This is a genomic window from Sphingopyxis sp. OAS728 (genome assembly GCF_014873485.1).
GTDB lineage: Bacteria > Pseudomonadota > Alphaproteobacteria > Sphingomonadales > Sphingomonadaceae > Sphingopyxis.
In genome coordinates, this window is sequence record NZ_JADBDT010000001.1 from 4,869,864 (window position 1) to 4,919,217 (window position 49,354).

The window sequence follows — 49,354 nt, forward strand, 5'->3', positions numbered from 1 at the left end:
GGTCGGTAACCGATCAGGCGCTGAAGGGCATCTTTCACTATATGGCGGGCGAGGAGGCGGCACTGCGGCGGAACCCAGCGGCGTTGTTGAAGGGCGTGTTTTAGGGATGCGCCGCTAACGACCGGTTGCGGCCGATCCACTACCTAACCCGTTCGCATCGAGCGAAGTCGAGATGCCCCTCGGGCTAGGCGTTGCGTCGATGGGTGTCTCGACTTCGCTCGACACGAACGGGAAGAGGGCGTGGCTGCTTTCGACCGATTGCTGCCGATAGGGATGTGAACCCCGGCGAAAGCCGGGGCCCAGAATTCCAACACTAACCTTGCGCTTTTCCGCACTGGGCCCCGGCTTTCGCCGGGGTGCACGGGAGGCAGCTTCCCACCCCAAAGCCGACATTCGCACCACCACTCCGTCCCGGCGCCGTTGACACTCCGTACCCGCAATCCTATATGGCCGTCATACCCGATCGTCCGAGATAGAGCCTGACTTTGCGCAACGGGCTGTACGGATAGGGCGTTCGGGATTTCGAGATGCGTTGGAAAGCTGCGGTAAACCGGCAACGGTTGGTCGCGGCCTTTTTGCGTCTCTCCTGCGCTCGCGAGCTATTTTATCAAGGCGAGACAATCACTTATGGCGACCAAGGCGAAGTCGGTGGGCAAGGCCCTCGAAGCAACCGCAAGCAAGCGAATCCGTAAGCTGTTCGGCAACATCCACGAAGCGGTGGACATGCCCAACCTCATCGAGGTGCAGCGCGAATCCTATGAACAATTCCTGCGGTCCGATCCGTCGATCGGTTATGTTTCGGGTCTCGAAAAGACGCTGCGCAGCGTTTTCCCGATCCGCGATTTCGCCGGTACCGCCGAGCTCGACTTCGTCCACTACGAACTCGAAGCGCCGAAGTATGACGTCGAGGAATGCCGTCAGCGCGGCATCACCTATGCGGCGCCGATGAAGGTCACGCTGCGCCTGATCGTCTTTGAAGTCGACAGCGAAACCGACACCCGTTCGGTCCTCGATATCAAGGAGCAGGACGTTTACATGGGCGACATGCCGCTCATGACCGAGAACGGCACCTTCTTCGTCAATGGTACCGAGCGCGTTATCGTGTCGCAGATGCACCGTTCGCCGGGTGTGCTCTTCGACCATGACCGCGGCAAGACCCACTCGTCGGGCAAGTTCCTGTTCGCCGCGCGCGTGATCCCGTATCGCGGTTCGTGGCTCGACTTCGAATTCGACGCCAAGGACATCGTCAACGTCCGTATCGACCGCAAGCGCAAGCTGCCGGTCACCAGCCTGCTGTACGCGCTGGGCATGTCGGGCGAGGAAATCCTCAACCATTTCTATGACCGCCTCGTCTTCGAGCGTGCGGCGAACGGCTGGAAAGTCCCGTTCGTCGTCGAAAACTGGCGCGGTGCGAAGCCGGCGTTCGACGTCGTCGACGCGAAGACCGGCGAAGTCGTCTTCGCTGCCGGCCACAAGATCAGCCCGCGCCTTGCCAACAAGGCCGCGAAGGACGGTCTCGACACGCTGCTGATCCCGACCGAGGAAATCTTCGGCCGTTACAGCGCCTATGACCTGATCAACGAGTCGACCGGCGAAATCTACATCGAAGCCGGCGACGAAGTGAGCGCCGACAATCTCGAGAAGCTCGACGCCGCAGGCATCGACCAGCTCGTGCTGCTCGACATCGACCACAACAACACCGGTCCCTGGATCCGCAACACGCTGAAGGCCGACAAGGCCGAGGACCGCGACCAGGCGCTTTCGGACATCTACCGCGTCATGCGCCCCGGCGAACCGCCGACGCGCGAAACCGCGGAGGCCTTGTTCGGCGGCCTGTTCTTCGACGCCGAGCGTTACGACCTGTCGGCCGTCGGCCGCGTCAAGCTCAACATGCGCCTCGGCCTCGATGCCGAGGACACGGTCACCACGCTGCGCAGCGAGGACATCCTCGCCGTCGTCAAGGAGCTGGTGAACCTGAAGGACGGCAAGGGCGAAATCGACGATATCGACAACCTCGGTAACCGTCGTGTCCGCTCGGTCGGCGAGCTGCTGGAAAACCAGTATCGCGTCGGCCTGCTCCGCATGGAGCGCGCGGTGAAGGAGCGCATGAGTTCGGTCGACGTGTCGACGGTGATGCCGAACGACCTGATCAACGCGAAGCCCGCGGTCGCCGCGGTTCGCGAATTCTTCGGCTCGTCGCAGCTCTCGCAGTTCATGGACCAGACCAACCCGCTGTCGGAAGTCACGCACAAGCGCCGCGTGTCGGCGCTCGGGCCGGGCGGTCTGACCCGCGAACGCGCGGGCTTCGAAGTCCGCGACGTTCATCCGACGCACTATGGCCGCATCTGCCCGATCGAAACGCCGGAAGGCCCGAACATCGGTCTGATCAACTCGCTCGCAACCTTTGCGCGCGTGAACAAATACGGCTTCATCGAAACCCCGTATCGCAAGATCGTCGACGGCAAGGTCACGACCGACGTCGTCTATCTGTCGGCGATGGAAGAGCAGAAGCACACGGTTGCGCAGGCGAACGCCGACCTCAACCCCGACGGTAGCTTCATCGACGAGCTGATCTCGGCGCGCGAAGCGGGCGAATTCCTGATGGCCCCGCGCGATCAGATCACGCTGATGGACGTGTCGCCGAAGCAGCTCGTTTCGGTTGCGGCATCGCTGATCCCGTTCCTCGAAAACGATGACGCCAACCGCGCGCTCATGGGCTCGAACATGCAGCGTCAGGCTGTGCCGCTGATCCGCGCCGAGGCGCCGGTCGTCGGTACCGGCATGGAAGAAACCGTTGCGCGTGACTCCGGCGCGGCCATCGCGGCGCGCCGCGGCGGCGTGATCGACCAGGTCGATGCGACGCGTATCGTTATCCGTGCGACCGATATGGTCGAACCCGGCAAGTCGGGCGTCGACATCTATCGTCTCCAGAAGTTCCAGCGTTCGAACCAGAACACCTGCATCAACCAGCGTCCGCTGGTGAAGGTGGGCGAGATCGTCCGCGCGGGCGACATCATCGCCGACGGTCCGTCGACCGAGCTTGGCGAACTGGCGCTCGGCAAGAATGTGCTCGTCGCGTTCATGCCGTGGAACGGCTACAATTATGAGGACTCGATCCTCATCAGCGAACGCATCGTGAAGGACGACGTCTTCACCTCGATCCACATCGAGGAATTCGAAGTCACCGCACGCGACACGCGCCTTGGGCCGGAAGACATCACGCGCGACATCCCGAACGTCGGCGAGGAAGCGCTCCGCAACCTCGACGAAGCCGGCATCGTCTACATCGGTGCCGAAGTCGGCCCGGGCGACATTCTGGCCGGCAAGATCACCCCCAAGGGTGAATCGCCGATGACGCCGGAAGAAAAGCTGCTGCGCGCGATCTTCGGTGAAAAGGCCAGCGACGTGCGCGACACCTCGCTTCGCCTGCCGCCGGGCGTGTCGGGCACGGTCGTCGAAGTCCGCGTCTTCAACCGTCACGGTATCGACAAGGACGAACGTGCGATCGCGATCGAACGCGAAGAGATCGAACGTCTGAAGCAGGACGCCGACGACGAACGCGCGATCCTCAACCGTGCGACCTTCTCGAGCCTCAAGGAACTGCTCATCGGTCAGGCGACCAGCGCAGTGCCGAAGGGCCTGAAGAAGGGCGATGTCGTCACCGAAGAGATGCTGGTCGACCTCGACCGCGCCGACTGGTGGAAGCTGGCCGTTGTCGAAGACAATGCCCAGGCCGCCCTCGAAGCGATCAAGGCGCAGTATGACGAAGCGATCAAGCGGATCAGCGCGAAATATGAAGATCGCGTCGAGAAGCTGCAGCGCGGCGACGAACTCGCCCCGGGCGTGCTCAAGATGGTCAAGGTCTTCGTTGCCGTGAAGCGCAAGCTTCAGTCGGGCGACAAGATGGCCGGCCGTCACGGCAACAAGGGCATCATCAGCCGCATCCTGCCGATCGAGGACATGCCGTTCCTCGAAGACGGGACGCACGTCGACTTCGTTCTGAACCCGCTGGGCGTGCCGTCGCGCATGAACGTCGGGCAGATCCTCGAAACGCACCTCGGTTGGGCATCGCGCGGTTTCGGCCGCCAGATCACCGCGGCGCTCGAGGATTGGCGCATGGCGAACCCGGACCCCGAAGCGGGCGCTCCGCCCGAGGCGGTTCGCGAAGCGCTGCTGCAGGCCTATGGCGATGAATATGCCGACGAAATCAAGGCGCGCAGCGTCGATGAAGTCGTCGAACTCGCCGGAAACCTGTCGGTCGGCGTGCCCTTCGCAACCCCGGTGTTCGACGGCGCGCGCGAAGGCGATGTGTCGGCGATGCTGGAACGCGCCGGTCTCGACCGGTCGGGTCAGGTCGATCTGTACGACGGCCGCACCGGCGACCGTTTCGACCGCAAGGTGACGGTGGGATATATGTATATCCTGAAGCTGCATCACTTGGTCGACGACAAGATCCACGCGCGTTCGATCGGGCCGTACTCGCTTGTCACCCAGCAGCCGCTGGGCGGTAAGGCGCAGTTCGGTGGCCAGCGCTTCGGTGAAATGGAGGTCTGGGCACTCCAGGCCTATGGCGCCGCGTACACGCTGCAGGAAATGCTGACGGTGAAGTCCGATGACGTGATCGGCCGCACGAAGGTTTACGAAGCGATCGTCAAGGGCGACGATACCTTCGAGGCCGGCATTCCCGAAAGCTTCAACGTGCTCGTCAAGGAAATGCGCTCGCTGGGCCTCAACGTCGAGCTTTCTTCCTATTCGGAAGAAGACCCCGACGAAGGTCCGGAAGCCCTTCCCGAAGCCGCCGAATAAGATTTTTCCTCACCCCTCTCGCGCCGCGCGAGAGGGGAAGATGGAGCTAGAATATGAACCAGCTTACCAACTTCATGAATCCGGTCGCGAAGCCCGAAACCTTCGACATGATCAAGATCGGCATTGCGAGCCCCGAGCGTATCCGCTCGTGGTCGTTCGGCGAGATCAAGAAGCCCGAAACGATCAACTACCGCACGTTCAAGCCCGAGCGTGACGGCCTGTTCTGCGCGCGCATTTTCGGTCCGATCAAGGATTATGAATGCCTGTGCGGCAAGTATAAGCGTATGAAATACAAGGGCATCGTCTGCGAAAAATGCGGTGTCGAAGTCACGGTGACCAAGGTCCGCCGCGAGCGCATGGGCCATATCGAGCTCGCCGCGCCCGTCGCGCACATCTGGTTCCTGAAGTCGCTGCCGTCGCGCATCGGCCTGCTGCTCGACATGCAGCTGAAGCAGCTCGAACGCGTCCTCTATTTCGAAGCCTATATCGTTCTTGAGCCGGGCCTGACCCCGCTCGAGAAGTTCCAGCTTCTGACCGAAGACGAACTGCTCGACGCGCAGGACGAATATGGCGAAGACGCTTTCTCGGCCGGCATCGGCGCCGAGGCGATCCGCGTGCTCCTCGAAAATCTCGATCTGGAGCAGGAACGCATCGATCTGATGGAGGACCTCGCGACGACCAAGTCGGAGCTGAAGCCCAAGAAGATCATCAAGCGCCTCAAGGTCGTGGAATCGTTCATCGAATCGGGCAACCGTCCCGAGTGGATGATCCTCGAAGTCGTGCCGGTCATCCCGCCCGAACTGCGCCCGCTGGTGCCGCTCGATGGCGGCCGCTTCGCGACGTCGGACTTGAACGACCTCTATCGCCGTGTGATCAACCGTAACAACCGTTTGAAGCGCCTGATGGAACTGCGTGCGCCGGACATCATCGTCCGCAACGAAAAGCGCATGTTGCAGGAAGCTGTCGACGCGCTGTTCGATAACGGCCGCCGCGGTCGCACGATCACGGGTGCCAACAAGCGTCCGCTGAAATCGCTGTCCGACATGCTCAAGGGCAAGCAGGGCCGCTTCCGTCAGAACCTGCTCGGCAAGCGCGTCGACTATTCGGGCCGTTCGGTCATCGTGACCGGTCCCGAACTCAAGCTGCACCAGTGCGGCCTGCCGAAGAAGATGGCGCTCGAGCTGTTCAAGCCGTTCATCTACGCGCGTCTCGACGCCAAGGGTCTGTCGATGACCCTGAAGCAGGCGAAGAAGTGGGTCGAAAAGGAACGCAAGGAAGTCTGGGACATCCTCGACGAAGTCATTCGCGAGCATCCGGTCCTGCTGAACCGCGCCCCGACGCTTCACCGCCTTGGCATCCAGGCGTTCGAGCCCGTGCTGATCGAAGGCAAGGCGATCCAGCTTCACCCGCTGGTCTGCGCCGCGTTCAACGCCGACTTCGACGGTGACCAGATGGCCGTTCACGTCCCGCTGAGCCTCGAGGCGCAGCTGGAAGCGCGCGTGCTGATGATGTCGACGAACAACATCCTCAGCCCCGCGAACGGCAAGCCGATCATCGTTCCGTCGCAGGACATGGTGCTGGGTCTCTATTATCTCTCGATGGAGCGCGAAGGCGAGCCGGGCGAGGGGATGCTCCTGGCCGATATGGCCGAGGTGCATCAGGCGCTGTTCACCGGCGCGGTCACGCTGCACACCAAGGTGGTGAGCCGCGTCCCGCAGACCGACGAGCAGGGCAATGAGTATCTCAAGCGCTTTGAGACCACGCCGGGCCGCATGCTCATCGGCGAATGCCTGCCGAAGTCGCACACCGTGCCCTTCGACGTCGTCAACCGCCTTCTGACCAAGAAGGAAATCGGCGACGTGATCGACCAAGTCTATCGTCACACCGGCCAGAAAGAGACCGTGCTGTTCGCCGACGCCATCATGGCGCTGGGCTTCCGCAACGCGTTCAAGGCCGGTATTTCCTTCGGCAAGGATGACATGATCATCCCCGAGTCCAAGGAAGGCATGGTCAACGAAACCCGCGCCTTGGTGAAGGATTTCGAGCAGCAGTATCAGGACGGCCTGATCACGCAGCAGGAAAAGTACAACAAGGCGATCGACGCCTGGTCGCAGTGCGGCGACAAGGTCGCGAACGCGATGATGGACGAAATCCGCGCCGAGCCGAAGGACCCGAAGACGGGCCGCCTGGCCCCGATCAACTCCATCTACATGATGGCGCACTCGGGTGCTCGTGGTTCGCAGGCCCAGATGAAGCAGCTCGCCGGTATGCGCGGCCTGATGGCCAAGCCGTCGGGCGAGATCATCGAAACGCCGATCATCTCGAACTTCAAGGAAGGCCTCACCGTTCTTGAGTATTTCAACTCGACCCACGGTGCGCGTAAGGGTCTGGCCGATACGGCGCTCAAGACGGCGAACTCGGGTTACCTGACCCGCCGTCTGGTCGACGTGTCGCAGGACTGCGTCGTGATCGAGGAAGATTGCGGCACCGAACGCGGCATGGAAATGCGCGCCATCATTCAGGGCGGTTCGACGATCGCCTCGCTGGGTGAGCGCATCCTCGGCCGTACGACGCTCGAAGATGTTACCGACAAGGACGGCAATGTCATCGCTCCGGTGGGCACGCTGCTCGACGAAGCGACGACGCAGCGGATCGAAGATGCCGAGGTCCAGTCGGTGAAGATCCGTTCGCCGCTGGTCTGCGAAGCGACGCTGGGTGTTTGCGGCAAATGCTATGGCCGTGACCTTGCCCGCGGTACGCCGGTCAACATCGGTGAAGCTGTCGGCGTTATCGCCGCGCAGTCGATCGGTGAGCCCGGCACGCAGCTGACGATGCGTACGTTCCACATCGGTGGTGCGGCGCAGGTCAACGAACAGTCGAACGCCGAAGCGATTTCGGACGGTACGATCGAATATCGCGACATGGCGACGATCGTCGACCAGCGTGGCCGCCGTCTGGCGCTGTCGCGTTCGGGCGAAATCGCGATCATCGACGCCGAAGGCCGCGAACGCGCGACGCACAAGCTGCCCTATGGTGCGCAGATCATGCACAAGGACGGCGAGAAGGTGAAGAAGGGCGACCGGATTGCCGAATGGGATCCGTTCACCATGCCGCTCATCACCGAAAAGCAGGGCGTCGTGAAGTATCAGGATCTGGAAGACACCAAGACCCTGATCGAACAGGTCGACGAAGCGACGGGCATCGCCCAGCGCGTCGTGATCGAATATCGCTCGGCGGGCCGTTCCAAGAAGGAAGACCTGCAGCCGCGCCTGACCTTGCTCGACGATCAGTCGGGTGAAGCGGCACGCTACCTGCTCGCGGTCGGCACGATGCTGTCGGTCGAGGACGGACAGGAAGTGCAGGCGGGCGACGTTCTGGCGCGTGTCAGCCGCGAAGCGTCGAAGACGCGCGACATCACCGGCGGTCTGCCGCGTGTTGCCGAGCTGTTCGAGGCCCGCATTCCGAAGGACAACAGCGTTATCGCGAAGATCAGCGGCCGCATTGAATTCGTCAAGGATTACAAGGCGAAGCGCAAGATCGCGATCGTTCCGGAAGAAGGCGATTCGATCGAGTATCTCATTCCCAAGTCGAAGGTCCTGGAAGTGCAGGAAGGCGACCAGGTCAAGCGCGGCGATGCGCTGATCAGCGGTTCGCCGAACCCGCACGACATCCTCGACGTCATGGGTGTGGAGGCCCTCGCCGAATATCTCGTCGCGGAAATCCAGGAAGTCTATCGACTGCAGGGTGTGAAGATCAACGACAAGCACATCGAGGTGATCGTTCGCCAGATGCTGCAGAAGGTCGAGATCACGACCGGCGGCGACACCACGCTGCTGCCGGGCGAACAGCTCGATTATCTGGAGATGATGGAATATAACGCCAAGCTGCCGAAGAACGGCGTGCCGGCAGAGGGCCGTCCGGTCCTGCTCGGCATCACCAAGGCGTCGCTGCAGACCCGCAGCTTCGTTTCGGCGGCGTCCTTCCAGGAGACGACCCGCGTTCTCACCGAGGCTTCGGTGCAGGGCAAGATCGACTCGCTGCAGGGCCTCAAGGAGAATGTCATCGTCGGCCGCCTCATCCCGGCGGGTACCGGCGCTGCCATGAACCGCGTTCGCGTCACCGCGTCGAGCAAGGATGCCGCCCTGCGCGCATCGATGCGCGCCGCGAACCAGGCGCATCTGATCGCGCCGCAGACCGCAGCCGAAGAGCATGCCGCCGAACTGGCGCAGGGCCCTGAAGCTGCGATCGGCAACGATCCGCTGGGCACTGTCGAAGGTGAAACCCACGGCAGCGATGCCGATGCCGGCGATTACCTGATCAAGGGCGACGAGGCGTAAGCCTGACCTTCGCTCTCGGGTGAAAGCCTGAAAAGATTGGCCCCGCCGGAGCGATCCGGCGGGGCTTTTTCTTTGTCGCCGAGCTGATAGCCTGTTCGCCTCAACGGGAGGGAGAGGGCGATGCGAGTCTATCTATTCGGCGCGGCGCTGCTGGCCGGCGTGCTGCCGGCACAGGCGCAGGACAACAGCAATATCCAGGGCGAGGTGGTGGTGACAGCACAGCGTGCGTCGGCCGATTATCTTTCGGACGAACAGACGGTCGTCGGGTTGCGCCGCGCCGCGGACAGCGCGATCCAGCCGGTGCAATTCACTTCCGATTCGCGCGACGAGGATATGCGCAAGCGCGAGATCCATGCGATGCTCGAGGCCGCGATCCGGCGAGCTGACGGCGCCGGCATCGAGCTCGTCACCGGCGAATTCGAACTCACCAAGCTGACTCTCGCCAATTTCAAGGATCTGGTCTTTGGGCGCGGCCAGCGGCCGGACACGAGCGAGATCGAACTCTATGTAAAGGCAAGCCTCGCGGGGTCGGTCGGCAGCGCGCAGGGACGGATCGACAATTTCATCAAGGCGGTGCCGCCGAATGGCCGCGCGCTGCTGGAAAAGAATGGCGCGATCACGCTGACGATCATCAATCCCGACCAATATCGCCCGGAGATCGTCAAGCTCGTCGCGGCAGAGGCGCTCAAGACGGCGGGTGCCTTTGGACCCGATTATGGGGTCGAGGTCGCGGGGCTCAACGAGCAACTCATCTGGGCCCAGGCTAGCGCGACGGAAGTGTTTCTCTATATCCCCTATCGCTTCACTGTCCGGCCAAAAGGGTAAGCGACCCGCGCCGGAAGGGCCCGTTTTACCGGATGCTAACCATGTATCGTTAGGCTTGGCCGCCGATGCATGCCAGCCATGGGCATGCAAATTTGGGGGCAAGTCTGGCAAATGCAGATCGCGCGCGGTTTCCCTTGGCGCTGGGCCTTATGGTGGCTCGTGTTGCCGAACCTGGCGTTCATCGCCATGTGGCCGATCGGCGGGCCAAGGATGGCGGTGCCGATGACGATATGCGGCGTGATCACCCTGCTGGCGTCGGGCTGGAGCCATCATCCCGCGCGGACAATGCTCGCCATCGCCATGTTTGCCTTCAGCCTGATGCTCTACACGACGATGTCGTTCAATCTCGAACCGACAGAGATGCTGAATTCGATCGAATTTGCGGGTGAGCTCGATCCTATCCAGTCGCCCGAATATCTGCTTGGCGGCCTGTTGCTGGTGGCATCGCTTGTTGCGCTCGTCGTGCTCGGACCGAGGATTCCGCCGCTCAGGACGCGCGACCATAGGATTCTGGCCGTTGCTCTGATTCTGTTGCTGATCAACGCCGATGTGTTTGCAACCGCCGCGACGCGCGGTTCCTATAAGATGCGTGCACCCGAAGGCGCACCGGTCGATTCCGCTGTGATTCAGAACGATATCGGGCCTGCGACGGTCAAAGCCCGGAACCTGCTGGTGATTGTGGTCGAATCCTGGGGCGTCTCGTCCGATCCCTACGACCGCGCGCTGCAGGATCGGCTCTGGAACCCGGGGCGATGGAGCGCGCGTTACGAGGTGACGCGCGGCAAGAGCCGTTATTACGGGTCGACAACGAGCGCCGAACTGCGCGAGCTTTGCGGCGTCTGGTCGGCAGGTTTCAAATCCTATGATTTCGACCACGCCGATTGCCTGCCGGAAAAATTTCGCGCCGCGGGTTTTCGGGTCGAGGCGCTGCACAGCTTCAACGGCATCTTCTTCGATCGCGCCATCTGGTATCCGAAGATCGGTTTCGAGCGCGCATTGTTCGCGAAAGAACTGATCGCGATGGGGGCCGATCGGTGCAGCGGCAGCGTGTTTCCGGGCGCGTGCGATAATGACATCCCGCGCCTGATCGGCCAGCGGCTGCGCGAAGCTCCGGGCCAGCGCAAATTTCTCTATTGGCTCACTCTCAACGGTCATATTCCGGTGCCGGCCAATCCGGAGTTGGGCACCGATAATTGCCGGATTGGCGATGCGGCGTGGCGCGACCAATATCCGATGTTGTGTCGCGGCTTCGAATTGCAGCGCCAACTTGCCGACGGCATCACGACCGAAATCATGAAGCCCGATTTCCCGGATACCGACATTTTAATCGTCGGCGACCATATGCCGCCCTATTTCAACCGCGATATGCGCGTGCGGTTCGACGCTGCACATGTCCCCTGGATCATGCTGCGCAGTCGGCAAGGTGGCAAACCGCTCGCGCCAGCCCGCGCCGCGTCATAATGAAAAGGGCTCACCGGGGTGGCCGGTGAGCCCTTGGTCCTGGGAATGTGCGGGCCGGTGCGACTGCGCCTGTAAGGCGTCCGGCCCTTGGCTGTCCTAGGGCGCGAGGATCGCGACGGCGAGGTACAGCAGCAGAGGCAGGCCGAAGCCCAAAAGCGTCAGGGCAACAAAGCCGACGCGCGTCCACAAGACGTCGATGCCGAACTGGTCTGACATCCCGGCGCATACGCCGAAGATCATCCCGTCGCGACGATTCTTGCGAAAACCCTGTTTCATTTCTTTCCTTTCCATCCCGGCCAGATGGCCGGCGTTTACTGGCTGCTAGCGGGGGCTGGTCAGGCGACCAGCCCACCGAAATGTGCAGCGTTCGGGCCGACAGCGGCGAGGAACATCATCGAGCAGTAAAGCGAGGCAACGGCGGCGATCGCGTAGCTCTTGAACGAGTCGACATTGAAATTGGCCATGATATTTTTCCTTCCATGAACCTTCCATCCGGCCATCCGGTGGATGCCAACAGTATTGCAGGGACCGTGCCAATTTCATTCATCGGCGGTTAACTGCGGTTTTTCGGTTTGCGAAAGATTATTTCAGCGCGAAAAATACGCTAAGATGGTGAAAATTCCCGCTAGTCGGAAAATATTTGGCGGAACCGGGCGCGGCGCCGGGCTGGTATCGCGCAAGGGGCTGGGGTAGGCGAAAAACAGATGACGCTGACCCGCCTTTCGCTGACCGATTTTCGCAATCATGCCGGCGCGGACATGGCGGCCGCCCCCGGGCTTGTCGCGCTGTATGGCGACAATGGCGCGGGCAAGACCAATATATTGGAAGCGATCTCGCTGCTCGCGCCGGGCCGCGGGCTGCGCCGCGCGGCGCTGTCCGACATGGTGCGCGACGGGGCGAGCGGCGGCTTCGCGGTCTTCGCCGAGGTTCAGGCGGGCGCCGACCTTGCGCCGGTGGCGCTGGGGACCGGGATCGAGGCCGCACAGCCCGGGCGGCGGATCGTCCGCATCAATGGCGCGACCGCTGCGGCGACGGCGCTGGGTGACTGGCTGGCGGTGCTGTGGCTCACCCCCGCGATGGATCGGCTGTTCGTCGAGACGGCGGGCAACCGGCGGCGCTTCCTCGACCGGCTTGTGCTCGCGCTAGACCCACGGCACGCGCAGCACAGCAATCGGTACGAGGCGGCGCTCCGCGCACGGGGCAAGCTGCTCGCCGATCCCGCGCAAGCCGACAAGCAATGGCTCACAATCCTCGAGGCGCAGCTCGCCGAGCATGGCGCGGCGATGGACGCGGCGCGGCAGCATATGCTCGCCGGCTTGTCCGCCGAGCTTGCGGGGCAGCCCGACGCGCCCTTCGCGCGGCCGTTATTGACGCTGGTCGACAGCGATGGGGTGGCGCGTGAGGGGGCGCACGATGTCGAGGCGCTGAAAATGCTCTTCGCATCGCGCCGGCGCATCGACGCGGCGGCGGGCCGGGCGACCGCCGGGCCGCACCGCGACGATCTGTCCGCCGTCCACGCCGCGACCGGTCGCGCGGCGGCGCGTTGCTCGACGGGCGAGCAAAAGGCGATGCTGCTATCGCTTGTCCTTGCGCACAGCGACAGTGTTGCGCGCGCGCGTGGGCAGCGGCCGGTGCTGCTCCTCGACGAGGTTGCGGCGCATCTCGACCCGCTGCGGCGCGGCGCGCTTTACGAGCGGCTGGCGGGGCAGGGCGGGCAGGCGTGGCTGACGGGGACCGAGGCGGCGCTGTTCGACGACATGCCGGGGCCGGTCACGCGCTTTCGCATCAGCGGTGGGCGGATCGCCGCAGGTTAGGCGCTCCGATCAGGTCGTAGCGGCGCCTGCAATCGATTTCAGCAGGCCGAAGAACTGCCCGAGCTTCGCCGTCAATTCCGTCCATGCGGGATCGTCGCTGGCCCAAGCGACCGACAGCAAGATGGCAAAAAACGCAATGCCCAAACCGAGGGGGATGCGGCCGACCATGACCTGTTGGTCATAGCTGCATCCATCTTCATCGGTCAGCGGCATCCGATCGGCAATTTCCCGGTTCTTCGGCGGCTTGCCGGCTACTTCCCGTGCGAAATCCTCGAGGCTCATAACGCTGCTCCGCTGATCTCGATCAGCATATCGCGCCAGCGTAAATGATCTGTTGCCGCCGGATTTGGCAACCTGTCGTCGCCTTAGAGGATCTCGTGCACCCGGTCCTGCGGGCGGCACAGTCTTACGCCCTTGTCGGTTTCGACGAAGGGGCGTTCAACATAGGCAGGATTGGCGGCCATCGCGGCGACGATTTCATCTTCGCTCGCGTCCTTCAGGCCGCGTTCCTCGGCATCGGTCCCGCGCAGGCGCAGCGCGTCGCGGGCGGTGAGGCCGGCGTCCTTGAACAGCTGGCGGAGCTTGTCCTCGCTGTACGGATTTTTGAGATATTCGACGACGGTCAGCGCGACGCCGGGCGTTTCCTGGAGGATCGCCAGCGTCTTGCGCGAGGTGCCGCAAGCGGGGTTGTGCCAGATGGTCGCGTTCATGTGTCGGCGTCCTAACGAGAGCTTACAGCAGCGTAAACCCGCTATTCATGGCAGATATGGCACAACTTCCCGCATGAAGGGGAACCACCAGCTTGCCTTTCCCGGTCCGAATGCGACATGCAAAGTCGTGGGGACCGTCAATGGGCGGCCGATGCGGGGTTGTTGCTCAAAGTGAATGAATTGATTGATCGCAGGGCGTTGTTGGCCGGGATCGCAGGTGTGGGGGCACTGGCCGCCACGTCGGCGCGCGCGCAACTGCCCAACTGGATTCAGCAGCCGGTTGCGCCCTTGCCGCCGCCGGTCGACTATATTGCCGTAGCGAAGAAGCAGCTCGCGATGCAGGGACGCAATATCCCGCAGAGCGACCGCGTCGGCGTGGTCGATTTCGGCCTGCCGTCGTCGCGTCCGCGCTTTGCGCTCGTCGACATGGTCGCGGGCAAGGTCGAGATGTTCCCGGTGACGCACGGGCGCGGGTCGGACCCGCAGCACGACGGCTGGCTCAAGAGCTTTTCGAACCGCATGGGGTCGCTCGCGACCTCGCGCGGTGCGTATCGCACGAGCGATTATTATTGGGGCTCGAACGGATCGTCGATGCGCCTCGCGGGACTGGAGCCCGACAATTACTCGGCCGACCAGCGTGCGATCGTCGTGCATGGCGCATGGTACGCCGACCCGGCGCTAATCGCGACGCAGGGGAAGCTGGGGCGCAGCGAGGGCTGTTTCGTCTTTGGCGAAGAGCTGCTCCCGATGATCCTATACAAGCTCGGGCCGGGGCGCCTGCTGTTCGCCGACCGGCTGAGCGAACCGCCACCGATGCCGAAGCTGTTCGAGCTGCCGCCAGCCGATCCGCTGCCGGGGATGGAGAATATGCGGCGCGCGAGCTCGGTCAGCGGGCCGCTGCCGAAGACGGCGGATTGATAATCAGCGTCGTGTGGCGGATGGGGAGCGGACGCCGTTTCCCTTTCCTTCGTCATCCCGGACTTGATCCGGGATCCCGCTTTTTTGACGCGCAGATTGCCTTTGATCTCAAGCGGGACCCCGGATCAAGTCCGGGGTGACGACAAAAGCTACGGAAGCTTCCGGTCGCAAAGCGGCCGTTCAATAAATCCCTGAAGTCCCTGGCGTCGTCGCGCGCGCGGTCGTGACCGTCGGCACGACCGCAGGCGGCGTTGGCGCGATGATCGTTGCGGTCGGGCGGCCGGGCTGCGAGAAGCTCGCCACCACGGGCGCATCGCGGCCATAGATGTCGGCGAGCTTTTTCACGCCGCCCTTGCCGTCGGGAATGACGGTCCAATAGGCGACATAGACGGGGAAGGGGCTGTCGAAGCCGAAGCGCGTTGTCTCGCCACTGGCGATCGCCTCACCAAACTCTTCGGGGCTCTTGCCCGCGAACATCACCGCCATCAGGCCCGAGAAATGGAGCGCGCGCTCGGTGCGGATGCAGCCATGGCTGAACGCGCGTGCGGCGGCGGCGAAGGCGCCCTTCGACGGGGTGTCGTGCAGATAGATGGCATGCGGGTTGAGCATCTCCATCTTCATCACGCCGAGCGCGTTGTTCGCACCGGCCTTTTGCACGACCGACAGGGTCTTTCCGCTGCCGGTCCAGGTATAACCCTGCGCGCGCGCAGCGGCGGGGTTGCGCGCGATCGTAGCGCCGATGCCTTCGTTGATGATGCTGCGCGGCAGCGTCCAGGTCGGGTTGACGATGATGCCCGTCGCCATCGGGTTGAGCTGCGGCGTCGGGGTCGAATTCTTGCCGACGACGGCCTTGTGCGTCGCGATGATCGTGCCGCCGTGGACGACGCGGGTCAGATATTCGGGAACGTTGCTGACGACGTAGCGTTCGCCGAGCGCGCGCGGCATCCAGCGCCAGCGTTCCATGTTGACGCGGATCGCATTGGCATCGGCGGGGGTTTTCGCTTTCTTGAGCGAGGCCTTGAGCGCCGCGAAGTCGGGATGCACGGGGTCGAGCGTTGCGAGCGTTTCGCTCACCGTGCCCGCGCCGAGCGCGGCGGCGAGCAGCGAGAGCAGGGGCTCGTTATCGCCATCGCTGTCGACCATGAACCATTGTTTGCGCGCGGCATTCGGCGTGCGCCCGTCGCGCAGGTGCGTCGCGAGCAGCAGGAAGGTGTCGGTCGCGGTCTTGTCGAGCCGCGCCTGGTCGCCGCCCATGATCGCCGCGGCGAGCGCGTCGGGGCTATAATCCTTGGGAAACAGGCCCTCGGCGCCGACGCCTTCGATCGAGACGAGCAACGCTTCGGCATTCTGCTTCGTCCAGCTCGGCAAATTCGCCTCGGCCGCGGTTTCGACTACGGGCGCGTCGTCCTTCACCTTGTCGGGCTGAAGGATCACCGAATCCTCCTTGACCCCCGGCTGCGCCAAAGCGGGCGCCGCGAGCAGGCTGAGAGGAAGGAGTAGCGCCGCAGTGTGACGCGCGGAAAAGGGAGCGTTTTTGGCCATGGTTAAAGGCCATAGCCAAAAAGCATCCACAGTTAAAGTGAGCTGCCGCACAGTTCGGCGCAACCGCACTTTCGTCACCCCGGACTTGATCCGGGGTCCATGACGACGGTGTGGAGATGGACCCCGGATCAAGTCCGGGGTGACGAATGGGGTTTAGCCCTTCGCCGCTTCATCCTGCTTGGCCAGCCATTCCTCGAGCCACTTGATCGTATAGTCGCCGTGGATGACGTCAGGATCGGCGAGCAGCGCCTGATGCAGCGGGATGTTCGTCTTGACCCCCGCGATCACCATTTCCTCGAGCGCGCGGCGCATCCGCATCATGCAGCTTTCACGCGTGCGGCCATAAACGATCAGCTTGCCGATCATGCTGTCGTAATAGGGCGGGATCGAATAGCCGGCGTAGAGCCCGCTATCGACGCGGACATGCATGCCGCCGGCGGCGTGATAGTTGGTGACCTTTCCGGGCGATGGCAGGAAGGTGCGCGGATCTTCGGCATTGATGCGGCATTCCATCGCATGGCCGCGGAATTCCAAGTCTTCCTGCTTGACCGACAGGCCCGCGCCGCCCGCGATACGGATCTGTTCGCGGACGAGGTCGAAGCCGGTGATCATCTCGGTCACCGGATGCTCGACCTGGATGCGCGTGTTCATCTCGATGAAGAAGAATTCGCCATTTTCCCACAGGAACTCGATCGTGCCGGCGCCGCGATAACCCATTTTCGCCATCGCATCGGCGCAGATGCCGCCCATGCGCGCGCGTTCCTCGGCCGAAATGATCGGCGAGGGGGCTTCTTCGAGCACCTTCTGGTGGCGGCGCTGCAGCGAGCAGTCGCGTTCGCCGAGGTGGATGGCGTTGCCCTTGCCGTCGCCGAACACCTGGAATTCGATGTGGCGCGGGTTGCCGAGATATTTTTCCATGTAAACGGTCGGGTCGCCAAAGGCGGCCGCCGCTTCGGACGAGGCCTGACCCATCAGGCTTTCGAGGCTGTCCTCGTCGGGGACGACCTTCATGCCGCGCCCGCCGCCGCCCGAGGCGGCCTTGATCAGCACCGGATAGCCGATTTCCTTCGCGAGCGTCTTCGTCTCTTCGCTGAAGGTCACGGCGCCGGGCGAGCCCGGAACGACGGGGAGGCCGAGCGCGACCGCAGTGCGCTTTGCTTCGACCTTGTCGCCCATCGTGCGGATATGCTCGGGCTTCGGCCCGACGAAGACCATGTCGTGCGCCTCGATGATCTCGGCGAAGCGCTCGTTTTCGGACAGGAAGCCATAGCCGGGGTGGATCGCGTCGGCGCCGGTGATTTCGGCGGCCGAGATGATCGCGGGGATGTTGAGATAGCTGTCCTTCGCCGCCGGCGGGCCGATGCACACCGCCTCGTCGGCGAGGCGGACGTGCATCGCGTCGGCGTCGGCGGTCGAGTGGACCGCGACGGTCTTGATGCCCATTTCGTGGCACGCGCGATGGATGCGCAGCGCGATCTCGCCGCGGTTGGCGATCAGGAGTTTTTCAATGCCCATGGGTGGGGCCTCAGCCGATGGTGAACAGCGGCTGGTCGAATTCGACCGGCTGGCTGTTCTCGACATGCACGGCCTTGAGCGTGCCCGATGCCGGCGCGACGATCGGGTTCATCACCTTCATCGCCTCGATGATCAGGATCGTGTCGCCAGCCTTCACTGCCGAGCCGACGGCGGCGAAATTGGGCGCGCTCGGTTCGGGGGCGAGATAGACGGTGCCGACCATCGGCGACTTCACGGCGTCGACGAAGCTGTCGGCTGCGGGCGCGGCGGCAGCGGGTGCAGCAGCCGGAGCGGCTGGCGCCGCGGCAGGGGCCGCGACGGGCGCGGGCGCGTATGCAACCGGCGCCGCGGCGGCGTTCAGTTGGCGCGCAACGCGAATCTTGCGCTCGCCATCCTCGACTTCGATTTCGGACAATCCGGTATCGTCGAGCAGCTCGGCGAGCGCGCGGACATAGGCCGGATCGATGTTGATGCCATTGTCTTTATGGTCACCCATGAGAATTTTTCCTGTTGTTGCGGCGTTGTCGGTGCAACGCCCTGACCCCGTTTTTTGATGCGCCCTATTGTCAGAGACGGGCGGCGGCGTCCAGCGCCAGCGTGTAGCTTTCCGCGCCGTGACCGGCATAATGGTCGACCGCCGCCATGCCTACATAGCTGATATGACGGAACTCTTCGCGCTTCATCGGGTCCGAAAGATGGACCTCGATCACCGGCACCTTGATCGACTTGATCGCGTCGTGAATCGCGATCGAAGTGTGCGTATAGCCGCCGGCGTTGAGCAACACGGCCTTGGCGCCCGCGACATAGGCCTCGTGCAGCCAGTCGATCAGCACGCCTTCGTGGTTCGTCTGGCGGCACTCGACGCGGAGGCCGAGGTCGGCCGCTTGCGCTTCGAGCCGCGCGTGGATGTCGTTCAGCGTGTCGTGGCCGTAAATCTCGGGCTCGCGCGTGCCGAGCAGGTTGAGATTGGGGCCGGAGAAGACAAAGACGGTCGGCTTGTCGGTCAAAGCATGGTCTTTCGGTTGCTACGCAATGCGCTCCCCCTATATGGGCTGCTCGGCAAAGGCAAAGCAAGGCGGCTACGCGGTGATTTCTGTGATCCTCAATGGCGAAACACGGCAGGTGCGCGAGGGCAGCGTAGCCGATCTCGTTGCTTCGCTCGGCCTCGATGTGAAAAAGGTCGCCGTCGAGCGCAATCGCGCGATCGTCCCGCGCTCGACGCTCGCCGATGTTGCGCTCGCCGAGGGCGATGCGCTGGAAATCGTTCATTTCGTAGGAGGCGGGTGTTGACCGACACTTGGAGTGTTGCCGGACGGACGTTCACGTCGCGGCTGATTGTCGGGACCGGCAAATATAAGGATTTCGAGCAGAATGCCGCTGCGGTCGAAGCGTCGGGCGCCGAGATCGTCACCGTAGCGGTGCGCCGCGTCAATGTGTCGGACCCGAATGCGCCGATGCTGACCGATTATATCGATCCCAAGAAGATCACCTATTTGCCCAACACAGCGGGCTGCTTCAACGCCGATGACGCGATCCGTACGCTGCGGCTGGCGCGCGAGGCGGGGGGCTGGGATCTGGTGAAGCTCGAGGTGCTCGGCGAGGCGAAGACGCTTTATCCGAACATGCGCGAGACGCTGGAGGCGACCGAAGTGCTCGCGAAAGAGGGCTTCCTGCCGATGGTCTATTGCGTCGACGACCCGATCGCCGCGAAGCAGCTTGAGGACGCGGGCGCGGTCGCGGTGATGCCGCTCGGCGCGCCGATCGGGTCGGGGCTGGGCATCCAGAACCGCGTCACGATCCGCCTGATCGTCGAGGGCGCGTCGGTGCCGGTGCTCGTCGATGCCGGCGTCGGTACCGCGAGCGACGCAGCGGTGGCGATGGAACTCGGTTGCGACGGTGTGCTGATGAACACCGCGATCGCCGAGGCCAAGGACCCGATCCGCATGGCGCGCGCGATGAAGTTGGCGGTCGAGGCGGGGCGCGATGCCTATCTGTCGGGACGCATGGGGCTTCGCAAATATGCCGATCCGTCGAGCCCGCTGGCAGGGTTGATTTGAGCGGCGGCTAGCGACCGGGAGCTGCCGATAGAGATGTGAACCCCGGCGAAAGCCGGGGCACAGAATTTCAACGCCGACCTTGCGCTTTTCCGCACTGGGCCCCGGCTTTCGCCGGGGTGCACAAAGGGCAACTCACCACCCCCGAGCGGACGCGCATTAGTCTTTCCTTTGCAACGCCTTGTCCCGCGCGGCGCAACGCGGGGCGTTCCCACCCGTTCTTCCTGCACGAGGCGAGCCCCTCCCGCCTCTGAAAAGCCAAGGAGATTCCCCATGGGTGAACTGACCGAAAAGGCAAAAGGCATCGCCAATGAAGCTGCCGGCAATGTGAAGCAGGCGGCCGGCAAGGCAACCGACAACGAGCGCCTTCGTGCCGAAGGCGAGGCGCAGGAGCGCAAGGGCGAAGCCCAGAATCTGAAGGGCAAGGTCCAAGGCGCGCTCGGCGACAAGATCTGACCGCTTGCTCGTCACGCAAGCAAAGAAAAAGGCCCCGGGATCCCTCTCCCCGGGGCCTTTTTCTGTAATGCTATGACTGGCTTATTTGCCGCCGGACGCCACCAGGTCGACATCGGTCATGCCGCCGTCGCGGCGCGCCATGACGACATAGGCGAGATCGCCCTTCGTCCCGCCGAGCATATGTTCGTTTCCGTTGACGCGGTGGTCGCTGGTGTAGCCGGCGCGGATTGCCATTGTGTGATAATAGTCGAGCACGCCCTGTATCGAGGCCGCGGTCTGGAAATTGACGACGCGGATGTTGCACTTGCCGCCGGCGATGCCCGCAGCTTCGCGGAGCGTCGCGCGCGGATAGACTTTGAATGCGGCGGGCAGGCGGTCGGCCCATGCGTTGCTGTAGGTCAGCTTCGCGTCGCAGCTGCCCTTTTGCTGGTCGCGCGCGAGCGCGCCGATCGTGACGGGGCGCTTTTGCGTTTCGCAGCCGTCGCAGCCAGCCTCGAAGGGCAGGGCCTTTGGCGCGGTGAGCAATTTCCCCGCAGCCTGCGCCGCCGCAGCTTCGGCCGCGGTCGCGGCCTTGCCGCCCGCGATGCCGGGAACGCCGCCGTCGACGGGCTTGTTGCCCGGACCCACGGCATTCCTGTTCGACTGCCCGGCAAGCTTGGGATCGACCATGATCTTGTCTTCGAGCGAGCCCTTGATCGCGGGATCGTCGCTCGTCAGCCCGTCGTCGAGCGGCGCGAGATCGGCTTTGGCCGTGGGATTGTCCCGGCACCCGGCGAGCGGTGCCGCCGCCATCAGCATGCCGATGACCAGCCATTTTCCGCGCAATATCATCGCTAACACTCCCTTATCCTTTACAGGGAATGCCCGATTTCGCTCAAAAAGGCCCAAATAAAATGCGTTAACGGCCGGGGCTTTCTCAGCCGAAAACTGTCTCGGAGCGAGACGCTTTTGGCGCGCAGCGGATCAGCCGCGACGTTTCGACCGCGGCCTGCCGGTGGATCACCGCCTGCCGGTAGACCGGATCGGTGACCATTTCCATGAAGGCGCCGCTGTTCGGATACTCGGCGATGAACACCGCATCCCAATGTTCGCCCGCGGGGCCGATCACCATGGCTTCCATCGTTCCGGTCCAGACAACGCGGCCGCCGACGCGCTGGAATATGGGGCCGCTATCGGCGCCGTAATGACGATAGGCTTCGGCGCCTGTCAGGCCTTGTTCCGCCAGCGGGTGACCGGCGGGGTAGGCGGCCTTGTCCTTGAATCGGACGAGGTTGAGCATGTGGATGACGGTGTCGCGCGGCAGCGCCTTGAACGCGTCGAACTGTTCGCGTTCGGGGTCGATGTGGCTCTCGCTCACGGCAGGAACTCCTTGCGCTTGACGCGCCACGCGTCGGCGCTCTGCGTCCATGCGTCGACGGGCGCGTCCTCGAAAGGCGCGGGGAGGCGGGTCGGGCCGCTGTTCGTTGCGCCGAGCCGTTTCGCCAGCGCCTGCGAGCGCGTATTGGCGGGGTCGATGCTGTGCATCAGTTCGGGCCATTTGAGGAATTCGACCGCGAAGTCGCACGCCGCGACGCTGCCTTCGAGCGCATAGCCCTTGCCGGCGAATTTGGCGCGCACCCCATAGCCGATTTCGGGCGCGGGCCAGCCGTCGGGTTCCCACGGGCCAAGGCGCCCGACCCATTCGCCGGTCGCGCGCTCGATCACCGAGAACATCGAAAAACCACGGATATGCCAAGCGCCGGCGAGCGTGCACCACATGCGCCACGCCGCCGAGCGCGGGCAGGTGCCGCCGATGAAGCGCATCGTGTCTTCCTCGGTGCACATTTCGGCAAAGCCGTCGAAGTCCTCGGTCGCGGGTGGCCGCAGGATCAGTCGTTCGGTGACGAGCAGGGGGCCATTCAGCATAATCTCTCTCCCGCAGCGGATGGCCGCCGCTTCTGCGGCAAGAGGACGGTTTCGGCAAGCGGATACGCTTGAGGGCGCCGGCGGTGAAACCGGCGCCCTCGCCATCAGCGTGCGTGAGCGGAGGGGTCCAAACTCACACGCGAGACGGTTTACGTATTTGCCTTAGCGGCAACGATATTTGTCGCGGTCGACCTCGCGGCCGATCAGCGCACCGGCACCGGCACCAATGATCGTGCCAAGCAGCTTGTCGCCGCCACCGGCGATTTCGTGGCCGGCGAGACCGCCGACGGCGCCACCGATCAACAGGCCGGTCGTGCCATTATCCTTCTTGCAGCGATAACGGCCGTCCTCGCCGCGCCACACGCGGGTGTTACGGTTGATCCGTTCGTCGCGGGCATAATAGCGGCGATCCTTCTTGCGATAGAAGTTCGACGACTGGTCGAGCTGATGGAAGCCATCGGCCTTCGCCGGAGCCGCGATACCCGCATAGGCAGGCGCGGTCAGGGCGACGCTGGCGGCGGCAAAAGCGCCCATCAGGCCCTTGGTGAAATTACGCATAAAAAGTCCTTTCCTGGTTCGGCGCCTCATCCCGTTCGACAAGACCGGCGCTTCGAGGGGAAAACGAGCCGGGTCCGAAACCCGTTGCATTAACCCAAGGCAACAAGACGAAATGAGTGTTTCCATCGACGAACCGAAAGGGCCTTGCTGCATCGGCGGCGGCATGCGACAAACCGGACATGCTCAATATCGGATCGCTCGTCATTGGCGCTATCGCCTTGGTTCTGGCCGTTTTTGCGTTCATCCCGCTGCTCGGCTGGGCGAACTGGGTGATCGTGCCCTTCGCCGTCGTCGGCCTCGCGCTCGGCGCGATGTCGGACAAGACGAGCGGGCGGAACCTCAATATCGTCGTCATCGTCATCGGCGTCATCCGCCTGATGCTCGGCGGCGGCATCATCTGAACCAGCCGGGCTAGACAATCATGAACCAGCCTTCCGCCCCCGCGGGGAGCCATCAGGGCGGCTTGCCCTTTGCGATCAGCGCCTATTTGATCTGGGGCTTCGTCCCGCTCTTCTTCAAATTGCTGTCGGGCGTGCCGCCGGTCGAGGTGCTGGCGCAGCGGATCGTCTGGTCGCTGCCGCTCTGTTTCCTGATCATGGCGTTCCGCCGCCAGATCGGCGAATATTTGGCGGCGCTCCGCGATTGGCGCGTGCTGCGGATGCTGCTGGTGAGTTCGGTGCTGATCGCGCTCAACTGGCTCGTCTATATCTATTCGATCTTCACCGATCATGTGCTCGCGGCGAGCCTTGGCTATTATCTCAATCCATTGGTCAATGTGATGCTGGGGATGATCTTCCTCGGCGAACGGCTGTCGCGGCTTCAGGCGCTTGCGGTCGTCATCGCCGGGATCGGCGTCGCGATCCTGCTTGCGGGCGCGCTCGATACGCTGTGGATCAGCCTGACGCTGGCGTTCAGCTTCGGCACCTATGGGTTGATCCGCAAGATCGTGCCGGTGGGCTCGCTGCCGGGGCTCGCGATCGAGACGACGTTGCTGCTGCCGCTCTCGGTTGCCGGGGCGGCCTATTATATCTGGGTCGGCGACGGGCGCGGTTTCGGGTCGGCGGCGGGGATCAGCTGGCTGCTCGCGGCGGGCGGGGTCGTCACCGCGGTACCGCTGCTGCTGTTCGCGACCGCGGCGCGGCGGATGAGCTATGCGGCGCTCGGCTTCGTGCAATATCTCGCGCCGAGCATCGCTTTCCTGCTCAGCCTGTTCGTGTTCCACGAGCCGCTGAAGCCCGCGCAGCTCGTCTGCTTCCTGCTGATCTGGGTCAGCATCGCAGTGTTCAGCTTCGACATGTGGCGCAAGATGCGCGCCGAGCGGATGATGCCGGCGGCATAGATTTTTTCGTCATGCCGGACTTGATCCGGCATCCACTGCGGCGCTGAAGTCATGGACCCCGGATCAAGTCCGGGGTGACGAGAGGATATCAGGCCAGCTTCCAGCCGAGCGTTTCGCCCGCGTGGAACGGGACGACTTCGCCGATCTTGTCCGGCACGACGGTTTCGCCGCGTTCGAGCGTGATGGTGTCGGTGTTGAGCGGCAGGCCATAGAAATTCGGGCCGTGCTCGCTGGCAAAGCCCTCGAACCGGTCGAGCGCGCCTTCTTCGTCGAACACCTGGATGTAGGATTCGAGCGCATAGGGGGCGTTGAAGATGCCCGCGCAGCCGCAGGCGGCTTCCTTGGTGTGCACCGCGTGCGGCGCGCTGTCGGTGCCGAGGAAGAATTTGGGCGACCCCGACACCGCGGCGGCGCGGACCGCGAGCCGGTGCTGCTCGCGCTTCGCGACGGGCAGGCAATAGGCGTGCGGCCGGATGCCGCCGACGAGCATCGCGTTGCGGTTGATGTGGAGATGCTGCGGCGTGATCGTCGCGGCGACGTTCGCGGGGGCGGCCGTCACAAAATCGACCGCTTCGGAGGTCGTAATATGTTCGAACACGATTTTCAGGTTCGGCAGGTCGCGCACCAGGCCCTTCAGCGTGCGGTCGATGAACACCGCCTCACGGTCGAAGATGTCGACGTCATGGTCGGTGACCTCGCCGTGGATCAGCAGCGGCATGCCGATGTCGGCCATGCGTTCGAGCACCGGCATGATCTTTGCGATGTCGGTGACGCCATGCGCGCTGCCCGTGGTCGCGTGCGCGGGATAGAGTTTCGCCGCGGTGAAGACGCCCTCGGCATGGCCGCGCGCCATTTCGTCCGCGTCGCTGTGGTCGGTCAGATAGGCGACGATCAGCGGGGTGAAATCGAGCCCGGCGGGGACGGCGGCGTTGATGCGGTCGCGATACGCGCGGCCTTCCTCGGCGGTCGTCACCGGCGGCGACAGGTTCGGCATGATGATCGCGCGCGCGAACTGGCGCGCGGTATATTGCGCGACATGGCTGAGCATCGCGCCATCGCGGAGATGGACATGCCAGTCGTCGGGGCGGCGGATCGTCAGGCGGTCGGTCATTTTTGTCTCCCCCCTCCCGCTTGCGGGAGGGGCTGGGGGTGGGCGAGTCCGCTGCGGCGCTTAGCCCAAGTCGAGGTTCAGGCCCACCCCAAACCCCTCCCGCAAGCGGGAGGGGCTTTAAGTCGTCGACCTTCGGCCCTATTTCGCGTGCATGGCCAATACCACCTTGATCAATCGCGCCCTGATCCGTCTGTCGGGGGAGGATGTCCGCGGCTTCCTGCAAGGTCTCGTCACCAACGACACGTCGGGCAATCTGCCGGTGTGGGCGGCGTTGCTGACCGCGCAGGGCAAGGCGCTGTTCGATTTCCTGATCTGGGGCGATGGCGAGGATATTCTCATCGATTGCGAGCGTGATGCGGCGGGCGACCTTGCCAAAAGGCTGACGCTCTATCGTTTGCGCCGTGCGATCACGATCGAACGCGAGGAGACATTGTGCGTTCACTGGGCGCCCGAAGGCGACCTTGGCGTCGTCGATCCGCGGCTTCCCGAACTCGGCCAGCGCTGGCTTGCGCCGGCGGGGGAAGGCGAGGGCGCCGACGAGGCGTGGCGCGCGCACCGGCTGTCGCTCGGCGTTACCGAGGGGCGGGCCGAACTCGGCGATGGCACGACGCTCTGGCTCGAATGCAACGCCGTCGAACTGAACGGCGTCAGCTTCACCAAGGGCTGTTATGTCGGGCAGGAAAATACCGCGCGGATGAACTGGCGGCAAAAGGTCAATCGGCGGCTGGTCGTCGTGCCGATCGCCGAGGAGGATGAGAAACGGCAGGTCATCGCCTATCCCGAGCTCGGTTGGTCGGTCGAGCATCGCCGGGTCGAGAATATCGAAGCGTCTGCCGCGCCATATTGGATGCGCGAGGGACTCGCCGCCGGTTCATGACAGATGCAGCCTTTGCTGCTAGACTGCTGGGCATGCGCGCTTTGCTGATTTCGTCGGCGCTCGTCGCCGTCTTCGCCTTGCCGGTCCCTGCGGTTGCGGCGCCGACGTCGTTGTTGCCGACCGAGCCCGAGGCTGCGCAACCGTCTTCCGGACTCGCCCCGCTGGCGGCGGAATCCGCATGGACGCCGCGTTTCGCAGCCGCGGCGGATGAACTGGCGAGGGCGCTTCGTTCGCGCGACGAGGCGCAGTGGGGCCCTTTGCTGGGCGGGCAATGGCTGTCTGCGGAGGATCGGGCGCGTGTAGCGAACCTGCTGGTCGATCGGAACAGCCCGTTCCTGCATGCGCTTTTCTCGAAGGGTTTTACGCACCGCGCGATCCTCGGCTGGAACGCGCCGATGTCGCTGAGCGCCGACGAACGCGCCGCGATCGAGGCTGGCCAGGAAGCCGAGGCGCTCGTCTGCTGGTCGGCGGGCGGAAATGGCACCGGACCGTGGCCCACGACCGCGGTCGAGGCTGATAATCGGGCGGGGCGCTCCTATGCCTGCGCGCGGATCGCTTACAGCATTCGCGGCGAGGCGCCGACATGGCGCGCGTTCATCGAGCAGGGCGCTCCGGTTTAACCAATCTCCAACTCTCTTTTGCGAAAAGCGCATCATGTTGGGGCGCTTTCTTGGATTGGCTGCGGTGATCGCGGCAGTTTCGGTCGGCTTGGCGGGCATCGCCAGCCAGTCTTCGTCCGATGACGTCGTCGAACCGACGAACGTCGTTTCGGGCAATCACGACAATTGGACGACGCACAAGGTCCGCAAGGACCGGTCGTTGGCCGCAGCCCAGGCCAATGGCGGTTCGGGCCGGCCGCGCGAGGTGCTGCTCGGCCGGTCGAGCGATTCGCATTTCTATGCCGATACCGAGATCGACGGGCGGAACATTCGCATGCTCGTCGATAGCGGCGCGTCGGTCGTCGCGCTGACCCGGAGCGATGCCGAGGCGATCGGGATCAACGTCGACGATCTTCCGGTCGGCGGTAGCGCAAACACCGCGGGCGGCGTCGTGCCGATGCGCATGGTGACGCTCGACAGCGTCGAGGTTGAAGGGATCGAGGTGCGGCGTGTGCAGGCGGCGGTCATCGACGCCGATATGGGCGTGTCGCTGCTCGGGCAAAGCTTCCTCTCGAAACTCGCGGCGGTGAACGTCGAAGGCGATACGATGACGCTGCGCTGAGGCGCAGACTTGCCAATCGGCGCCTATTTCCCCACATCGAGCGCCATGAACGCTCCCAATCCTCCGCTTCGCGCCGCGATCGTGCCGGTCACCGCTTTCCAGCAGAATTGCACCTTGCTGTGGTGCACCGAGACGAACAAGGCGGCGTTCGTCGATCCGGGCGGCGACCTCGACAAGCTCAAGGAAGCGGCGCGGCAGACCGGGGTCGAGGTCGAGAAAATCCTCGTCACCCATGGGCATATGGACCATTGCGGGCAAGCGGGGATGCTCGCGAAGGAACTCGGCGTGCCGATCGAGGGGCCGCACGAGGACGACCGCTTCTGGATCGACGCCTTTGCGGAAGATGGCGCGCGCTTCGGCATGGTCGGCGAATCATTCGAGCCCGACCGCTGGCTCGTCGATGGCGATACGGTGACCGTTGGTAACCTGACCATCGACGTCATCCATTGCCCGGGGCACACGCCGGGCCATGTCGTTTTCCATCATGGCCCGTCGAAGCTCGCGATCGTCGGCGACGTGATTTTTCAGGGATCGATCGGCCGCACCGACTTCCCGCGCGGCAATCATCAGCAATTGCTCGATTCGATCACGCAAAAGCTGTGGCCGCTCGGCGGCGACACGACTTTCTTGCCCGGGCACGGCGCGCACAGCAATTTCGCGCACGAACGGCGGACCAATCCGTTCGTGAGCGATATGGCGCTGGGCAATTAGGCCGATTTATCTCGGTGCAGCGACTTCGGTTTCGACGATCTCGGTCGTGGTGATGCTGGTCGGGGTCAGATAGACGATCGCCAGCGCGCCAAGGGCAAGACCGAGCTGGGTCAGCATCGTGATCACGGTGCCGACCATGCGGCCCCACATCATCCCGTCCATGCCCAGCGCATGGAAGATGCGGCCGAGAAGATAGAGCGCGCCGACTCCCCACAGCCACATCGACGAGCCGAGGCCGAGTTCGACGAGCGCAAGAAGGATCAGCACGAAGGCCGTGTTTTCGACGAAGTTGCTGTGCGCGCGCATCCGCCGCGTCAGCGGTTCGTTTCCGCCGTCGCCGATAAAGACCTTTTCTTTCGTGCGGACACGCCCGACGCGAACCGAAAGCCACAGGTTGAGCAGCGCGGCGCCGGCGGCGATCGTCAGGCTGATCGGCAAGATTATCATGTTGCTTCCCCCAAATCTTAGCTGCCACATTGTCGTGATCGAGCAACATAGCTGTGACATCCTCGAACCAAGGCGGCAAGCCATCGAGATGAAGGACGCAATGGGCTTGCCTTTGCGGGCAAAAACGCTATAGCCCCGCCCGATCCGGCACCCGACACCATCTGGCGTTGAGGCACCCTCCGGCGGAAGATTTTTCTTGGCTGATACAGGCAGGAACAAGCCTTCGCACGGCGGGCGGGCCAGTCATTTCCGGCGACGGGGTGACAAATCCGGGTAGCCGATTCGTGACACACACTTTAAGAATGCAGGAAATATCATGGCCGTTCCCAAGCGAAAAACCTCGCCCTCGAAGCGCGGCATGCGTCGCAGCCACGACAGCCTGAAGGTTGAAGCCTTTCAGGAATGCCCGAACTGCGGCGAGCTGAAGCGCCCGCACAACCTCTGCAACGCCTGTGGCCACTATAATGGCCGCGAAGTGGTGTCGGTCGGCGCATAAGCATTAGCCGGAGGGCGTCGAAATGGTACTGACACCGCGAATCGCAATCGATGCGATGGGCGGTGACGTCGGCGTGCGCATGATGCTCGCCGGCGCCGCAATGGCGCGCCACAAGCACGATGGCCTCCGCTTCATCCTCGTCGGCGACGAGGTGCAGATCAAGGCAGCGCTTGAAAACCATCCGAATCTGCGCGCGGCGTCGGATATCATCCACACCGACGGCGTGGTGACGGGCGAGGACAAGCCGAGCCAGGCGATCCGCAAGGCGAAAAGCACCTCGATGGGGCTGGCGATCGACGCGGTGAAACGCGGCGATGCCGGCGGCGCCGTGTCCGCGGGCAACACCGGCGCGCTGATGGCGATGGCGAAGCTCGCGCTTCGCACGATGCCGGGGATCGACCGGCCGGCGCTCGCGGCGCTGCTGCCGACGCTCGGCGCCAATGACGTCGTCATGCTCGACCTTGGCGCCAACACCGATTGCGACGCCAACAACCTGATCCAGTTCGCCGTGATGGGCGCCGCCTATGCGCGCACCGCGATGGGGCTGGAAAAACCGCGCGTCGCGTTGCTCAACATCGGCACCGAGGAACTGAAGGGCACCGACGAGATTCGCGATGCCGCGGCACGGCTGCGCGAGGCGCACGGGCTGCCGATGGACTTCACGGGCTTTATCGAGGGCGACAAATTGTCGCGCGGCGATGTCGATGTGATCGTCCACGACGGCTTTTCGGGTAATATCGCCTTGAAGACGATCGAGGGGACGGCGCGTTTCGTGACCGACCTGCTCCGCCGCGCCTTCACCAGCTCGACGCGCTCGAAGATCGGTTTCCTGATCTCGCGCCCCGCGACCGAATTGCTCAAGCATCACCTCGATCCCAACAATCACAACGGCGCGGTGTTCCTCGGCCTCAACGGCGTGGTGCTCAAAAGCCATGGCAGTGCGGATGCGAAGGGGGTCGCCAATTGCGTGCACCTCTGCGCCGAGCTGATCGAAAAGGATATCACGCGTCAGGTGACCGAAGATCTCGCGAATTTCCGTAGCGGCGCCGCGGCATGACGCTGCGCGCGATATTGGCCGGCACCGGCTCGGCGCTGCCGCGTAACCGCGTTTCGAACGCCGAACTCGCCGAACGTGTCGACACAAGCGACGAGTGGATCGTCGAGCGCACCGGCATTCGCTTTCGCCATATCGCCGAAGCCGACGAGACGACCGCGACGCTCGGCGCCGATGCCGCGAAAAAGGCGCTGGCGGCCGCCGGGCTCGAAGCAGCCGAAATCGGCCTGATCATCGTGGCGACCGCGACCCCCGACAACACCTTCCCGGCGAGCGCGACCAAGGTGCAGGCGCTGCTCGGCACGCCCGACTGCATCGCCTTCGACGTCGCGGCCGTCTGCTCGGGCTTCCTTTACGCCGTCTCGGTCGCCGACTCGATGCTGCGCACGGGCGCGGCCAAGCATGCGCTGGTGATCGGTTCGGAAACTTTCAGCCGCATCCTCGACTGGGAAGACCGCACGACGTGTGTCCTCTTTGGCGATGGCGCGGGCGCGGTTGTGCTGTCGGCAAAGGATGTCGACGACGATCGGGGCATCCTCGCAACGCGTTTGCATGCCGAGGGAAAATACGCAGACATGCTCTATGTCGACGGCGGTCCGTCGACCACCGGGACGGTTGGGCATGTCCGTATGCAGGGCCGCGAAGTGTTCCGTCACGCCGTTACCAACCTCGCCTCGGTGCTGGGCGAAGTGATGGCCGATGTCGGCCTCTCGGCCGAGCAGATCGACTGGGTCGTGCCGCATCAGGCGAACAAACGGATCATCGACGCAACCGCCAAAAAGCTGGGTTTGCCGGCCGAACGCGTTGTTCTGACCGTCGACCAGCATGCCAATACGTCGGCGGCTTCGGTGCCGCTCGCGCTCGACCTGGCGGTGCGCGACGGGCGGATCAAGCGCGGCGATCTCGTCGTGCTCGAAGCGATGGGCGGCGGCTTTACCTGGGGCGCTGCGGTCCTGCGCGTTTGACGCTTCGATCCGGCGCGTCAACTTCTCGCTCCATCCGTTTCAGTTTGGCGGATTAATTCGCATTTGTTACATATGGTAACGGGACTCGTGACGGTGGGGGCTGTCCGGGACTCAATCGACTATATTCGCTTCAGTGAGGGGGAAGGGATCATCATGACAGCAGGGACGCTCACACGGGCCGACATTGCGACGCGGATCAACCAGCAGATCGGCCTGTCACGCAATGAATCGGCATCGATTGTCGAATCGATTCTCGATCATATGTCCGACGCGCTTGCGGTCGGGCAGAATGTCAAAATCTCGGGCTTCGGCACCTTTGTGCTGCGCGACAAGGCGCAGCGGATCGGCCGCAATCCGAAGACCGGCATCGAAGTGCCGATCCTGCCGCGGCGCGTCATGACCTTTCGCGCCAGCCAGACGATGCGAGCCCGCGTTGCCGGCAAATAAACCGGGCCTGACCTGATGTCGGGTGCGGACCTGACCGACGATGGCGGCAAGGCGTCCGGCGCCATGCTCGCCATCGGCGAACTCGCGGTGCGCATCGGCGTCCCGACGCATGTGCTGCGATATTGGGAAACGCGTTTTCCGCAGCTGAAGCCGCTCCAGCGGTCGGGGCGCCGCCGCTACTATCGTTCGGAAGACGTCGCGCTCGCCGAGCGTATCCACCATCTGCTGCATGTGCAGGGCTTTACGGTCGAGGGTGCGCGCAAGGCTTTGTCCGAGCCAGGGTCGGCGCCGCGGCCGACGCCCTTCCCAGCGCCGGAACCGGTTGCGGTTGCGGCGCAATCGCGCGCCATACCCGTGGAAGCGCTGATCGCGTTGCGCCAGCGCCTAGCTGCGGCGCTGGGCTGAGGGCAACGACAGCTGGCGACCGTTTTTTGACATTCTTTAGAGCTTTTGGCCGACATCAGCCCTTTCCAGCACATAAGGCAGCACGACACCAAGATCGTCCGAATGGAATATAATTCCCATCCGCTTCTCTGGAATGCCCCAATAACACCTAAAATTGCCGGGCTTATGGCCGTAACATGATATATTCTTTTCGAAATTGTAATATTTTAATGCACGAATATCTTCACCACGTTTCACATTGTACCCAATGGATCCTATAGCCGCGTCTTTTTTATAACCTTCGTAGTCCGGATAGAGATTTAAAACCTCTTCGCGATCTTGTTCACTTTGATCCCCGCGTCTAGAGAATCCTCTTCGAAGTTTGACCATTGGTTCGTTCCGACCATCCAATGTGATGTGGCCTGAAACAAGTCCGATTTCTGGCGCACCCGGCCTTCGCTTGATCGAAACGACATAGCTGGCCAACCCCTCTTCAAAGCGTTGGAGTGACCATCCGGGAGGGGCCATCTCCTCAAACACGGCGCGATCTTTCTCCATTTGTTTCATAGATTTCGCGATGGCCTTGGGCCCTTTGTCACCGGTTGAAGCTCTCGGCGGCTCCGGCGTTCCGCAGCCAACCAGAGCTGAAACCATCATTATGAGTGGCATTGTCGCCACAAGATATGAATTTGAGCGCATTTGATCATGGTCCTCCGGATTGCCTCATAATGCAACGTCCGCTTCCCACCCCAAAGCGGTCGCTAGACCTTAATCATCGTCCATTGCCGGCGCGAGCGCCGGGTCGAGGTCGCGCGGGCGGATGAAGCCGACGAAACGCGCGCTGTTCGTGTCGAGATCGTGCCAGTCGGTGATATCGAGTTCGAGCCGCGCGAGCGCCGAGGTCGGCAGCTTCTCATCGACCTTCGCGCGCAATTCGTCGTCCGCCACATCGGGGACGAGCATCAGGATCAGATCCTCGAGCCCGGGATTATGCCCCGAAATCAACAGATGCTGCGCATCCTTGCCGGTGTCGCGGATGACGTCGATCAGTGTCGCGGCGGAGGCGAGGTAGATGCGCCGGTCCCAATGCGGCTCGAGATTGTCGAGATCGGCAGCCGGCTGGAAGATATCGAGCGTCTCGGTAACGCGGACCGCGGGCGAGGCGATGATGCGGTCGACGGGCAGCTTCTGCCGCTTCAGCCATTGTCCAATCAGTTCGGCACCGCGCGCGCCGCGCTTGTTGATCGGGCGGTCGAAATCGCGCTCGACCTGGACGTCCCAACCCGATTTGGCGTGGCGCAGGATGGTCAAAGTCTTCAAAATCGCTCCCCGCGTTCCCACGCCTTGTTCGTCGTTCGGGGGCCTTGTGCCGCAAACTTATGACGGTGAAAAGGCTGGAAAGGCGGTTTTTCTGCGTTCGACGTTCGCCGCGGCGACGTGATTGACCGCCTCGTCGAGTGGCAGGCGGCGGATCGGCGTGCCCTCGGGAAAGGCGCTGAGCAGGCGCGAGGGGAAGCTGGGCGAGAGCATCACGAACTGGCCGAAATCGTCGGCGCGGCGGATCAGGCGGCCGAATGCCTGCCCGATGCGGCCGCGGATGACCATATCGTCATAGGCGCTGCCGCCCTGCGCCGCGCGTCGCGCCGCGTGGAGGATCGTCGGGCGCGGCCAGGGCACGCCCTCCATCACGACGAGCCGCAGCGAATCGCCGGGCACATCGACCCCGTCGCGAAGCGCGTCGGTGCCGAGCAGCGAGGCGTGCGGGTCGGCGCGGAAGATGTCGACGAGCGTGCCGGTGTCGAGCGGATCGACATGCTGTGCGAACAGGGGCAACCCCGCGCGCGCGAGCCGGTCGGCGATGCGCGAATGGACGATACGCAGCCGCCGGATCGCGCTGAACAGCCCGAGTGCGCCGCCGCCCGACGCCTCGATCAGGCGGCTGTATGCGCCGGCGAGGGCAGGGAGGTCGCCGCGCGCGATGTCGGTGACGATCAGCACCTCCGACTGGCGCGCATAGTCGAAGGGGCTGGGGACTGCGAAATGCTGGACCCCGCCGTCCATGTGGCGCGCGCCGGTGCGAATATCGGCATCGGTCCAGCCGCCGTGCCCGTGCCCGCCGTTGCGCAGCGTTGCGGAGGTGACGAGCACACCCTGCGCCGGGCGATAAACGACCTCGGCGATCGGCTTGGCCGGGTCGAGCCAATGACGATGGAGTCCGGTGTCGAACTCGCGGCCGTCGTAGCGGTCGACCGCGAGCCAGTCGACGAAATCGGGATCGGCGGGGCCGCCGACGCGCCCGAGCAGCGACAGCCAGCCGCCGAGCGTGTCGATCCGCGTGCCCAGGCTGTGGCGCGCGCCGTCGACCCGCGCGCGGGCCTGTCCGTCGAGCCAGTCGGGCGGGTCGTCGATCAAGGCTTCGAGCCGTTTGCCGAGCGCCATCAGCGGACGCAACAGCGCCTCGACCGCGTCGCTGGCGCCGGCGGCCGCCGTGACGAGTTCGGGTTCGGGATCGGCGAGTTCGGTTTCGAGACCGTAGCCTGCATCGGCGGTCCGCGTGTCGACCGCGCGGGCATAGACCTGCCCGCGCACGGCGACGAGCAACCGCTCGATCGCGCCCCACGGATCATTCTCGGACAAGCGGCCGAGCCAGCCGTCGCCGGGCAGTTCGGCGGCGGCGGCGATCGCCGCCTGAATTGCGCGGTCGCCCGCCTCGTCATAGCTCGCCACATCGGCGAGGCGCGCAGCGAGCCCGCGCCGCCGCCCGCGTGACTTGCCCTCGGGCCCCAGCACCCAGCGGCGGATTTCGACCGCTTCCTGGCCCGTGAGCGCGGCGGCAAACATGCTGTCGGCGGCGTCCCACAGATGATGGCCTTCGTCGAAGATGAGGCGCGTTGCGGGCGCGCCGCCGTCGCGCGGGCGCGCCGCCTGCACCATCGTCAGTGCGTGGTTGGCGATAACGATATCGGCCTGCGTCGCGGCGCGCGCCGAATGTTCGATGAAGCATTTGCGGAAATGCGGGCAGCCCGCATAGATGCACTCGCCGCGCCGGTCGGTGAGCGCGGTGGTGCCGTTGCGGCGGAACAGGGCGGGGAGCCAGCCGGGCAGGTCGCCGCCGATCATGTCGCCGTCGCGCGTGTAGGCGGCCCAGCGCGCCACCAATTGTGCCAGGATCGCGGCGCGCCCCGAAAAGCCGCCCTGCAGCGCGTCCTCGAGATTGAGCAGGCAGAGATAATTTTCGCGCCCCTTGCGCACGACCACCTTTTCGCGGTGCGTCGCGGCGTCGGGGTAGAGCTTCTCGGTCTCGCGCGACAATTGGCGTTGCAGCGCCTTGGTATAGGTCGAGATGCAGATCGCGCCCGCCGACTGGTCGATCCACTGCTTCGCGGGAGCGAGGTAGCCGAGCGTCTTGCCGATGCCCGTTCCGGCCTCGGCGACCAGCATCTGCGGCGCGTCCTTGCGCTCGCGCGGCGCGAAGATCGACGCGGTGGCGCGGGCATAATCCTGCTGCCCCGGCCGTCGTTCGGCGCCGTCGCCGGTCAGCCGGTCGAGCCGCGCGGACACATCGGCTTCGTTGATCGTCACCTGTCGCGGTTGCCCGCGCGGCGGCCCCTCTTCCCATTCGGGCAGGCGCGAAAACAGCCAGCGTTCGTTGGCGTCGGGCGCCGAGAGGCGCTGGATGAGCGGCGACCACGACCAGCGCTGGCGGGCGAGCGCCTGCATGCCGTGCCAGGCGCCTTCGCGCTCGGGCCAGTCGGGATCGTCGATGCTGGCGAGCATCGCTGCCGCCGCCTTCGGCAGGAAGGCCGCGATATCTTCTTCGCTCTTCGGCGGCGGCAAGCCGATTGCCGCGGCGATTCCCGCCGGGGTCGGCACCGCGAAGCGCGCGGGATAGAGGAAGGCGAAGAGTTCGAGCAGGTCGAGACCCGAGAGCTCGGGATAGCCGAGCCGGTCGCCGGTCAGCGTCGCATTCAGGAGCAGGTGCGGCGTGGCCGCGACCGCGGCAATCGCTTCGCCGCGGCCGACGCGCTGCACGCGGCCGTGCGTATCGGCGATCCAGATGCCGATATGGCTCGCGTGGATCGCAGGCAGGGTGAGCGGGTCGGGGGCCATCGCCCGACGCTAGGGACAAAAGGCGAACGCGGCAAGGTGGTCCGGGGCGATCGGAAGCTTTCTTCTTGCGGCCGCCAACCGGTTCGGCGAAGTTTGATCCAAGTTAAGCGAAAGGACAATCGGGATGAGCGAAGAGGCGGCGATTGGTGCGGTGGTCGACGAGATGTATGCGATGATCTCGGGGCCCAAGGGGCCGCGCGACTGGTCACGGCAGGCGAATTGCTTTCATCCCGATGCGCGGCAGATCCGGACGGGGATCGATGCCGATGGCCGAGCGACGTTCCGGAGCATGGGACTCGACGATTATGCCCGCGACACGACCCCCTTCTTCGCGGCGAATGATTTTTTCGAAGTCGAGATCGGGCGGCGGATCGATGTGCTCGGCAATATCGCGCATGTCTGGAGCGCCTATGAGGCGCGCTCCGCGTTGGGCGATGCGAAGCCCGAGCGGCGCGGGATCAATTCGATCCAGCTGTTCCAGGATCCCGACCGCGGCTGGCGGATCATGGCGATGATCTGGGATAATGAGCGCGACGGCGTGGCGATCGCGCCCTTCTGAGTATTTAGCTGAGTCCGCGGCGTCCGAAGACGGGCGCGCGGGCCGTGTGGAAAATCTGCGCGGGTTCGATCATCGACGCGCGACGTGCGCGGTTCAGCGCGGCGTGGAGCGGGCCATGCGTCAATTCGTACGGGAAGCGCACGCCCATGCGGTCGAACTCGGACCACATGACGATGGCATAGGTAACTTCGCCGCCAAAATGGATCTCGCAGCGCGAGCGCGCGGGCATGCTCGCCCCGTCGATCCGCGCGCCGCCTTCGGACAGGTCGGTGATCCGGCCATCGACGAAGTTGAGCACGCCGTTGACGGTGACGTCGATCGAAACGGCGGTGCGTTTGTGGCCGCGGGCGGTGGGGGTGCGAAAATTGTCCATGTCCGGGACGCTACGCCCGCATGGTAAATTTTCCGGTAACGATGTTGGGTCGGGCCGGGACAATATTGCAAGCGATGGCTGGCAGTGGTCTATGTTGATCATGGTCCGCCCGATCATCCTCTACGGCATCGCGCTTGCCGCAGCGGCGTTCCTGCTCGAGTGGCTGAATTACAAACATGTCGTGCACCGCTGGTCGACCGAATTTTATATCGTGTGCGTCGCGGTGATTTGCGTCGGGCTCGGCATTTGGGCGGGCAACCGGCTGACCGCGCGGCCGCGCCAGGCCTTTGTACGCAACGAGGCGGCGATTGCGGCGCTGGGGCTGAGCGCGCGCGAATGCGAGGTGCTCGAAATGCTGGCGGCGGGGCACGCCAACAAGGTGATCGCGCGGCAGCTCGATATCTCGCCGAACACGGTGAAAACGCATGTCGCGCGGGTGTATGAAAAGCTCGCGGTCGCCAGCCGGACGCAGGCGGTGCAGAAGGCGCAGGCACTCGACATTCTGCCGTAAATTTGGACCAAACCCGCCAAATCACCCGTTTGGGCGATGGATTTCGTCCGTTGTTCCTGCCCAGTTCGCATGGCATTCCATCCATAGGGGAGACAGGATCATGGGCAGGATTATAGCAGTCTACGGCGCCATCGCCGGCGTCATCGTCGCCATCGGCATGTTCTTCAACATCAGCTTTGTCGCCGATTACGGCATGATGGGGATGGTTGCCGGCTATCTGTCGATGCTGGTCGCGCTGATTTTTGTGTTCGTCGGGGTCAAACGTTATCGTGACGTCAATCTGGGCGGTGTGATCGGCTTCTGGAAGGCGGTCGGGGTCGGTCTCGGCATCGGGCTGGTCGCGTCGGTTTTCTATATTCTCGGCTGGGAGCTCTATATGTGGCAGACCGGCGGAACCTTCATCGCCGATTATGCCGCCAACAATATCGAAATCATGCGCGCGGGCGGCAAATCGGCGGCCGAGATCGCACAATTTGCCGCGGAGATGGAGGCGTTCGGAAAGCAGTATGAGAATCCGCTGTTTCGTATGGCGATGACCCTGACGGAGATATTGCCCGTCGCGCTGCTGGTGTCGATCGTATCGGCGGCGCTGCTGCGCCGGAGCAGCTTCATGCCCGCAACGCAGCCGCGCGGATGAGGTCGACGGGAAGGGGATCGGCGCGGTCTTCTTCCCATCCTCGCTTCTTGCCGCTATGGGCGCGGCATGACTGACTTGCACCTTCATCCTTCGCTGCGCGAACCCGCGCAAACGTCCAAGGCCTGGCCGTTCGAGGAAGCGCGCAAGCTGGTCAAACGCTATCCGGACGGCAAGCCCGGTGGCGAGGCGATATTGTTCGAGACGGGCTATGGTCCGTCGGGGCTGCCGCACATCGGCACCTTCAACGAAGTGCTGCGCACGACGATGGTCCGCCGCGCCTATGAGGCGCTGACCGGCGGCGCGCCGACGCGGCTCGTCGCGTTCAGCGACGATATGGATGGCCTGCGCAAGGTTCCCGACAATGTGCCGAACGGCGACATGCTGCGCGAATATCTCGGCAAGCCGCTCACCGCGATCCCCGACCCGTTCGGCAAGTATGAGAGTTTCGCGCATCATAACAATGCGATGCTGCGCGAGTTTCTCGACCGCTTCGGCTTTGAGTATGAGTTCGTCAGCTCGACCGAGCGTTACAAGTCGGGCGCGTTTGACGACGCCTTGAAGAATGTCCTCCGGCACAATCAGGACATCCTCGACATCATGTTGCCGACGCTGCGCGCCGAGCGCGCCGCGACCTATTCGCCGATCCTGCCGGTGAGCCCCAAGTCGGGGATCGTGCTGCAGGTCCCGGTGACCGTCGTCGATGCCGACGCCGGCCTCGTGTCGTTCGAGGATGAGGGTGAGACGATCACCCACTCGATCCTCGGCGGCGGCGCGAAGCTGCAGTGGAAGGTCGACTGGGCGATGCGCTGGGTCGCGCTGGGCGTCGATTACGAGATGTATGGAAAGGATCTGACCGACAGCGGCACGCAGTCAGGCAAGATCGCCAAGGCACTCGGCGGGCGCAAGCCCGAGGGGCTGATCTACGAAATGTTCCTCGACGAAAAGGGCGAGAAGATTTCGAAGTCGAAGGGCAATGGCCTGAGCCTCGAGCAGTGGCTCGACTATGGCAGCGAGGAAAGCCTGGCCTTTTTCGCCTACCGCGAGCCCAAGGCGGCGAAGCAGCTGCACATCGGCGTGATCCCGAAGGCGGTCGACGAATATCTGCAAATGCGCGGCAATTATGCGGCGCAGGAGCCCGACAAGAAGCTCGGCAATCCCGTGCACCATGTCCATGCCGCGCGCGGCGAGGATATGCCGTCGGCCGAACTGCCGGTGACGTTCGGGCTGCTGCTCAACCTTGTCGGGGTGATGGGCGCCGATGCGTCGAAGGACCAGATCTGGCGCTACCTCGGGCAATATGTCGACGGTGCGAATGCGGAGGCTTATCCCGAACTCGACCGGCTGATCGACAATGCGATGGCGTATAACCGCGACTATGTCGCGCCCACGCTCAGCCGCCGTAAGCCGGTGGGCGGCGAGGGAGCGGCGCTGAAGGAACTCGACGACAAGCTCGCGGCATTGCCCGCCGATGCCGGTGCGGACGATATCCAGAACATCGTCTACGAAATCGGCAAGAACGAGGTCTATGGCTTTGAAAACCTGCGCGACTGGTTCAAGGCGCTGTACGAGACGTTGCTTGGATCGAGCGCGGGGCCGCGCATGGGCAGTTTCATCGCGCTGTTCGGGATCGATAATACGCGGCGGCTGATCGCCGAGGCATTGGCCTGAAACCATATTGAAAATCCGTTCGTGTCGAGCGAAGTCGAGACACCCATCGGGACGGCGCAAGATTGACGGGCATCTCGACTTCGCTCGATGCGAACGGAAGATATTGGGAGCATCGCATGGCGGCTTATGAACTCGCGCAGATCAACATCGGGCGCTTTCGCCTGCCGCCCGACCATGTCGCGAACCGCGATTTCATGGATGCGCTCGACCATGTGAATGCGGTCGCCGAGGCCGCCGACGGCTTCGTGTGGCGGCTCACCGGCGAGGGCAATAATGCGACCGACGTGCCGGTGACCGACGATCCGCACCTGATCGCGAACATGTCGGTGTGGCGCGATATCGATGCGCTCGCGGCCTATGTCTATCGCACGCCCGACCATCTGACGATCATGAAGCGGCGCAAGGAATGGTTCGAGCATATGGCGCTCTATCAGGCTTTATGGTGGGTTCCGGCGGGGCATCGTCCGACTGTCGCCGAGGGCATGGCACGTATCGCGATGATCGAGGCGCATGGACCGACGGCGGAGGCCTTCACCTTCAAGCGGCCCTTCGCCGCCCCCGACGGGACGCCCGCGTCGCCGGTGCAGGACGAATGCGCGTGATCGACATCTTCACCACCGGCGGGACGATCGACAAAGTCTATTTCGACGCGCTGTCCGAGTTCCAGATCGGCCCTGCGGCGATCCCCGACATGCTGCGCGAGAATAATGTCCATGTGCCGCACCGCGTGACGCAGCTGATGCGTAAGGACAGCCTCGAACTCGACGACGCCGACCGCGAGACGATCCGCGCCGCGGTCGCCGCGAGCGATGCGACGCGCATCCTCGTCACCCACGGCACCGACACGATGGTCGTCACCGGGCGTGTGCTCGCGGGCATCGCGGGCAAGACGATCGTGATGACGGGCGCGATGCAGCCAGCGTCGGTGCGCGCGAGCGATGCCGAATTCAACGTCGGTTTCGCGCTGGCGGCGGTGCAGACGCTGCCGCCCGGCGTCTATGTCGCGATGAACGGGATGATCTTCGACCCCGAAAAGACGGTCAAGGACCGCGCCGGCGCAAGGTTCGTGCAGGAGGGCTGATCAGCCCCCTTCGACGGAGCTCAGGACAGGTTTGGCGGTGACCTGCCGCAGCACGGCGGCGTAACCCGGCGCGATCGTCATCGAATCATGCCGTCCTGCACGCCCGAGCGCGGCGTGCACCTGCGGCAGGCGATAGCAGGGCACGCCCATGAAGAGATGATGCTCGGCGTGATAATTCACCCAATATGGAGCAACCGTCGCGCGCGCGAGCCAGCCGGCGTGGGTCGTGCGAGCGTGGGTGAAGGGATCGTCGCTGCCCGTGGTCGTGCACGCATGTTCGGCGATGTTGCGGATGCGGAGATAAAGCTGGAAGGTCGTTGCGAGCCCGGCGAGCCAGAGCAGGTAGGGCGTCCAGCCATAGAGCGCCAGCGAGAGGGTGAGCAGCACCGCCTGCACGATCAGGAACCGCCCGACCGCGCGTGCCACCGTCATTGCCCCCGCGACGTCGATCGTCGGTGACGTCATGCCGTCGTCGGACTGCTTGTTGAACGGCGTCCCGGCCTTGGTGCTCGCGCCGCTTTTCTGGCCCTGCTCGCCGCGCAGCATGGCCTTGAGGCCGACGAAGGCGAAGCCGAATTGCGCGGCGCGCTGCTTGAAGAAGGTCTGACCCGTCAGGTCGCGGAGAACCTTGCGTCCCAGGCTGGCGCGCGTGGTGGGGAAGGGCTTTGACAGCGAGAGGTCGGGGTCTTCGGGCTGCTGGGTGAATTTATGATGCTGGAGATGATAGGTGCGATAGGCGATCAGGTCCGATCCGACCGCCGCCCCGGTCAGCCATTGGCCGAGGAAATTGTTGATTTTCCGGTTCGGGTGGAGCGCGCCGTGCGCCGCATCGTGCATCAGGATCGCGAGGCCGAGCTGGCGCCCGCCGACGAAGATGATTGCGAACAGCCATGCCGCGGGGTTTTGCGACCAGGCGGCGAGGCCGACGAGCGCGATGCTGACGATCCACGCATGCGCGACCAGCCAGATACCGCGCCACGACGAGGCGCGGGTGATCGCGGACCATTCGGCGCGGTCGAAAAAGCGGTCGGGCGGAAAGAGGCGGACGGCAGGCATGGCCGATCTATAACAAGTTGCGAACCGAAACCAAACCCCTTCCGTTTTGGCACAGCAACGGGCGAAATGGATGCCATTTGGTAAGGATTTGGAAACCCCTTCCGGCCACTGCTTACCGCGACCAGACGAGCAGGAAATATCGGGAAATTGGGGGTTCGGCGTAACATCATCCGGCCGGCAAGCGGCGATTTGCAAGCAGGCGAATCGCTGTTCGATTCACCGGAATTCGTAACGCACCTGATGCGGGTGGCGAAGCTGTGGCATTATGTGCTGATCGGCCGCGTCCTTGCGTTCCTGACCTTCGCTTTCGTCCCGGGCGTTATGGGTTTCCTCGATCATCCGGCGCATTGGCTGGTCATGGCGGCCGGTCTGCCATGCGACGTCGCGCTGACCGTGATCGGGCAGGTGATGCGCAAACCCCGTCCGATCGCGCACAGCCAAGTCCGGCTGATGGCGATGCTGTGCATGGCGCTGATCGTGCTCGGCACATTGCTCAACGCCGCCGCGATGTTCGACGCGATCGCCATCCCCGACGGCAGCCGCCATTTCGATGCCTTTACCGCGATTCACATCGGCTCGTTGCTCGTTGCGGCGTCGGCCGTCGCGGTGGTCCGGCCGGCCTTTTTCGCCTTCGCGGGGGCGACGGCGCTGGGTGGCGCGATCGGCGTGGCGTCGTGGCCGTTCGCGGTCGCGGGGTTCGTGTTTCTCGGCCTGTTGATCGTCATGATGCGTGAGGATGTCCGGCACCAGCGCCGCGCCACGCGTGCGGCGCGGCTTAGCGTCAGCGATCAGCAGCGCGCACTCAACCTGATGCGCGATTTCGAGCGTGCGGGGCGCGGCTGGTTCTGGGAAACCGATCGCGACGGCCAGCTCGTCTATATCTCGCCGACCGTAGCGGCGCGGCTCGAACGCCCGCTCACCGACCTGCTCGGCCATCCCTTTACCGACATCATCCGCAAGCGGCTTGGCAACGACGAGAGCGAAGAGCGTACTTTGGGTTTCAGCCTGTCGTCGCGCACGCCGTTCAAGGAGCTGACCGTGCGGGCTGCGGTGCCGGGCGAGGAGCGATGGTGGTCGATTTCGGGCCACCCGATCAGCAACGAACTCGGCAATTTCCAGGGCTTTCGCGGTAGCGGAACCGACCTGACCGATAAGAAAAGGTCCGAGCGCGAGATCAACCAGCTCGCGCGCTACGACACGCTCACGGGCCTAGCGAACCGGCGCCATATCACCGACCTGCTCGAGCGCGCATTGAAGAGCCACAGCGGCCAAGCGCAGCCCTGCGCGCTGCTGCTGATGGACCTCGACCGGTTCAAGGCGGTCAACGACACGCTGGGGCATCCGGTGGGCGACCAGCTGCTGCAGCAGGTTGCGGGGCGGCTGACGCAGATCGTCGGCGACAAGGGACAGGTCGGGCGGCTTGGCGGCGATGAATTCCAGATCGTCGTTCCGCAGATAAGCCAGCCCGAAAAACTCGCGGGTATCGCCAATGCGATCATCCTCAGCCTTGCGAAGCCCTTCGCGATCGAGGGCGAGCAGGTGCGGATCGGATCGTCGCTCGGCATTGCGGTGTCGGACGGGCAGGGAGTCTCGGCGTCGGCGCTCGTCCGCAACGCAGACCTCGCGCTTTATGCCGCGAAGGATGCGGGGCGCGGGGTCTATCGTTTCTATGCCGACGCGATGCACAATCAGGCGAGCGAGCGAAAGGCGATCGAGGATGCGCTGCGCGATGCGCTGGCGAAGGATGAGCTCCGGCTGCTCTACCAGCCGATCGTCGACGTCGAGAGCGAACGGATTTCGGGGTTCGAGGCGCTGATCCGCTGGCATCATGCGACCCATGGCCTGGTCAGTCCGTCGAAATTCATCCCGATTGCGGAGGAGGCCAATCTGATCGTGCCGATCGGCGAGTGGATCATCCGCACCGCCTGTGCGACCATCGCGCACCTCGGCCCCGGATACCGCGTCGCGGTCAATGTTTCGCCGCGCCAGTTCGCCAATGAAAAGCTGCCCGCGACGATCATGAGCGCGGTGTCGGCGGCGGGCATCCGCCCCGAGCAGCTTGAGCTGGAGATTACCGAGGGTGTCTTCCTCGACGAAAGCCCCGAGAATCTCGCGATGTTCCAGAAGTTGAAGCGCACGGGCGTGCGGCTGGCGCTCGACGATTTCGGCACCGGCTATTCGGCGCTCGGCTATCTGAAAAAGGCGCCGTTCGACAAGATCAAGATCGACCAGAGCTTCGTCCTCGGCGCCGCCGACCCGAGCAGCATGAATGCCGCGATCATCTCGTCGATCGTCGGGCTGGCGACCGCGCTGAAGATGGAAACGACCGCCGAGGGGGTCGAAACGCACGACGACCTCGCGCTGATCCGCGGGCTGGGGTGCAGCCATGTGCAGGGCTATATTTATGGGCGTCCGATGGACCTCGCCGAGGTGCTGGCCCTGCTTCGCGAAAGCGGCGGGCGCGTCGAGGCGAAGGGATATAAGAGCGCGCGCGAACCGCGGCTCACGACCTTCCGCACGATCCAGGTCGGCAGCGGCGGCTATCGATATGAGGGGATCGTCCGCAACTTGTCGTCGCGCGGCGCGCTGATCGAAGGGTTGTGGAATGTGCCGCCGGGTACGGCGCTGACGCTCGAATTCGGCGCCGACCAGATATTCGATGCCGAAGCGCGCTGGTCGGCGGGCAACCGCGTCGGGGTGAAATTTGCCGAAGCGGTCGAGATCGACGGGCTCACCGGCCCGAAGACCGCCACGCCGGCGCGGGGACGCGTCCGCCGCGCGGCATGACGCTGTCGTTCAGTGGGCGATCCGGCCGCGCGCCATCACCCAGTCGACCTTTTCGAGCACCGTAACATCGCTGAGCGGATCGCCGCTGACCGCGATCATGTCGGCCGACATGCCGGGTGCGATGCGGCCAATTTCGCTTTCGAGCGACAGCAGCTTTGCGGCGACCGTCGTCGCGCTCGCCAGCGCCTCGCGCGGGGTCAGGCCATATTTGACGAGGAGCGCGAACTCGCCGCCGTTGCGGCCATGTTCGAAGACGCCGGCGTCGGTGCCAAAAGCGATCGGCACGCCGAGCGCCTTGGCGCGCGTCACGGCCTTGCCGACATCGCCGAGCGTCATGCGCACCTTGTTCTCGACCGTCGGCGTGTAGATGCCCTTGCCGAGCCGCTCGCGGATCCCCTCGAACGCCATCAGCGTCGGGACGAGATAGGTGCCCTTGGCCTTCATCACCTGGAGCGTCGCGTCGTCGGCAAAGGTACCATGCTCGATGCTGTCGATCCCGGCCGCCGCGGAAGATTTGATCCCGCCCGCGCCATGCGCATGTGCCATCACTTTCAGGCCGAGCGAATGGGCGGTGTCGGCGATACTTTGCAGTTCGGGGCTGGTGAAATGGCCTTCGAGTCCGCGCGCTTGCTGCGACAGGACGCCGCCGGTCGCGGTGATCTTGATAACGTCGGCGCCGGCGCGCGAGGCCTTGCGTACCTTTTCGGCGCACTCGACCGCGCCGGTGCAGGTATAGCCTTCATCGAGGACGGCATGGATATCCTCGCGAAAGCCCGTCACGTCGCCGTGCCCACCGATGATCGACAGCGCTGGACCGGCCGCAACGATGCGCGGGCCTTCGATAAAGCCGTTCGCGGTGCCGCGACGGAGCGAGAAAGCGGTATATTGCGCCGACCCCGCCTCGCGCACCGTCGTGAAGCCGGCGCGCAGCGTGATCGCGGCATTTTTCGCGCCGACGACGACGCCCCATTCGGTGGGATCGACCGCCGCAGCGCGATAATCGTCGCCGGGGTCGCCGGTCAGGTGAACGTGGAGGTCGATGAGGCCGGGGAGCAAAGTCTTGTCGCCGAGATCGACGATTTCGGCGCCCACTGGCGCTTCGGTGCGCCCGGGAGCGATCGAGGTGATGCGGTCGTCGGTGATCGTAACGGTCGAGGGGCCTTGCGCGGGCTTGGAGGCATCGGTGATGACGCGGCCGGCATAGACCACCGTCGTTTTTGCATATGCCGTCGTGCCGAGCAGCGCGAGCGTCGCGGCCGCGACCATTCCCAATTTACGCATGAAGTCTCCCCTGTTTGATGCGTCACCGTGGCGCGCCGGACGGGGGAGGGCAAGTGCATAAAAAGAGGGGCCGACTTGGCCGGCCACGTTTCGAAAAAAAGGGGGCCGGTCGAGCCGGCCCCTCAGTTTGTCATCTGATAACCGAAAGGAATATTACCAGAAGAAATCGTAGATTACGTCGACCACTTCGCCCGAATAGGTGTCGACCAGAAGCGCATCGTCATAATAGCGGATCCAGCGATAGCCCCCGTAAGCGGGCGGCAGGCGGTAATAGCCCGGATCGTTGATCCAGTAGCGCTGGCCGTAAAAGAGCGAGCCGAGCGTGAAGCCGATGCTGAACCGGGTGTAGCCATAACCGCGATACGGGTTGTAATAGCGCGGCAGGCGGTAATAGCTGCGGTTCCGGTCGCGATAGCTGCGCCAGTCGTAGCGGCGATCATTGCGCCAGTCGCGGCTCCAGCGATTATTGTTGTTGCGGTCCCAGCGATCGTGACGGCCGTCGCGATAACGCCGGTCGACATAGCCGTTGCGGTTATTGTCCCAGCGGCGATCGACGCGGTTGTTGTCGTTGCGGTCCCAGCGGCGATCGAGGTCGCCGTTGCGATTGCGGTCGTAGCGGCGATCGACCTGGCCATTGCGGTTGCGATCCCACTGGCGGTCGACCCGACCGTCGCGGTTGCGGTCCCACTGGCGGTCGGTGCGTCCGTCGCGGTTGCGATCATAGGTGCCGCGCTGCGCCTGCTGTGCCTGGCGCTGCTCGTTCTGCCGTTGCCATTGCTGGCGCTGCTGATCGTTACCGCGCTGCTGCCACTGCTGGCGCTGGGCTTGCCGCTGCGCGTCGTTACCGCGCTGCTGGCGCCATTGCTCACGCTGTGCCTGACGCTGCTGATCGTTGCCGCGTTGCTGCCATTGCTGTTGGCGCATTTCGCTGCGCTGTTGGCGTTCCGCGCGCGGCTGCTGGCTTTGCTGGCGCTCGGGCCGAGCCTGACCGCCCCAATTGCCGCCACCGCGGCGTACTTCGGGGCCGCGTGGTCCGCGGTCCCCACGGTCGCCGCGCTGCGCGATCTGCACCCGCTCGCCCGACGCCTGCGCGGCGGCCGGGGCGATCGGGGTCAGGATCGTTGCCGCGATCAGCAACCCTCCGAACATCTTCTTCATCTCGCCATTCTCCAACTCATGTCCCGTTTGCTGGAGACGCCAGCCGGGATGATGAATCGATTCTTACTCTCCGCAAGATGATCGATGGCTGACCGCGTTGTTGCCTGCGGTTCAGCTAGATGAACGGGGACGTTCAGGTGCCCGGCGGCAGGCGGAGCGCCGGGACGGCCTCCACCGCGTCCTGGGGGCGGATACCGGGCGGCGGCGCAGCGGCGATTCGTTCCTCGCCGCGGATCACACGGCCCGCGAGGCGGATCGCGGTGCGGATGCGTGGATAGGTGCCGCAGCGGCAGATATTGGTCATCGCCGCGTCGATCTCGGCATCGCTCGGATTGCTGTTCGACCGGAGCAGGGCCGCGGCCGCCATGATCATCCCCGATTGGCAGAAACCGCATTGCGGCACCTGTTCGGCGACCCACGCCTGCTGCACCGGATGGCTGCGGTCGCGCGCGAGTCCTTCGATCGTCGTGACGAAGCGGCCTTCGCATTCGGCAATCGTGACCATGCAGCTACGAATCGCCTCGCCGTCGATGTCGACCGTGCACGCGCCGCACTCGCCGGTGCCGCAGCCATATTTGGTGCCCGTCAGGTTCGACGCGTCGCGCAGCGCCCAGAGCAGGGGCGTTTCGGGTTCCATGCGATATTCGACCGGGCGGTCGTTGACCGAGAATCGCGTCATGCCGCCCCTGTTAGCGCAGCCGCCGGATTAGTCACGCCAGCTTGTGTCGATCTTGTCGACCTTGCGGACCATCGCGTCGAATTCGGCCTTGCCCGCCTGTCCGGGGATCGAGGCCATGAACAGGTCGCGCTGGTGAACCGCGATCACCTCGTCGGGGACGGTGATCGGTTTGCCCATGCTCATCGTCGCAAGCTGGATTTCGCACGCGCGCTGGAGCGCCCAATATTTGATGAAGGCTTCGGTCAACGACTTGCCCATCACGACCGGGCCATGGTTGCGAAGCATCAGGATGCGCTTGTCGCCGAGGTTCTTGACGAGGCGCTCGCCCTCTTCCTCGCGGACCGTCACGCCTTCGAAATCATGATAGCCGAGCTGGCCCATGAAGTTGCAGGCATAGAAATTCACCGGCTGCAGCCCGCCTTCGAGCGCGCAGACGGCGGTCGTCGCGGTGGTGTGGGTGTGGATGATCGCGTGCGCGTCGGGCAGGACGCGGTGGAACAGGCTGTGCTGGACAAAGCCCGCCTTGTTGACGTGCCAGGGATTATCCTCGTCGACCTTGTTGCCGTCGATGTCGATCTTGATCAGGTTCGAGGCGGTGACTTCGCTGAAATGCAGGCCGTACGGGTTGATCAGGAAGGCGCCGTCCTCGTCGGGAACCTTCACCGTGATATGGTTGAAGATCATTTCGTCCCAGCCCATCATCGCGAAGATGCGGTAGCAGGCGGCAAGCTCCTGCCGCGCCGTCCATTCGGCTTCGCTATATTTGCTGTTGCGCTTGAGCTGGGTCGCCATGGCCTGTCCCTCATTATGATGTTAGTTTCGTCCTGCTACCTATGCCATAAGGATGGGGCGCGGCACAATCCCGCGAGCGGGAAGGTGGTTCGATAGCGGGGCAGGCGCAGTTTACCGCGCAGGGGCTTGCATTTTGCCGCGAATCCTTTTAGTGGCCCAGCCATCGGAACGTCGCGGGTTCGCGGCGCTTCTCTTATTGCCCTTATATCGGCGATTTTTGGCGGACCGGATGGCCGGTAGTCATTCATCGTTGGACGAACCGGAGACGACACGGCGTATGCAGATCATCGTTCGCGACAATAATGTCGACCAGGCCCTTCGCGCGCTCAAGAAGAAGCTGCAGCGTGAGGGCGTGTATCGCGAAATGAAGCTGCGCCGCCATTACGAGAAGCCCAGCGAAAAGCGCGCGCGCGAGCACGCTGCCGCTGTCCGCCGCGCCCGCAAGATGGAGCGCAAGCGGATGGAGCGCGACGGTATCAAGTAAGACCGCTTCCCTTTCGGGATCCGGATCGAGAAATGGGCGCTGCGGGAAACCGCGGCGCCCTTTTTCGTTTGGGCTGACGGAGAATGGCGGGTTTCGACCGATTGCTGCCGATAGGGATGTGAACCCCGGCGAAAGCCGGGGCCCAGAATTCCAACACTAACCTTGCGCTTTTCCGCACTGGGCCCCGGCTTTCGCCGGGGTGCACGGGAGGCAGCTTCCCACCCC

General features: G+C 64.1%; 52 protein-coding genes (1 of these 52 running past the window's edge). 29 read left to right on the forward strand and 23 right to left on the reverse strand.

The features are described from left to right. From GGC65_RS22965 to GGC65_RS22985, 5 genes are all read left to right on the forward strand, one after another. Positions 1-104 carry the 3' portion of a DUF4197 domain-containing protein gene (locus GGC65_RS22965; protein ID WP_225940970.1) on the forward strand. It extends 565 nt beyond the left edge of the window, so only the last 104 of its 669 coding nucleotides appear in the window; its start codon lies off the left edge, out of view; it ends in the stop codon at positions 102-104. Between the two features lie 523 nt (positions 105-627). Continuing rightward, positions 628-4,806 carry a DNA-directed RNA polymerase subunit beta gene (rpoB, locus tag GGC65_RS22970; RefSeq protein WP_192649278.1) on the forward strand — a complete coding sequence of 1,393 codons (4,179 nt, stop codon included), beginning with the start codon at positions 628-630 and terminating at the stop codon, positions 4,804-4,806. Between the two features lie 53 nt (positions 4,807-4,859). After that, a complete protein-coding gene (gene rpoC, locus GGC65_RS22975) occupies positions 4,860-9,143 on the forward strand; it encodes a DNA-directed RNA polymerase subunit beta' (RefSeq protein WP_192649279.1) in 4,284 nt (1,427 codons plus the stop codon). 120 nt (positions 9,144-9,263) lie between these two features. Beyond that, complete coding sequence (locus tag GGC65_RS22980) at positions 9,264-9,968, forward strand: TonB-dependent receptor (RefSeq protein WP_192649280.1); 705 nt, start codon at positions 9,264-9,266, stop codon at positions 9,966-9,968. Between the two features lie 84 nt (positions 9,969-10,052). Next, positions 10,053-11,429 (forward strand): sulfatase-like hydrolase/transferase, encoded by a 1,377-nt coding sequence (locus GGC65_RS22985; protein ID WP_225940971.1) that lies wholly within the window; start codon positions 10,053-10,055, stop codon positions 11,427-11,429. Between the two features lie 96 nt (positions 11,430-11,525). Here GGC65_RS22985 and GGC65_RS22990 read toward each other — a convergent pair whose 3' ends face one another. Both GGC65_RS22990 and GGC65_RS23675 read right to left on the reverse strand, forming a co-directional pair. Next, the gene (locus tag GGC65_RS22990) at positions 11,526-11,705 is read right to left on the reverse strand and encodes a PspC domain-containing protein (RefSeq protein ID WP_039580111.1); all 180 of its coding nucleotides are present in this window, start codon (positions 11,703-11,705) and stop codon (positions 11,526-11,528) included. 59 nt (positions 11,706-11,764) lie between these two features. Continuing rightward, the gene (locus GGC65_RS23675) at positions 11,765-11,893 is read right to left on the reverse strand and encodes a hypothetical protein (protein ID WP_264081041.1); all 129 of its coding nucleotides are present in this window, start codon (positions 11,891-11,893) and stop codon (positions 11,765-11,767) included. 240 nt (positions 11,894-12,133) lie between these two features. Here GGC65_RS23675 and recF point away from each other — a divergent pair, with 240 nt between their 5' ends. Beyond that, positions 12,134-13,243: a DNA replication/repair protein RecF gene (recF, locus tag GGC65_RS22995; RefSeq protein WP_192649282.1), complete on the forward strand. Its 1,110-nt coding sequence runs from the start codon at positions 12,134-12,136 to the stop codon at positions 13,241-13,243. 9 nt (positions 13,244-13,252) lie between these two features. On the opposite strand, the gene GGC65_RS23000 is transcribed toward recF, so the two are convergent. Both GGC65_RS23000 and arsC read right to left on the reverse strand, forming a co-directional pair. Then, a complete protein-coding gene (locus GGC65_RS23000) occupies positions 13,253-13,525 on the reverse strand; it encodes a hypothetical protein (RefSeq protein ID WP_192649283.1) in 273 nt (90 codons plus the stop codon). 83 nt (positions 13,526-13,608) lie between these two features. Continuing rightward, positions 13,609-13,953 carry an arsenate reductase (glutaredoxin) gene (gene arsC, locus GGC65_RS23005; RefSeq protein ID WP_192649284.1) on the reverse strand — a complete coding sequence of 115 codons (345 nt, stop codon included), beginning with the start codon at positions 13,951-13,953 and terminating at the stop codon, positions 13,609-13,611. Between the two features lie 219 nt (positions 13,954-14,172). On the opposite strand from arsC, the gene GGC65_RS23010 reads away from it, so the two are divergent. Next, positions 14,173-14,871 carry a murein L,D-transpeptidase catalytic domain family protein gene (locus GGC65_RS23010; RefSeq protein WP_318780227.1) on the forward strand — a complete coding sequence of 233 codons (699 nt, stop codon included), beginning with the start codon at positions 14,173-14,175 and terminating at the stop codon, positions 14,869-14,871. A 180-nt stretch (positions 14,872-15,051) separates the two neighbouring features. Here the strand turns inward: GGC65_RS23010 and GGC65_RS23015 are convergent, their stop codons facing one another. The 4 genes from GGC65_RS23015 to GGC65_RS23030 form a co-directional block, all read right to left on the reverse strand. Next, positions 15,052-16,413: a L,D-transpeptidase family protein gene (locus tag GGC65_RS23015; protein WP_192649286.1), complete on the reverse strand. Its 1,362-nt coding sequence runs from the start codon at positions 16,411-16,413 to the stop codon at positions 15,052-15,054. A 153-nt stretch (positions 16,414-16,566) separates the two neighbouring features. After that, positions 16,567-17,928 carry an acetyl-CoA carboxylase biotin carboxylase subunit gene (accC, locus tag GGC65_RS23020; protein WP_192649287.1) on the reverse strand — a complete coding sequence of 454 codons (1,362 nt, stop codon included), beginning with the start codon at positions 17,926-17,928 and terminating at the stop codon, positions 16,567-16,569. A 10-nt stretch (positions 17,929-17,938) separates the two neighbouring features. After that, on the reverse strand, positions 17,939-18,424 hold the full coding sequence (gene accB / locus GGC65_RS23025) for an acetyl-CoA carboxylase biotin carboxyl carrier protein (RefSeq protein WP_192649288.1): 486 nt from the start codon (positions 18,422-18,424) through the stop codon (positions 17,939-17,941). A 70-nt stretch (positions 18,425-18,494) separates the two neighbouring features. Next, entirely contained in the window at positions 18,495-18,935 is a 441-nt protein-coding gene (locus GGC65_RS23030; RefSeq protein ID WP_192649289.1) for a type II 3-dehydroquinate dehydratase, read from the reverse strand. A 79-nt stretch (positions 18,936-19,014) separates the two neighbouring features. Here GGC65_RS23030 and thiS point away from each other — a divergent pair, with 79 nt between their 5' ends. The 3 genes from thiS (at position 19,015) to GGC65_RS23045 (ending at position 20,438) form a co-directional block, all read left to right on the forward strand. Then, entirely contained in the window at positions 19,015-19,218 is a 204-nt protein-coding gene (gene thiS / locus GGC65_RS23035; protein ID WP_039580119.1) for a sulfur carrier protein ThiS, read from the forward strand. After that, entirely contained in the window at positions 19,215-19,985 is a 771-nt protein-coding gene (locus GGC65_RS23040; protein ID WP_192649290.1) for a bifunctional sulfur carrier protein/thiazole synthase protein, read from the forward strand. The genes thiS and GGC65_RS23040 overlap by 4 nt, the downstream gene beginning before the upstream one ends. Before the next feature lie 270 nt (positions 19,986-20,255). Then, the gene (locus GGC65_RS23045) at positions 20,256-20,438 is read left to right on the forward strand and encodes a CsbD family protein (RefSeq protein WP_192649291.1); all 183 of its coding nucleotides are present in this window, start codon (positions 20,256-20,258) and stop codon (positions 20,436-20,438) included. Between the two features lie 81 nt (positions 20,439-20,519). Here GGC65_RS23045 and GGC65_RS23050 read toward each other — a convergent pair whose 3' ends face one another. From GGC65_RS23050 to GGC65_RS23065, 4 genes are all read right to left on the reverse strand, one after another. After that, on the reverse strand, positions 20,520-21,269 hold the full coding sequence (locus tag GGC65_RS23050; RefSeq protein WP_192649292.1) for a hypothetical protein: 750 nt from the start codon (positions 21,267-21,269) through the stop codon (positions 20,520-20,522). Between the two features lie 85 nt (positions 21,270-21,354). After that, entirely contained in the window at positions 21,355-21,795 is a 441-nt protein-coding gene (locus GGC65_RS23055) for a DUF1330 domain-containing protein (protein WP_318780228.1), read from the reverse strand. Beyond that, positions 21,792-22,343 carry a GNAT family N-acetyltransferase gene (locus GGC65_RS23060; RefSeq protein WP_192649294.1) on the reverse strand — a complete coding sequence of 184 codons (552 nt, stop codon included), beginning with the start codon at positions 22,341-22,343 and terminating at the stop codon, positions 21,792-21,794. Before GGC65_RS23060 ends, GGC65_RS23055 begins: the two co-directional genes overlap by 4 nt. Positions 22,344-22,505: 162 nt before the next feature. Beyond that, a complete protein-coding gene (locus GGC65_RS23065) occupies positions 22,506-22,901 on the reverse strand; it encodes a glycine zipper 2TM domain-containing protein (RefSeq protein ID WP_192649295.1) in 396 nt (131 codons plus the stop codon). A gap of 179 nt (positions 22,902-23,080) precedes the next feature. On the opposite strand from GGC65_RS23065, the gene GGC65_RS23070 reads away from it, so the two are divergent. Together GGC65_RS23070 and rarD are read left to right on the forward strand one after the other, a co-directional pair. After that, on the forward strand, positions 23,081-23,302 hold the full coding sequence (locus GGC65_RS23070) for a membrane protein (RefSeq protein WP_039572978.1): 222 nt from the start codon (positions 23,081-23,083) through the stop codon (positions 23,300-23,302). Between the two features lie 20 nt (positions 23,303-23,322). Further along, entirely contained in the window at positions 23,323-24,240 is a 918-nt protein-coding gene (gene rarD / locus GGC65_RS23075) for an EamA family transporter RarD (protein WP_192649296.1), read from the forward strand. An 88-nt stretch (positions 24,241-24,328) separates the two neighbouring features. Here the strand turns inward: rarD and pyrC are convergent, their stop codons facing one another. Beyond that, entirely contained in the window at positions 24,329-25,351 is a 1,023-nt protein-coding gene (pyrC, locus tag GGC65_RS23080; protein ID WP_192649297.1) for a dihydroorotase, read from the reverse strand. Positions 25,352-25,502: 151 nt separating this feature from the next. Between pyrC and GGC65_RS23085 the strand changes: the two genes are divergently transcribed. Genes GGC65_RS23085 through GGC65_RS23100 form a run of 4 tightly spaced genes read left to right on the forward strand, consistent with a single transcriptional unit; the run spans position 25,503 to position 28,160 of the window. Next, a complete protein-coding gene (locus GGC65_RS23085) occupies positions 25,503-26,228 on the forward strand; it encodes a YgfZ/GcvT domain-containing protein (RefSeq protein WP_192649298.1) in 726 nt (241 codons plus the stop codon). Then, positions 26,225-26,848 carry a hypothetical protein gene (locus GGC65_RS23090; protein WP_225940972.1) on the forward strand — a complete coding sequence of 208 codons (624 nt, stop codon included), beginning with the start codon at positions 26,225-26,227 and terminating at the stop codon, positions 26,846-26,848. The genes GGC65_RS23085 and GGC65_RS23090 overlap by 4 nt, the downstream gene beginning before the upstream one ends. A gap of 34 nt (positions 26,849-26,882) precedes the next feature. Further along, the gene (locus tag GGC65_RS23095) at positions 26,883-27,449 is read left to right on the forward strand and encodes a TIGR02281 family clan AA aspartic protease (RefSeq protein WP_192649300.1); all 567 of its coding nucleotides are present in this window, start codon (positions 26,883-26,885) and stop codon (positions 27,447-27,449) included. Positions 27,450-27,494: 45 nt separating this feature from the next. Beyond that, complete coding sequence (locus tag GGC65_RS23100; protein ID WP_192649301.1) at positions 27,495-28,160, forward strand: MBL fold metallo-hydrolase; 666 nt, start codon at positions 27,495-27,497, stop codon at positions 28,158-28,160. Positions 28,161-28,166: 6 nt separating this feature from the next. Here GGC65_RS23100 and GGC65_RS23105 read toward each other — a convergent pair whose 3' ends face one another. Next, positions 28,167-28,607: an MAPEG family protein gene (locus tag GGC65_RS23105; RefSeq protein ID WP_192649302.1), complete on the reverse strand. Its 441-nt coding sequence runs from the start codon at positions 28,605-28,607 to the stop codon at positions 28,167-28,169. A 316-nt stretch (positions 28,608-28,923) separates the two neighbouring features. On the opposite strand from GGC65_RS23105, the gene rpmF reads away from it, so the two are divergent. From rpmF to GGC65_RS23130, 5 genes are all read left to right on the forward strand, one after another. After that, entirely contained in the window at positions 28,924-29,103 is a 180-nt protein-coding gene (gene rpmF / locus GGC65_RS23110; protein ID WP_011541714.1) for a 50S ribosomal protein L32, read from the forward strand. 22 nt (positions 29,104-29,125) lie between these two features. Next, complete coding sequence (gene plsX / locus GGC65_RS23115; protein WP_192649303.1) at positions 29,126-30,160, forward strand: phosphate acyltransferase PlsX; 1,035 nt, start codon at positions 29,126-29,128, stop codon at positions 30,158-30,160. Further along, complete coding sequence (locus GGC65_RS23120) at positions 30,157-31,122, forward strand: beta-ketoacyl-ACP synthase III (protein ID WP_318780229.1); 966 nt, start codon at positions 30,157-30,159, stop codon at positions 31,120-31,122. The genes plsX and GGC65_RS23120 overlap by 4 nt, the downstream gene beginning before the upstream one ends. A 153-nt stretch (positions 31,123-31,275) precedes the next feature. Then, positions 31,276-31,569 (forward strand): integration host factor subunit alpha, encoded by a 294-nt coding sequence (locus GGC65_RS23125; RefSeq protein WP_039573003.1) that lies wholly within the window; start codon positions 31,276-31,278, stop codon positions 31,567-31,569. A 15-nt stretch (positions 31,570-31,584) separates the two neighbouring features. Then, positions 31,585-31,974 carry a MerR family transcriptional regulator gene (locus tag GGC65_RS23130; RefSeq protein WP_192649304.1) on the forward strand — a complete coding sequence of 130 codons (390 nt, stop codon included), beginning with the start codon at positions 31,585-31,587 and terminating at the stop codon, positions 31,972-31,974. Positions 31,975-32,010: 36 nt separating this feature from the next. Here GGC65_RS23130 and GGC65_RS23135 read toward each other — a convergent pair whose 3' ends face one another. The 3 genes from GGC65_RS23135 to GGC65_RS23145 form a co-directional block, all read right to left on the reverse strand. Continuing rightward, the gene (locus tag GGC65_RS23135) at positions 32,011-32,610 is read right to left on the reverse strand and encodes a hypothetical protein (protein WP_225940973.1); all 600 of its coding nucleotides are present in this window, start codon (positions 32,608-32,610) and stop codon (positions 32,011-32,013) included. Positions 32,611-32,721: 111 nt separating this feature from the next. Beyond that, complete coding sequence (locus tag GGC65_RS23140) at positions 32,722-33,273, reverse strand: SixA phosphatase family protein (RefSeq protein WP_192649306.1); 552 nt, start codon at positions 33,271-33,273, stop codon at positions 32,722-32,724. A gap of 57 nt (positions 33,274-33,330) precedes the next feature. Further along, positions 33,331-36,063, reverse strand: coding sequence for an ATP-dependent DNA helicase (locus tag GGC65_RS23145; RefSeq protein WP_192649307.1), 2,733 nt, complete (start codon positions 36,061-36,063; stop codon positions 33,331-33,333). Positions 36,064-36,187: 124 nt separating this feature from the next. Between GGC65_RS23145 and GGC65_RS23150 the strand changes: the two genes are divergently transcribed. Continuing rightward, positions 36,188-36,622 carry a hypothetical protein gene (locus tag GGC65_RS23150; RefSeq protein WP_192649308.1) on the forward strand — a complete coding sequence of 145 codons (435 nt, stop codon included), beginning with the start codon at positions 36,188-36,190 and terminating at the stop codon, positions 36,620-36,622. A 4-nt stretch (positions 36,623-36,626) separates the two neighbouring features. Here GGC65_RS23150 and GGC65_RS23155 read toward each other — a convergent pair whose 3' ends face one another. Further along, positions 36,627-36,995: a PilZ domain-containing protein gene (locus GGC65_RS23155; RefSeq protein WP_192649309.1), complete on the reverse strand. Its 369-nt coding sequence runs from the start codon at positions 36,993-36,995 to the stop codon at positions 36,627-36,629. Between the two features lie 100 nt (positions 36,996-37,095). Between GGC65_RS23155 and GGC65_RS23160 the strand changes: the two genes are divergently transcribed. From GGC65_RS23160 to GGC65_RS23180, 5 genes are all read left to right on the forward strand, one after another. Further along, entirely contained in the window at positions 37,096-37,506 is a 411-nt protein-coding gene (locus GGC65_RS23160; protein WP_192649310.1) for a response regulator transcription factor, read from the forward strand. A 100-nt stretch (positions 37,507-37,606) separates the two neighbouring features. Further along, positions 37,607-38,143, forward strand: coding sequence for a DUF4199 domain-containing protein (locus GGC65_RS23165; protein ID WP_192649311.1), 537 nt, complete (start codon positions 37,607-37,609; stop codon positions 38,141-38,143). A 66-nt stretch (positions 38,144-38,209) separates the two neighbouring features. Continuing rightward, positions 38,210-39,811: a lysine--tRNA ligase gene (locus tag GGC65_RS23170; RefSeq protein WP_192649312.1), complete on the forward strand. Its 1,602-nt coding sequence runs from the start codon at positions 38,210-38,212 to the stop codon at positions 39,809-39,811. A gap of 116 nt (positions 39,812-39,927) precedes the next feature. Further along, positions 39,928-40,413, forward strand: a complete 486-nt coding sequence (locus tag GGC65_RS23175; protein ID WP_192649313.1) for a DUF3291 domain-containing protein — start codon at positions 39,928-39,930, stop codon at positions 40,411-40,413. Continuing rightward, a complete protein-coding gene (locus GGC65_RS23180; protein WP_192649314.1) occupies positions 40,410-40,892 on the forward strand; it encodes an asparaginase domain-containing protein in 483 nt (160 codons plus the stop codon). Before GGC65_RS23175 ends, GGC65_RS23180 begins: the two co-directional genes overlap by 4 nt. Here the strand turns inward: GGC65_RS23180 and GGC65_RS23185 are convergent, their stop codons facing one another. Then, entirely contained in the window at positions 40,893-41,948 is a 1,056-nt protein-coding gene (locus GGC65_RS23185) for a fatty acid desaturase family protein (protein WP_192649315.1), read from the reverse strand. Positions 41,949-42,137: 189 nt separating this feature from the next. On the opposite strand from GGC65_RS23185, the gene GGC65_RS23190 reads away from it, so the two are divergent. After that, a complete protein-coding gene (locus GGC65_RS23190; protein ID WP_225940975.1) occupies positions 42,138-44,735 on the forward strand; it encodes an EAL domain-containing protein in 2,598 nt (865 codons plus the stop codon). A gap of 9 nt (positions 44,736-44,744) precedes the next feature. Here the strand turns inward: GGC65_RS23190 and GGC65_RS23195 are convergent, their stop codons facing one another. The 4 genes from GGC65_RS23195 to GGC65_RS23210 all read right to left on the reverse strand — a co-directional run bounded on the left by GGC65_RS23195 (position 44,745) and on the right by GGC65_RS23210 (position 48,645). After that, positions 44,745-46,016 carry a metal-dependent hydrolase family protein gene (locus GGC65_RS23195; RefSeq protein ID WP_192649317.1) on the reverse strand — a complete coding sequence of 424 codons (1,272 nt, stop codon included), beginning with the start codon at positions 46,014-46,016 and terminating at the stop codon, positions 44,745-44,747. A gap of 153 nt (positions 46,017-46,169) precedes the next feature. After that, complete coding sequence (locus GGC65_RS23200; protein ID WP_225940976.1) at positions 46,170-47,174, reverse strand: RcnB family protein; 1,005 nt, start codon at positions 47,172-47,174, stop codon at positions 46,170-46,172. 133 nt (positions 47,175-47,307) lie between these two features. Further along, positions 47,308-47,853: a (2Fe-2S)-binding protein gene (locus GGC65_RS23205; RefSeq protein ID WP_192649318.1), complete on the reverse strand. Its 546-nt coding sequence runs from the start codon at positions 47,851-47,853 to the stop codon at positions 47,308-47,310. A gap of 27 nt (positions 47,854-47,880) precedes the next feature. Then, entirely contained in the window at positions 47,881-48,645 is a 765-nt protein-coding gene (locus GGC65_RS23210; protein WP_058804798.1) for a class II aldolase/adducin family protein, read from the reverse strand. A gap of 277 nt (positions 48,646-48,922) precedes the next feature. Between GGC65_RS23210 and rpsU the strand changes: the two genes are divergently transcribed. Continuing rightward, entirely contained in the window at positions 48,923-49,129 is a 207-nt protein-coding gene (rpsU, locus tag GGC65_RS23215) for a 30S ribosomal protein S21 (RefSeq protein WP_037510267.1), read from the forward strand. The last annotated feature ends 225 nt before the right edge of the window (positions 49,130-49,354 follow it).

What these genes read in the sequence shown, in the direction of transcription:
- GGC65_RS23185 (WP_192649315.1), bottom strand. Translation starts at nt 41,948, where the DNA reads ATGCCTGCCGTCCGCCTCTTTCCGCCCGACCGCTTTTTCGACCGCGCC.
- GGC65_RS23200 (WP_225940976.1), bottom strand. Translation starts at nt 47,174, where the DNA reads ATGAAGAAGATGTTCGGAGGGTTGCTGATCGCGGCAACGATCCTGACC.
- GGC65_RS23105 (WP_192649302.1), bottom strand. Translation starts at nt 28,607, where the DNA reads ATGATAATCTTGCCGATCAGCCTGACGATCGCCGCCGGCGCCGCGCTG.
- rpsU (WP_037510267.1), top strand. Translation starts at nt 48,923, where the DNA reads ATGCAGATCATCGTTCGCGACAATAATGTCGACCAGGCCCTTCGCGCG.
- recF (WP_192649282.1), top strand. Translation starts at nt 12,134, where the DNA reads ATGACGCTGACCCGCCTTTCGCTGACCGATTTTCGCAATCATGCCGGC.
- arsC (WP_192649284.1), bottom strand. Translation starts at nt 13,953, where the DNA reads ATGAACGCGACCATCTGGCACAACCCCGCTTGCGGCACCTCGCGCAAG.
- GGC65_RS23090 (WP_225940972.1), top strand. Translation starts at nt 26,225, where the DNA reads ATGACAGATGCAGCCTTTGCTGCTAGACTGCTGGGCATGCGCGCTTTG.
- plsX (WP_192649303.1), top strand. Translation starts at nt 29,126, where the DNA reads ATGGTACTGACACCGCGAATCGCAATCGATGCGATGGGCGGTGACGTC.
- accC (WP_192649287.1), bottom strand. Translation starts at nt 17,928, where the DNA reads ATGGGCATTGAAAAACTCCTGATCGCCAACCGCGGCGAGATCGCGCTG.
- GGC65_RS23120 (WP_318780229.1), top strand. Translation starts at nt 30,157, where the DNA reads ATGACGCTGCGCGCGATATTGGCCGGCACCGGCTCGGCGCTGCCGCGT.
- GGC65_RS22985 (WP_225940971.1), top strand. Translation starts at nt 10,053, where the DNA reads ATGCAAATTTGGGGGCAAGTCTGGCAAATGCAGATCGCGCGCGGTTTC.
- rpoC (WP_192649279.1), top strand. Translation starts at nt 4,860, where the DNA reads ATGAACCAGCTTACCAACTTCATGAATCCGGTCGCGAAGCCCGAAACC.
- GGC65_RS23100 (WP_192649301.1), top strand. Translation starts at nt 27,495, where the DNA reads ATGAACGCTCCCAATCCTCCGCTTCGCGCCGCGATCGTGCCGGTCACC.
- GGC65_RS23045 (WP_192649291.1), top strand. Translation starts at nt 20,256, where the DNA reads ATGGGTGAACTGACCGAAAAGGCAAAAGGCATCGCCAATGAAGCTGCC.
- GGC65_RS23160 (WP_192649310.1), top strand. Translation starts at nt 37,096, where the DNA reads ATGGTCCGCCCGATCATCCTCTACGGCATCGCGCTTGCCGCAGCGGCG.
- GGC65_RS23000 (WP_192649283.1), bottom strand. Translation starts at nt 13,525, where the DNA reads ATGAGCCTCGAGGATTTCGCACGGGAAGTAGCCGGCAAGCCGCCGAAG.
- rpmF (WP_011541714.1), top strand. Translation starts at nt 28,924, where the DNA reads ATGGCCGTTCCCAAGCGAAAAACCTCGCCCTCGAAGCGCGGCATGCGT.
- GGC65_RS23065 (WP_192649295.1), bottom strand. Translation starts at nt 22,901, where the DNA reads ATGCGTAATTTCACCAAGGGCCTGATGGGCGCTTTTGCCGCCGCCAGC.
- GGC65_RS23150 (WP_192649308.1), top strand. Translation starts at nt 36,188, where the DNA reads ATGAGCGAAGAGGCGGCGATTGGTGCGGTGGTCGACGAGATGTATGCG.
- GGC65_RS23130 (WP_192649304.1), top strand. Translation starts at nt 31,585, where the DNA reads ATGTCGGGTGCGGACCTGACCGACGATGGCGGCAAGGCGTCCGGCGCC.
- GGC65_RS23205 (WP_192649318.1), bottom strand. Translation starts at nt 47,853, where the DNA reads ATGACGCGATTCTCGGTCAACGACCGCCCGGTCGAATATCGCATGGAA.
- GGC65_RS23210 (WP_058804798.1), bottom strand. Translation starts at nt 48,645, where the DNA reads ATGGCGACCCAGCTCAAGCGCAACAGCAAATATAGCGAAGCCGAATGG.
- GGC65_RS23085 (WP_192649298.1), top strand. Translation starts at nt 25,503, where the DNA reads ATGGCCAATACCACCTTGATCAATCGCGCCCTGATCCGTCTGTCGGGG.
- GGC65_RS23195 (WP_192649317.1), bottom strand. Translation starts at nt 46,016, where the DNA reads ATGCGTAAATTGGGAATGGTCGCGGCCGCGACGCTCGCGCTGCTCGGC.
- GGC65_RS22990 (WP_039580111.1), bottom strand. Translation starts at nt 11,705, where the DNA reads ATGAAACAGGGTTTTCGCAAGAATCGTCGCGACGGGATGATCTTCGGC.
- GGC65_RS23145 (WP_192649307.1), bottom strand. Translation starts at nt 36,063, where the DNA reads ATGGCCCCCGACCCGCTCACCCTGCCTGCGATCCACGCGAGCCATATC.
- GGC65_RS23135 (WP_225940973.1), bottom strand. Translation starts at nt 32,610, where the DNA reads ATGATGGTTTCAGCTCTGGTTGGCTGCGGAACGCCGGAGCCGCCGAGA.
- GGC65_RS23015 (WP_192649286.1), bottom strand. Translation starts at nt 16,413, where the DNA reads ATGGCCAAAAACGCTCCCTTTTCCGCGCGTCACACTGCGGCGCTACTC.
- accB (WP_192649288.1), bottom strand. Translation starts at nt 18,424, where the DNA reads ATGGGTGACCATAAAGACAATGGCATCAACATCGATCCGGCCTATGTC.
- GGC65_RS22980 (WP_192649280.1), top strand. Translation starts at nt 9,264, where the DNA reads ATGCGAGTCTATCTATTCGGCGCGGCGCTGCTGGCCGGCGTGCTGCCG.
- rpoB (WP_192649278.1), top strand. Translation starts at nt 628, where the DNA reads ATGGCGACCAAGGCGAAGTCGGTGGGCAAGGCCCTCGAAGCAACCGCA.
- GGC65_RS23095 (WP_192649300.1), top strand. Translation starts at nt 26,883, where the DNA reads ATGTTGGGGCGCTTTCTTGGATTGGCTGCGGTGATCGCGGCAGTTTCG.
- GGC65_RS23125 (WP_039573003.1), top strand. Translation starts at nt 31,276, where the DNA reads ATGACAGCAGGGACGCTCACACGGGCCGACATTGCGACGCGGATCAAC.
- rarD (WP_192649296.1), top strand. Translation starts at nt 23,323, where the DNA reads ATGAACCAGCCTTCCGCCCCCGCGGGGAGCCATCAGGGCGGCTTGCCC.
- GGC65_RS23175 (WP_192649313.1), top strand. Translation starts at nt 39,928, where the DNA reads ATGGCGGCTTATGAACTCGCGCAGATCAACATCGGGCGCTTTCGCCTG.
- GGC65_RS23070 (WP_039572978.1), top strand. Translation starts at nt 23,081, where the DNA reads ATGCTCAATATCGGATCGCTCGTCATTGGCGCTATCGCCTTGGTTCTG.
- GGC65_RS23155 (WP_192649309.1), bottom strand. Translation starts at nt 36,995, where the DNA reads ATGGACAATTTTCGCACCCCCACCGCCCGCGGCCACAAACGCACCGCC.
- GGC65_RS23060 (WP_192649294.1), bottom strand. Translation starts at nt 22,343, where the DNA reads ATGCTGAATGGCCCCCTGCTCGTCACCGAACGACTGATCCTGCGGCCA.
- GGC65_RS23050 (WP_192649292.1), bottom strand. Translation starts at nt 21,269, where the DNA reads ATGATATTGCGCGGAAAATGGCTGGTCATCGGCATGCTGATGGCGGCG.
- GGC65_RS23165 (WP_192649311.1), top strand. Translation starts at nt 37,607, where the DNA reads ATGGGCAGGATTATAGCAGTCTACGGCGCCATCGCCGGCGTCATCGTC.
- pyrC (WP_192649297.1), bottom strand. Translation starts at nt 25,351, where the DNA reads ATGACCGACCGCCTGACGATCCGCCGCCCCGACGACTGGCATGTCCAT.
- GGC65_RS23675 (WP_264081041.1), bottom strand. Translation starts at nt 11,893, where the DNA reads ATGGCCAATTTCAATGTCGACTCGTTCAAGAGCTACGCGATCGCCGCC.
- GGC65_RS23170 (WP_192649312.1), top strand. Translation starts at nt 38,210, where the DNA reads ATGACTGACTTGCACCTTCATCCTTCGCTGCGCGAACCCGCGCAAACG.